Consider the following 57671-nt stretch of genomic DNA (forward strand, 5'->3'; position numbering starts at 1 on the left):
GTGGCCGTTGCACAACTGATCATGAACTTGCCATAATCTCTGATTGTCTGATCTTTCTTAGAATGCGTGGGAAAAGACAGGAAAAATAGGAGAAGTGCGGACGTACCTGCGAATAATGGGCCTTGTATCCTCTAATGCTTCACTTTTTTGAGTTCTTCTTGTAAGTGATTTGAGGTATTTTTTCAGGTTGAAGCATGTTGCGGCCATCAGCATAACTTTATGGGCTCCGGCTTTACCAATCACATTAATCTTTTTCAATCCATAATGATAAACCAGACTACCGAAGACTGGCTCTACTGTACTTTGGCGTAATCGCTTCATCTGGTAACCTCGTTTACTTAACTGCCTGTGATGGGCTCGGCGGTAGTGCTCATCATATGCAGTAGTTTGTATTCTTTTAAACGGGGACTTGGGAGTACACGCATCTTTTAATACACATGGTAAACAGTCTTTTCGTGATGCTCGATAACCCTTTAGCAAGCGTCCATCTGAAGTCTGTTCAAAATTTTTAAAAGGAATCGTTTTACCCATAGCGCAGATAAACTGATTTTTTTCCTTATCGTAAATCAGGCCTTCTCTTTCTGGTTTATACATACCGAAAACTGGTATCCATCCGGTTATGTTTCTTAGCTCCAAAAATTCATAGTTAGGTCCATTAGAATAGCCGGCATCAGCTAAAAGATCAGTCATCCGAAGCTCGTTCGCTTTAAGTCGATTTTGAACTTTGACAGTCATTGCCGGCAAGTATTGACTATCTCGTCCATCTGCAAAATCAGCCTGAATGTGACTGATTACACCTTCGGCAGTATCTACCGACATGCTGCAGTGATAATTAAGCTTTCTTGCTTTACCAGGTTTTACCGAAATACGTGCATCCGGATCATTAGGACTGTAATGCGTCTTATTACTGAAGAGTTGGGCTTTTTCGTGAGAAGCGCCGCTGGCACCGACCGGGTTTTTACGCAGTTTATCATGGACATGTTTCACACGGTTCAATTCGTGCTGTGGAGCTGTGATCAACCCCACTGTCGAAGCTGTGGCAGCGATTACTGGCTCTTGGTTTTCGCTATCTAAGGCTTCGAAGTGTCTTTCAATAGATTGAAAAGGTCTTTTCAGTTCAAGGCTTTCCATTGAAGCGTTGGCTTTAACCGGAGCAGAATCCATGGCCTGGGTATGTCCACTGACCATGCCCTTATCAACACACAAGGTAAAGACCTTATTAAATAAACTTTCAAAAACAGCAGCAGGATACAGTTGGCGAGTGCGACTGATGGTCGAATGCCAGGGCAGCTGTTCATCTATGTCATATCCCAAAAAGTAAAGAATGTCCATCCGCATAGAACAGTGCTCAACGAGTTTGCGATCAGACGTTATGTTTTCGAGGTAACCTGTAAGCGTCAATTTGAACCGGGTCGCCGGGCGAAATACGACAGGGTCGATGGATGGATTTCCAGTGCGACCATACAGATCATGCGTATCGCTGTAAATGGATTGTAGATCCAGAGTCTCTCTGAGCCTCCTATAAAAATTATCCTTTGGAATCCGCTCGGATAACTGGAAGCTTAAAAAGAGCTTTTCGGAGTAATTTTTTCTTCCTTGCATTCCTGAAGTTACGAAAATCCAGGCAGTTATGGAAGAGCCTAAGGCTGTTTTTTTGCCGAGTTGTGCAACAGCCACGGTGGTTATCCGGGCCGCCGAAATACGGATCGTAATGTCTCCATCTGTGGTATCCGCGGCGCCTGCCTGCAAACAGCCGGAAGATGAGGCCGATGAAAAGGAAAAAGAAAAGTGCTTTGAAAAGCAGGAACGGGATCAGGAAAAGGATAATCCCTCCCAGGATGCCGCCGGCAACAGTTTTAAGAATTTGATTAAACATGGCTTTTAGATTTAAAAATGAACTGCACACAGATGGTGTACATCATCGCAGACGGCTGATCAAAAAAATTACTTTAATGATTTTAGAAAAAATAAAAAACCCAGCTTTATGGGCTGGGTTTGTAGTATCTATTCGTTTTCAGGCGGCTTGCCGCAGCGCCTTCGCATCTCTTGCTTAAATTTTTTCCGGTCTTCATCCGTCATGTCCATCCACTTATTCCGCCACGATCCGAATCCCGGTCGGCCCTCATTTCGAAAGTTTCCACCAAAACCAGGCTTTTGCCACCGGCCCGGTCCGCCGCCAAAATTGCCGAACAGAATCCTGCACAATACGATCAACCCAACCGCCTGCCAGTAGGATATGGGATTGGTATTCAAAACCTCGGGCAAAATAGCATTCCACAACCAACGCACAATCGCGCCCAGCAGCAACGCAGCAGCAAACCCGAAAACGGGAAACATCCAAAAGCGCTTCTTGTATGTATGTCGCTGATTCATGATAGACAAATTTAATAATTTACAAATTCCTGATATACGCTTTCCAGTCTTCGTCGCAAATGCTGGACAGCATAACGTTTCCTGGAAATTAATGTTTTGATATTCTCTCCCGTGCGGTCTGAAATTTCCTGGAAAGTCTGATCCTCCAGTTCATTCCAAACAAACACCTGCCGCTGGTTTTCGGGAAGCTCGGCCAGAGCGATGCCTAGTTGCTCCCAGAAAAGCTCTCTCATATAAACCGTTTCGGGTGTGCCGTCATCGGCTAGCAGGATGTCTTTAAAATAGAACTCACCTTCCTCGTCCTCGTAGCCGTAATCTTCCAGCGAATCCGGTTTTTGTTTCCGGTATTTATCAATGATACGGTTGCGCGCCACGCGATACAACCAGCTGCCGATCTGCTCAATAGCCTCAATCTCAGGGACACTGCTTAGCTGAAACCAAACATCCTGCAAAATATCCTCAGCATCCTCGTCGGTATTCACCCGCTGCCGGATAAACCCCATGAGCTGCTTACTATATGACGCAACGGTTTGAATGATATTTGGCCTTTTTTCCGACAAAGTGAAGGTTGAAAATTGGTATTAACAGTGCAGACGGATATCAAACGAAAATACTTTAAATCCGGCGGTATATTATGTGTTTGTTAAGCGCAATTCTTTATGAATGGTTATTATTAGAAAAGTGCAAAATGTAGATCACTTAGCATCAAATAAGCGTCCATCAAATTTTAAACTACTTGTTGCACTTTTGCTATAAACATAGGATTATTCTAATAAGATTAGATAACAACGAAAAGAACTTTAACCAACTGAATATTTGCCTGTTGCATTCTATTCATAATGTTATCTACATTTACATCATCAAACAGCACAGCATATCAGTGCGACGGAAGTTTGAGATTGAATTGGAATATAGAGTTGGTTTAATATCTGAAAAGTACAAAAGTAAACTCAATCAAAACATTAACATTAGAAAAATGAAAAAGACAATTTTGACGATCGCAGTTCTGTTGGGAGTATCAGCTGCTAATCTTACTATCGCCGCAGACAAAAACAAAGAAAATAACGCTTCTATTGAACTGGTTTCAAACAGCGAATTGAAATTCAAACTTACGCTTGACAGCGTGAAAGAAAGATCTTCATTGGTTATCAAAGATTTCAACGGAGACATCGTTTACAGCACAGTTCTTCCAAAATCTGAGAACTACTCAAAAATCTTCGATCTATCGAACCTTGCTGACGGAAATTACAGCTTTATCGTGAACAACGGTGGCGAAACTTCTGCTAAACCATTCGTGATCGCAACGGAAACAAAACGTCTGGTAACAGCAGTTGTTAAATAACTCAACGGACCTTCCTGCAAAAAAGGCTGCCACAGAAATGTGACAGCCTTTCGTTTTTTTAATCCAAATCAAACATTAATAAGTCATCACCTGCTTCTCGCGGCTGCTTTGGAAAGCCAGGTCGATTACGCGCGTTGTGCGTAGGATTTCTTCCGGTTTTACTGCCAGCTCGGCGCCATTTACGATTGCGTCATACACATTCTGATAAAAAGGCGCATAATCACCCGCTTCACTTTCGATGATGCCTGTAAACTCTTCGCTGGATAATTTTCCCCAGCGATTTTCCGGCTCAACTCCCCATGGTTTTTCCGTAGGTAAAATATTCTTCCTTAATGTCTCTTCCTGCGGGTCCAGGCCGCCTTTGATGAATGATCCTTTCGTCCCGTGCAAGTTATAGCGCAGGAAATTTTCATAAACCATCAGGCTCGATTTCACAATCACCAGCTTATCCGCATAGCCCAGCCGGACGTCGAAGTAATCATCAATCTCGCTATCAGGCCTAACCGAACGGATTTCAGCCGTCACCGTCAGCGGTTCACCGAACAGCACCAAGGCCTGATCAATCAAATGCGGTCCCAGGTTATAAAGGTTGCCGCCCACCGGAACGCTTTTTTCTTTCCAGGATTCGGTCGGTACAACCGGGCGGAAACGGTCGTAGCGGCATTCATACTCAACAATGTCGCCTAATTTATCTTCTGCAATCAGTTTTTTAATGGTTAGGAAATCCGAATCCCAGCGGCGGTTTTGGTAAGCCGTCAGGATCAATCCTTTCTCTTTGGCCACCGCAACGAGCTGGCGTGCTTCTTCCTCCGTTGCCGCAAATGGCTTTTCGATCACCACATGTTTGCCATTTTCCAAAGCGTCCATTGCGTAGGGGAAATGCGTATCATTGGGCGTGCATATGAAAACCAGATCAATGGATTCGTCGCTCAAAAGCTCCTCAACAGACCGGGCATTGCCAATGTTCGGATCAAATTCCTGCGCCTCGTTCTTACTTCTTTCGACAACGGTCTTGATCTGGAAATTCGGATTGGTGCTAAGAAAAGGGGAATGAAAGTAACGACCGGACAACCCAAAGCCAATCAACCCAACATTAAGAATTCGTGAAGCCATAATTTTATTTTTAGACAATAATAACAAAGGTAACTTTTGAAGGGAAATGGGCAAGATTTGGTCTTATGGCAGCGCAAACGCCACATATTGATCGCCTGACTTCGTATTCAGCTTCCCGCCTCCGCAGGCTATGACGAGGAATTGTTTGCCTTTCACTGAATAGGTGCTGGCTGAGGCGTAGCCGGCGGCGGGTAATGTGGCGGTCCAGAGGATTTTTCCGGTTGCTTTGTCGAATGCGCGGATCTTTTCGTCGCGGCTGGCGGCGATGAAGATCAGGCCGCTTGATGTGACGAGCGGACCGCCGTAATTATCTGTTCCGGTTGGTGCGACTCCTTTGTCGGTCAGTGCTTTGTATTCTCCTAACGGCACCTGCCAGCGGCGTTGGCCTGTGTTGAGATCCACGGCGGTAAGCGTTCCCCATGGCGGCTGACTTACCGGATAGCCATTTTTGTCATACCAGCGATTGTAACCAGTGTTATGGTAAGGAACCTGCCCGGTGTTGGTGCTGATGATCTTTTGCTCGGTGTTTTTATTATGTAAAAAATCAATGATCAGATTAATTTCTGGCTCGGAAATGTGCGAAAACGAAGGCATTATTCCTTTTCCCTTTTGTAAAATGGCTGTGATCTGTTCTCGGGATAACCGCTTTTCAACATTCACGAGTGAAGGATAAGAACCGTCGTGGTTTCCGGTTTTATCAACTCCGTGACAGGCGGCGCAATTCACTTGATAAAGTTTGCTGCCGTTAACAGCCTTTTCACTCAGCACTTCCTTTTTCTTCAATGTCGTGTAAACCGGGATTTCCTTGGCCGGAATGTACATGATCCCATCCTGATCCGTCGCGCCGCCGCCCCACTGCGCACCGCCGTCCGTTCCAGGATAAAAAATGGTCATATCGCCGGTAATTGGAATGTAAGCCGTTCCGAAGCGTGCTTTTTTCAGTAACCCTTCCAGCGAATCACGGTCTGCAACAAATGAATTGAAGTCTTTTGCACTGAATGTTTGCCGCGTGAACGGCAGCGGTAATGTAGGAATTGGCTGTGTTTTGCTGGGTTTTTCGCCCTCCATAGCATCCGTTGGAAAGGCCGTTTCTTTGATAGGAAACAATGGTTTGCCCGTTGTGCGGTCGAAAACAAAGATGTAACCCTGCTTAGTTATCTGCACGACGGCGTCGACTTGTTTTCCGTTTATGTTCAGCGTTACCAGATTAGGCGGACACGGCGGATCGCGGTCCCAGATGTCGTGGTGGACGAGCTGGTAATGCCAGAGTCGCTTGCCTGTTGCGGCATCGAGCGCGTTGAGGCAATTGGCGAACAAATTATCTCCCGGCCTGTTGCCGCCCCAGAAATCAAAAGCCGCCGAACCGGTTGGAATGTAAACAATGCCGCGTTTCCGGTCAATGGCCATTCCTGCCCAGGCATTGGCGCCACCGAATTTCTGTCTTGCCGGCTGCGCCAGCCACGTGTTATAGCCGAATTCTCCTTTGTCCGGAATGGTATGAAATGTCCAGACGAGCTTACCCGTGACCGTATCATAAGCACGCACATCGCCCAAAAGCGCCGTTTCGTTTTCGGCAACCCTGCCGCCGACAATGATCAGATTTTTATAAATGGTATTAGGAGTGTTGGAAGATATAAAATCGTCAGAGCCAGGGCGTTCAATGCCTGTTTTGAGATTAATTTTTCCATTATCGCCGAACGAATCAATGAGCCTTCCGGTGCTTGCATCAAGTGCGTAAAGCCAGTTTGCAGCGCCAAAAAAGATGCGTTTACTTTGATTATCAGACCAGTAAGTTACACCACGGCTCAATGTTCCCGCAACATCCGGCAAATCGCTTTTCCAAATTTCTTTTCCCGTCGCCGCGTCAACCGCAAAAGCCTGGATAGATGCAGAAACGCCATAAAGAATGCCGTTAATAATGATGGGATTGCATTGTATCTGACTGCGGTTTCGCGCCGTATCCGCTCCGCCAGAGGCATATGTCCAAGCAACTTTCAGCTCAGAGACATTATCCTTAGTAATCTGATTAAGCGCAGAATAATGACTTCGTTCACCATTTCCGTTGTATTCCGGCCAGTCCGTATCATTGAAATAGGGAGCAAGCGCAAAGCCGGTAACGGCCGCGAGGATCAGAGAAAACAAGATCAGGCGTTTCATAATGACGGGCTGTTCATGCTTCCTGCCAAAGTTCTTTTGCTCTTTTCAAATCCCGTCGCATGGCGTCGAAAACGACTTTTTTATCCACCGTAATTTTATCCGCCCCCTGGTCTGCGCCGCCGAGCGGATATTCCAGATGCAGGCAGATCGGGACGTCTACTTTGTTGTCTTTTAGTAATTTAAAGTAAGTTTTGAAATCCACCATCCCTTCTCCGAGCGGGACGCTTTTGGGTCCCCATTTGCCATTGGTTTTTTCCCACATAAAATCTTTTAAAACAATGGTCTTAATGCTCGGCCTGATGAGGTTGAAGCCTGTTTGCCATGAAAGTCCGCCTTCCAATGTGGCGTGACGAATGTCATATTGTGCGCCCATGCTTTTAGGATCGGCTTTTTGGAGTATTTGCCAGATCTCAAACATGCTGGCACCCACCAGTCTGCCTGCGTGGTTTTGGTAACAGCCTACTAGTCCGAGCTGGTTATTTAACTGGCTTAACCCAGCCATTTTATCCTTATACTGATCCAGAAGTTGCGGAATGGTTTGCTGCTCGTTGTACTTATACCAGTTCATGCGGTAATATTTGAAACCCAGTTTGGAAGCCGTTTCCAGCAATTTTTTGTCAACCGGATTGGCCGAATCTTCTACGGCGGTGCAGAACATTAAGGGCGTAAAACCAGCCTTTTTCATAGCTTCCGCAGCTTTTGGCAAATCATTTTCCACATTCTCCGGCAAAACATGTCCTTTCGGGCGCACCGTGAGGTCAATGCCATCGAAGCCGAGTTCCTTGGCCGCATCCGCCATATCCGTATAATTCAGGAAATGCAGGTGTTTCGAGAAAATGTTGATTTTAGGCACTTCTGCCACTGGATTAGCACTGGCCGCTAGAGCACTATCAGCAATGATAGGAGCAATTGCACCAGCCAATGCGCTATTAATGAGAAAATCGCGACGGGTTATTTGTTGGGGCATGGGGTTAGGATTTAATTTTCGAATGAAAACTTAATGATCATAAGTTTTAGAAAGTTGTTTTTTACTAGATAACAAGCAATTTTCTGTGTTGAGTATTTTCCGTCGATTAAAATCAACGGGAATGATTGAAAAACTCGCCGTTGATTTCAATCAACGGATTTCAAAAAAAGTCTTTAAAAATCAATGGGAATAGAATATTGAAAAACTCGCCGTTGATTTCAATCAACGGATTAGAAAAAAGTGGTTTAAAAATCAATGGGAATAAAATATTGAAAAACTCGCCGTTGATTTCAATCAACGGTTTTAAAAGCGATTGGAATTATCAATAAATAGGATTTGCTATTGATTTCAATCAATGAAATCGATTAGTAGAAATATCTTCTTTTTCCTTTGAAATATCAGAACTCAACTTCTAACTGATATGGAAATCAATACTTTGAATCGCAGAGACTTCCTGAAAGCCGGCGCAGTCATTTCATCATTCATGATCGTACCAAGGCATGTTTTGGGAAAGGGTTATCTGGCTCCCAGCGATAAAATCGCCTTAGGATTTATCGGTTGCGGTCGCCAAAGCGGCGGTTTAAGGAATCGTTTTCTGGACACGATGGAAACGCAGATTGTTGCCGCTTCGGATGTGTATGCGGTTAAGCGTGAAGCATTTGTGACCAATGTAAATAAATGGTATGCTGAGAAAGCGGCTCAAAGCAATTATAAGTCAGCCGTAGGCATTGAAGATTTTCGCGAGTTGCTTGCCCGTAAAGACATTGATGCTGTGGTCATTGCAGCGCCGGATCACTGGCATGCGTCTATGGCGGTGCGGGCTGCCGAGGCAGGGAAAGATATTTATTGCGAAAAACCATTATCGCTCACTGTCCGAGAAGGACGTGCTATGGTGGATGCAACCCGCAAGCATAACCGCGTTTTCCAGATCGGAAGCATGCAGCGATCGGCCAAGGAATTTACGCAGGCTGTGCAATTGGTGCAAAGTGGCGCCATTGGCAAAGTGAAGCAGGTTTTCGTCAATGTAGGCGGACCGCCGAAAGCGTGGGATTTGAAAGAAGAAACAAAACCGGATGGCCTGAACTGGGATCTATGGATGGGACCCAATGCCATGAACCGGCCTTATAACAATGAGCTGGCACCCGCCATGACGGCCACATTCTGGCCCAAATGGCGCGATTACATCGAATTTGGCGGCGGCGGCATGACCGACTGGGGCGCACACATGTTCGACATAGCGCAATGGGGATTGGGCATGGACGACAGCGGGCCGGTGGAGCTCGTTTATTCAGAGCCTACGAAAGGATTGGTATGCAAATATGCCAGCGGCGCCGAAGTGATCCACCGGCCGATGGAAGGCAAGCAACATTGTCATTTCGTAGGAACAGACGGAGAGGTTTTTGTGGCAAGAGGAGAGCTGCGCACCACGCCCGAAACATTAAAAGAGGAGACCTTTACCAGTGAAAATTCAAAAGTCTACGTCAGTGACAACCATTATAAAGATTTCCTGAACGCGATCCGCACGCGGAAGCCGCCCATCTGTGATGTGGAAGTAGGGCATAGGACCGCTTCTGTATGCAATATCGGGAACATCGCGTATCGCCTGCAACGTTCATTAGCCTGGAATCCCAAAAAGGAAGAATTTAAAAAAGACAAGGAGGCAAACCAACTTCTGGGCCGCGACATGAAGGCCGAGTGGAAGGTTTAACACAACAGTCCATGATTTAATGTCACGAGTTTTTCCAAAATGTGTATTTTTGTAGCATGTTTGGAGAGTCTGCCGTTATGCATTTTAGTGAGTTGGAAGAACTGGAAACGGTCTCTGCTGATCTGCTGCATCTTGGCAAAGACATTCCCGTATGGCTTTTTGAGGGCCATATGGGTGCCGGCAAGACAACCCTCATCAAAGCGCTCTGCAAAAAGCTGGGCGTTCGCTCACACGTTCAAAGCCCTACATTTTCACTGGTCAACGAATATGACGCCGGTGATAAATTGGTGTATCATTTTGATTTTTACAGGATTAAGGATGAAGTCGAAGCGCTCGATATGGGCGTGGAGGAATATTTCGATTCCGGGCATTTCTGCTTTGTCGAATGGCCTGGAAAAATTGAATCCTTATGGCCATTGCATTATCTGCTGATTCAAATGGAAGCAGATGAAAATGGCGTGAGAATGTTAAAGGCAACCCAGGTATAGAGGTCATAATTAATTCGTTACACATTCATTTTTTTCAATGGCACAACCTCAGATTACCGGTTTCGAAGAGCTTGCCAAGCAGTCGGCTTTGTATCCGCAGGAATCCCTGGTGGCAGTGCGCAAGGATCAGAATTCGTTGCACATTGGCTTGCCACGCGAAGTTTCGTTGCAGGAAAACCGGATCGCATTGACGCCCGACGCTGTAAAAATCCTCGTTCGTAACGGGCATGAAGTGTGGGTTGAAAAAGATGCAGGCAAAGGCGGAAACCTCTCCGACCACGAGTATAGCGAAGCCGGGGCGGTGATCGTGCAAAGTGCCAAGGAAGTGTATCAGGCCAATGTGATCCTGAAAGTGGAGCCGCTGGTGGAAGAAGAATTTCGCTATATCAAAGCAGGGACAACATTGATTTCGGCGATGAACCTGCCAACGCTGGAAAAGAAATATTTTGAGAAACTGAATGAGCTGAAAATAACAGGGATCGGTTACGAGCTCATTGAAGATAAAGTAGGAGGGAAGCCCATCATCAGGGCGATGGGCGAGATCGCCGGAAGCACCGTTTTGCTGATCGCTGCTGAATATTTATCCACACCTAATGGTGGAAGAGGCATCATTCTGGGTGGTATTACAGGTGTTCCTCCAACTAAAATCGTGATCCTGGGAGCCGGAACAGTTGCGGAATATGCAACCCGCGCCGCCATCAGCGTGGGAGCAGATATCAAGGTTTTTGACAAACATATATATAGGTTACAGAGGTTAAAATACGCGATAGGCCAAAACCTTTACACTTCTATCATTGACTCGGACACATTAGCGGAGGCCATTGCCCGGGCAGACGTGGTCATAGGCACGATGCGCGCTGAGAACGGCATCAGCCCATTGGTCGTTACCAAAGAAATGGTTTCCCAGATGAAGCCCGGCTCCGTCATCATTGACGTCAGCATTGACCAAGGCGGATCTTTCGAAACTTCCCGCATGACCACGCACAAGCACCCGACATTCAAATATAATGATGTGATTCATTACTGCGTGCCCAACATTTCTTCACGCGTGGCGCATACGGCCAGCACGGCGCTTAGCAATGTATTTCTGCCTTTTTTATTGCAGACAGGCACAATCGGCGGCATCGAGGAAATGATTTACGCCAATCGTTGGTTTATGAAAGGAGTGTATTGTCACAAAGGAACATTGACAAATTCGCATATCGCAAGGAGTTTTAACATGCGCTATAAAGATTTAACATTGCTGCTGGCAGCCAGAATGTGAGGCGTTAGCCGATTTTTTAATTTAAAATAATCATGATTAATAATAGTAATGAAAATGCCCTGATGGACGACGCCAACTCACCTGAGTTGAACCAGAAACTGATGGGTTATATATCGCAGGATTTTATCAAAGTGGCGGATCAGCTCAAAGAAGCGTCTTACCAAATCCGCAAACGCGGTTTCTCTGACTATCCGATTTTTATCGTGACCAACAGCGAACTGGAATTAGGCGCATTGCTGATCGATAGGACCGAACTGACAAATAACTACGCCTATCGTGCTAGTTTCATGCAGGAATTCGTGGACAGGAAGCTGATTGGCGAAGAATCGGTTTTAATGTTCACCGAGAATTACAAAAATGCCGATGAGTTCTGCTGCCTCTTTGCATTGATCGGCGATTTTTCCGGCTTTGTTTTTGTGCCTTATCCGGAAGACTAGTGTGCCTTTGATATGCCAAAAGCCGATTAATAAACACCGGCAACGGTTGCTAATTAGGTTAGAAGGGTTATAAAGTTTTCTTTCTAGTTTTAGTGATTAATTTATTGATATTCAGCTAAACGTACCTCTTTATGCAATCAAACTTACCTTTGGAAAAAGAATTAGAGCCCATCTTTTTACAAAAATTCCCTCCGTTTTCAGAGTCTGTTAAAGAATTTTTGGTACATTACGGACCCTATTTCATACTCGTTTTATCCATCCTTGGGATTTTAGGCTTGCTTACTGCATTCGGCATCGGTGGAGCAGCACTTGGGCTGGGCGCCGTTTCGGTCGGCATTGGTTTTAACTTTTATGTGAGCGTTGCCCTTGGTGTAATCACACTTATCATGTACGTGCTGGCATTTTCGCCATTGCGTGCCCGCAAACGCGAGGGTTGGAACCTGCTTTATTACGCGTTACTGCTCGGTTTGGTGAGTAATTTGATCCAGCTTAGCATTCTGGGCGCGCTTATCAGCGGCGTTATCGGGTTTTGGGTTTTATTTCAAATCAGAGAAAAATATATCTGAGCACATTTCCTAATATTCGAAAATCGAAAGCGAGCGGTGATCCGCCCGCTTTTTTTTATTTTACCACTGATCACTCGATTTTAGACGCTCATAATGTAACTTTAATCCGGCCGCTGATTACTTTGCATTTTACACCGCACAAGTTCGCAGCTCATGTTACAGCCGATTACACAGATTATGAATATCATAGAAGTCCGGAATGTTACCAAGGAGTATTCCAATCACGTTGCATTGGATGATGTTAGTATCAATATCCCAAAAGGATGCATTTTTGGCTTGCTAGGGCCGAATGGCGCGGGAAAAACCTCGCTAATCCGGATCATTAACCAGATTACCGGGCCGGATAAAGGTGAAATTTTGTTTGATGGGGAGCATTTAAATCAAAGTCACATTTCGCGGATCGGTTATTTGCCCGAGGAGCGCGGGCTTTATAAAAAGATGAAAGTAGGGGAGCAGCTGCTCTATCTGGCGCAGCTCAAAGGTCTGTCGCAGAAACAGGCGATGGACAAGCTGAAAACCTGGTTTATCAAATTCGACATTAAAACCTGGTGGGATAAAAGCGTTTCCGATCTGTCGAAAGGAATGCAGCAAAAGGTCCAATTCGTTTCCACCGTGCTCCACGAACCCGATCTGATCATTCTCGATGAGCCCTTTTCCGGCTTTGACCCCATCAATGCGAACCTCATCCGGGACGAAATTTTAGAATTAAAACAAAAAGGAAGCACGATCATTTTTTCAACGCACAGGATGGAAACGGTGGAGGAGCTTTGCGACAACATTGCGTTGATCCACAAAGCCAAAAAAGTGCTCGACGGACCGAAGAAGCTGATCAAGGAACAATTTAAAACCCACACTTATTTTGTTGAATATAAGGGAGATCTGAGCGGTCTGGAAGAATTTTACACGCTTACTCCTGAAAAAGAACTTGAAAACGGTTACAGGCGTACGAACATTCACCTGGGCGAAGTTGCGAGTCCAAATGATATGCTCAGGGATTTGCTGCCGAGAGCGGAAATACGGTCTTTCGGAGAGAACATTCCAAGTATGAGCGACATTTTCATGCGCTCTGTCAACGAAGTCCCCGAAGCATAGTTTCAAGCCGTCCTACATTTAAAACTTTCCACAATGCGCAATATATTTTTGGTAATCAGAAGGGAATATCTCGTAAGGGTCAAAAAGAAGTCATTTCTGATCATGACGCTGCTTGGGCCGTTGCTATTCGTCGCTTTTTACGGTGTAGTGATTTGGGTTGCCGTTGGCTCTGTTGACACAAAAACCGTCCAAGTGCTCGATGAGAGTGGTTTGTTCCGGAATGAGTTCAAGGATAGCGAAACATTAAAATTCGCTTATCTGGATTCGTCCATAGATTCTGCCAAAGCCAAATTCAAAAACAGCGACGCAAATGCATTGGTCTACATTCCCAAAAATGTCATTAAGGAGCCGAAAAGCGTCCGTATTTATGCTGCAAAAAATGTGAGCATGGACCTGAAATCGGAAATCGAAAAGGTGATCGAGAAAGAAATCGAGGACATTAAGCTTGGAGAAGCGGGCATCACGCACAAAATCCTGGAAGATTCGCGTGTGAATGTGAGTTCGGAAACCATCAGTCTGAGCGAAGAAGGCGAGAAAACGAGCAGTTCAGGAGCCGCAACGGTGATTGGCGGCATTTGTGCATTCCTTATATATATGTCCGTTTTTATTTACGGCACGCAGGTGATGCGCGGCATAACAGAGGAAAAAACAAGCCGGATCGTCGAGGTAATCATTTCTTCGGTTAAGCCATTTCAGTTAATGTTGGGTAAAATCATTGGTGTAGCATTGGTTGGGCTCACGCAATTCGTGCTTTGGATTTTGCTTACAACCGCATTAACAAGCGCCACGTCGGCTGTTTTAAGCAACAAAATGTCCAAAGAATCTCCTGAAATGGCACAGGAAATGGAGAAGGTTCAAAAGGGCATGCCCGGGCCGTCGGGTATGCCGGGCGGCAATGTGGAAAATCCGGTTGCAGAAGTTTTGGGGGCCATCAACAGCCTGAATATTTCCTTGATCCTGGGCTGTTTTCTGTTTTATTATTTAGGAGGTTACCTGCTGTACAGCGCGCTTTTCGGAGCCGTAGGCGCCGCCGTGGACAATGATGCAGACACCCAGCAATTCATGCTGCCGATCACATTACCGATTATTTTCTCCTTTGTTTTCGCCCAATTCGTCCTGCGCGACCCCGACGGGACATTAGCGTTCTGGACTTCCATTATTCCCTTCACATCTCCAATCATTATGATGGTGCGGATCCCGTTTGGCGTTCCGGCCTGGGAAATTGCGCTGTCTATGGTGCTTCTCGTGCTGGGTTTTATGGGCACAACGTGGCTGGCAGCCCGGATTTATCGCGTCGGTATCCTGATGTATGGAAAAAAAGTAAGTTACAAAGAGCTGGCTAAATGGATCTTTTACAAGTGAAAGGGTTTTCGGTTCTTTAACACTTTTTAAGAGAAGGAAAATCTTACTGTTGAGGTAATTTTGCTAATTTTGGCCGACCATTGATAAAACTGCGCATAGCGAGTTACCGTTTTTGCGCATTTTGCCCATAACATTTTTAAATTTACCGTCTGTCAAATGACCCGTTTCAACCGTTCCAACAACCTTACGGGTTGGATTGTTTTCGCAATTGCATTAATTACATATACGCTTACAGTCGAACGAACTGCCAGTTTTTGGGACTGCGGAGAATTTATTGCTTGCGCCTTCAAATTACAGGTGCCACACCCTCCGGGAGCACCTTTTTTTCTGTTAATAGGCCGGATTTTCTCATTATTAGCATTCGGTGACCTCACTAATGTTGCTTACTGGATCAACATGGTTTCCGTGCTAAGCAGCGCATTTACGATCCTCTTTCTATTCTGGACCATTACATTACTGGCACGCAAGCTGATTGCGAAAAGCGATGCGGACCTTACATCAGGTGACATTATCCTGTTGATGGGTTCCGGAATTGTGGGCGCACTTGCTTACACCTGGTCCGATTCGTTCTGGTTTTCAGCCGTTGAAGCTGAGGTGTACGGAATGTCGTCATTCTTCACGGCGATCGTTATCTGGGCGGTTTTCAAATGGGAACGCGTTGAGGATCCGGCTGCTGAAAACCGCTGGCTGATCTTTATTGCTTACCTGGTTGGGCTTTCAATAGGCGTCCATTTGCTGAATCTGGTGACTATTCCAGCATTGGCGTTGGTTTACTATTTCAAAAAATACCCCAAGGTTAGCGTTTTCGGAGGCATTCTGGCATTCGCGGGCGGGCTTGTTGTCCTGGCTATTATCAACTCAGGAATCATTCCTGGCTTGCCTAGCGTGGCGGGTAAATTCGAGATCTTCTTCGTAAACTCACTCGGGCTCCCTTACAAGTCAGGGGTTATATTTTTCATCATTATTTTCATTGGTGCCATCATTTGGGGGATCCGTTATTCCCACCAAAAAGGCAATGTGCTCCTGAATACCAGCTTGCTTTCACTTGCTTTTGTTTTGATCGGTTATGCAAGTTACCTGATGGTGCTTGTGCGTGCTGAATACAATCCGCCCATCAATGAAAACAATCCTAATGACGTCCTGAGCTTCGTTTCTTACCTGAAAAGAGAGCAATATGGCAGCCGTCCATTGCTTTACGGGCCGTCATTTGTATCCCGTCCGGTAAGCCAGAAACGTGGCGCGCCTATGTATCGCAAGCAGGATGGTAAGTATGCTATTTATGACTATCGTCCTGAGTATGAGTATGAACCGGGGAGCAGCATGTTGTTGCCGCGTATGTATAGCACGCAGTCAGGTCACCCGCAGCTTTACCAGCAAATGACCGGCTTGGCAGAAGGACAGAAGCCAACGATGGGTAACAACCTGTCTTTCATGTTCTCGTATCAGATAGGGCATATGTATTGGCGCTATTTCCTCTGGAATTTTGTAGGACGTGAAAGTGACGAAGAAGGCGCTGGTAACATGCTTCCATGGGATGCCGGCAAAAAATATCCTGCGCCGATCGCCAACAATAAAGCGCATGATAACTATTTCATGCTGCCATTTATATTGGGATTACTCGGGGTCGTGATTGTTTATTTCAGACAAAAACGCGATCTGCTTGTCCTGGGTTTACTATTTATTTTAACCGGTGTTGCACTCGTTGTTTACCTGAACTCGCCGCCAACAGAGCCTCGTGAGCGTGATTATATTTACGTGGGGTCATTCTATATTTTCTGTATCTGGATCGGTTTTGGCGTCATTTCCATTGCTGATGCATTGAGCAAATTCGTAAAAAGCGCTACCACAAGAGCAGGAGCAGCCACGGCGATCTGTTTGGTTGTACCCGTTATTATGGGTGTAAAAGGCTGGGATAACCACAACCGCGATAACCGGTTCCACTCTGTTGATTTTGCCAAAAACCTTTTAAACTCCTGCGCACCAAATGCGATCCTTTTCACCGGTGGGGACAACGATACATTCCCATTATGGTATGTCCAGGAAGTTGAAGGTTTCCGGACAGACGTTCGGGTTTGTAACCTTAGCTTACTAGGAACTGACTGGTATATCGACCAGATGAAGCGCAAGACGTATTTGTCAGAAGCGCTTCCGATTTCTTTGGATAAAAACAATTACGCTTTCGGTAAAAATGACATTGTGCCGTTCTATGAAATTCCGAGCGTAAAAGAAGGGATTAACCTGAAAGAATATCTTGGATTGGTAAAACAGGAAAATAAAGCCATTCAAGTGCCGCTAACCAGTGGCGATATGACTTCTATCTTGCCATCATCTGTGCTTTTCCTGCCTGTGAACGCAGAGGCGGTTAAGAAAATGAATATTATCAAAAGCGACCTGATCCCATTCGTAAGCGATTCCATCAGCTGGACGATCGGTAAGGGTGACTTGTATAAATCGGACCTGATCATGCTCGATATCATTGCCACAAACGACTGGAAAAGACCGATTTACTTCTCTTCGACATTGGGCGGATCGAGTTACCTGAATTTGAAAGAATACATGCAGCTGGAAGGATACGCTTACCGCCTGCTTCCCGTAAAAGTGCCGGGAGCCAGCGACGGTTATGTGAACACGGATGTGATGTACAACAACCTGATGACCAAAATGTTCTGGCGCGAGCTGGATAACCCGAACACCTATTATGATAACACATATCTGGGTTCACCGGTTGCCACGGCACGTATCGCATTCCTTCGCCTAACAGGTCAGCTGATTGCAGATGGCCGCAAGGACGAAGCTAAGAAAGCAATTGAAAAATCACTGGCCACAATGCCGGACAAAAGCATTCCATACGACCAGTTCTCAGCAAACTTCATCGGACCATTGTTCGATTTGGGAGAGACGAAAAAGGCATTGGAAATAGCAGAAACCATGGCAACCCGCGCGGATGAAGTGTTAACTTGGGCCAAAGACAACGGCACCACAAAACGCCGCGACACCAACGTTTATCTCTACATCATGCAGATTATCGTCCAGGAATGCCGCGAAGCCAAGCAAGAAGCCATCGCAAAGAAATACGAAGCCATATTCCAGAAGCATCTGGCTGCATTTAATATGTACGGCGGGCAGTAGTAGAGTGGTAGCATTCAAGTTGTATGATAGATAATTGAAGGGGGCGTTATCACCAAGGTGGTAACGCCCCCTTCTGATGCCCGGCGGTTGCGGTCCGCTCAGGACAAGGGTAGTTCAAGGGGTAACAGGGTAGTTCAAGGGGCATTGTCGGACGAGGTAACGCCCCTTCGGCTCCGCTCAGGGTGACAGGGCGTCTGTCTTGTCACCCTGAGCGGAGCCGAAGGGCTAGCACAACGTCACCTTCGAAGGCCCGACCGCTGGGCGGCCAATGGCTAGAGCGCCAAAGCTAACATCCCTGTCACCCTGAGCGGAGTCGAAGGGGCGTTAACATCTAGGTAATAGCGCCCCTTCGACTCCGCTCAGGGTGACAAGGGAGATCAATCCAACCTAACCTTCACCCAAACCAACCGGTGGTCCGAGCTGGACTCGCGTTTTTCAACCAATTCAGCCAGTGGTTCACCTTTGGCGGGCCAGAAGACGCCGCTGTCTACAAACTTCAACCCAACCCGCGAAGGCAGCACGTAATCCGCCCGCATGCGCCAAACTGCCGTGTGGTTTTTAGCGAAAGGATTGCTACTGGAATGTTCCACGCCGCCTTTGCTCTCAGGGGCGGCATCGTTGTTGATTTTTGGGTGGGACAAGAGTGATTTTATTCCTTCGCCGATTGCATTGCCTTCATCAGGCGAAGCATTTTGATCTCCTAATATAACAAAACTGGCATCCGATGCCAAAGCGCCGCGTGTTCCTTTGTCATCATAAATATATGCACCTTGCTCGCCGCTGATGTAGTCTTTCCAAAAACGGATTTCATCATGGTTACGCTTGCCATTCCGGTCCTCAGCACCGTCAAAGCTGGGAGGCGTAGGGTGGCTGGCCAGGAAGTGGATCGTTTTTGCGCCCACTTTTACCGGAACGTCCCAATGCGACTTGGACGAAAGCGGAAATTGCTGCCATGCCTCCGGTGCGTACCAATCGCTCCCGTCCGATTTTTTAGTTTGCAAAGCCTGCGGCATATCCTTCCACTTGAAATGCTGGAATGTGCGCACCTGGTCTGTTTCGATCGGGTATTTGGATAAAAGCACCATAGCATACTGTCCTGGATACACCCCGAATCCCCACGCATCCGCTCCAAACCGTTCCGTTTTGCCGTTATTATCAAGATCGAAAGGGCTTGGCTGTCCGGTGTTGGATGTTCCGTAATAATAATAGGGATAATCAATGGCCTTTGCGCCATCGGAATCAACATTCAGGTAAGCTTTCACAAACTGTAAAACGCCCTGCTGCGGATCGGCGATGTAGTCAAATTCATTTAGTAGGATCACATCCGGCCTTACTGTTTTAATAATCCTGGTAATATTGCGGATCTGCGGATTTGTGCCGTTGGCCAGCTCTTTGACCAACACTTGTTCTGAAATGTCCTTTGTGCCTTTGGGAACATAATTTTCGGCTTCCATACTTACATTATAGGTAGCGAAGGTAAGTTCAGAAGGGTTGTTATTTTGAGCGAAAAGCATTCTGGGAAGTAGTAGGGCAATGGTAATTACTAAATGTTTCATATTTGGATTAATGAATTACAGAACCGGATATTATCGTCGGTTAGTCAGAGCGAAGACAAGAATAACCGCATTCCGGTTCAAAGTAAACAAGCCGCCTCATTGCTGAAACGGCTTGTTCTATATTTAACGATTTGATAAACCTTCTCAGTGAAAGAAATCCTTCATTTTGTCAAAGAAGCCTTTCTCATTCTTCCCAGGCTTAGGCTGGAAGTTGGGTGAATGGCGAAGCGATTCCAATGTTTCGCGCTCGTCAGATGAAAGCTGCTGTGGCGTCCATACATTAATATGAACCAGCTGATCACCTTTGCCGTAACCGTTCAGATCTTTAATCCCTTTACCTTTCAAACGAAGGATTTTACCAGCTTGCGTGCCCGATTCAATGTTGATCCTGGCTTTGCCGTCAATGGTCGGGATTTCAACGGATGTTCCTAATGTGGCGTCGATAAAGCTCAGGTGCATGTCGAAAACAATGTTATTGCCATCTCTTTTCAGATTTGCATCTTCTTCTTCCTCAATCACAATTAGTAAGTCGCCCGCAACGCCACCGCGCGTAGGCACATTACCTTTGCCTGACATGGAAAGCTGCATGCCTTCGGCAACACCGCCCGGAATGTTCAGGGTGATCAGGTCGTCCTGCAACAATCGTCCTTCTCCTGCACAAGAATCGCAACGTTCGCTGATGATCTTTCCATCACCATTACAAGTAGGGCAAGTGCTTGTAGAGACCATCTGGCCCAACATTGTGCTTACCACTTTCCTCACCTGACCTGTTCCGTTACACGAATTACAGTTGGTCAGCGACGTTCCGTTTTTCGCGCCATTGCCACCGCAAGTGTTGCAGGTTACATGTCTTTTGACCTTTATTTTTTTCTCAACACCATTAGCGACTTCTTCCAGGTTAAGTTTCAGCTTAATTCTGAGATCCGAGCCTTTACGCACCCGACGGCCACCTCCGCCACCACCGCGGCCAAAAATGTCACCAAACGGACTGCTGTCGCCAAAAATATCGCCGAATTGAGAGAAAATATCGTCCATGGAAAATCCTCCACCGCTGAAACCGCCTGCACCGGCACCTGCTCCGCCCACACCCGCATGACCATATTGATCATAACGCGCGCGCTTGTTCTCGTCGCTTAGAATGCTGTACGCCTCGGCCGCTTCTTTGAATTTGTCTTCCGCAGTAGGATCATCCGGGTTTTTGTCCGGGTGAAACTTGATTGCTAGCTTACGGTAAGCCTTTTTAATGTCATCTGCGGCAGCACCGCGGTCTACGCCAAGGACTTCGTAGTAATCTCTTTTCTTTGCCATTTTATATTGCTGAAATTAAGCTCCTACGATCACTTTCGCGTAACGTATCACTTTGTCGTTAAGAAAATACCCCTTTTCGATCTCATCGATCACTTTACCTTTAAGATCTTCCGAGGGAGCAGGGAACTGCGCAATCGATTCGTGAAGCTCTGCATCAAATGTTTCACCCTTGGAATCCATCGGCTTTAATCCTTTGGCTTCCAGTGTTTTGAAAAGTTTTGTGTATATCAAATCAACGCCCTCTTTCAATGCATCGATTTCAGTAGAGGATTCAAATGATACTTTCGCGCGTTCGAAGTCGTCCACGATCGGCAGGATTGCCTTCACCATATCCGTGCTGGCGCCAGAGATCATTTCCAGTTTCTCTTTTGCTGTGCGTCTGCGGAAGTTTTCAAAATCAGCATACAGGCGGATATATTTGTCTTTCATCTCCGCAAGCTCGATCCTCCCTTCTTCCATTGGATCTTTTTCAACGGACGATTCATTCAAAGATGCCTCATCAGCAGGCATATCATTCAAAATTTCCTTACCTGCATTGTCCAACGGCACTGAATTTGTTCCAATCGTCTCGTCGTTGTCTAACTTGTCAGCTCCTAGTGGCGCTTGTTCCTCGTTCATTTCGTAATTGTTGTCTTGATCTATATTGGATTCGGTATTTTCAGGCATAATTCTTAGTGATATTGTGACGTTTTAATCAACCTTTATTGACCTAAATTATTTTGCCAGGGCTAAATTACTGACAAGATGGCATTTTACAATCAATTCGTAACTTTGCAGCATGACGGCAGAAGATCTTGTAAGGCAGCAGAGGAGTCAGTTTATCAAAGCCAAAGCATTGGAAAATGGCTTTGATTTCTGCGGCATTTCCAAAGCAGATTTTCTGGAAAAAGAGGCGCCGCGCCTGGAAAACTGGTTAAATAATAACCATCATGGCGCTATGGGCTATATGGCCAACCATTTCGACAAGCGCCTCGATCCCCGTAAACTCGTCGACGGCGCCAAAAGTGTCATCTCCGTTCTCCTCAATTACTATCCCGAAAGCAAACTGCCGGAAGGTCCAGACGATCTCAAAATCTCCAAATACGCTTACGGAACGGACTATCATTTTGTTTTAAAAGAAAAACTGGGCGCACTTTTGCAATCCGTTCAGGAAGAGATCGGGGAGGTGAGCGGAAGGATATTTGTGGATTCTGCGCCGGTGATGGATAAGGTATGGGCTGCAAAAAGCGGTCTGGGCTGGGTAGGGAAGCATTCTAACCTGCTGAACCGGGATATGGGCAGCTTTTTCTTTATCGGGGAAATCATCTGTGACCTCGACCTGGCGTATGATGGCGCCGTTCAGGATTATTGCGGGACGTGTACAAGATGCCTCGATGCTTGTCCGACGGATGCGATCACCGAGCCATTTGTTGTTGACGGCAGCAAATGCATCAGCTATTATACTATTGAATTAAAGGAAGCAATTCCACAGGAGGCCCAGGGAAAGTTTGATAACTGGATGTTCGGCTGCGATATTTGCCAGGATGTATGCCCCTGGAACCGGTTTTCCAAGCCGCATACGACCAAAGAATTTGCCTTGCCTGAAAGTCTGGCAGGCTTCACAAACAACGATTGGCAGGAAATCACAGAAGAAGTTTTCCGCGAGCTCTTCCGCCGGTCCCCCATCAAGCGCACGAAATTTGACGGTTTAAAGCGCAATATCGAATTTGTTCTATCTTCTAAATAAAAAGCACAACTAATTCGGAAACATCCTATATTTGAAATCGGGGGCCGCCAAGGAGTTCCCGCCCCGGGGGAGACCCCAATGACTGAATAAAAGACTCAAAAAAATGAGAAAACAATCTGTCAATCTTTGGGCCGCGCTTGTATGTGTGGTGTTAGGTCAAATTATACCGGCTTTGTGGTATGCCGCTTTTTCGGACCGCTGGATGGCTTTGAACGGCTTTACTGCGGAACAGATCAAAGGGAATACGAGTCCCATTCCTTATCTCGTTAGCATTGTTTCTTCTTCTTTCGTGGCTTATACGATGGCATGGGTTTTCACCAAGATTCCTGTTAAATCCTTGCCCTCAGGTTTGTTTACCGGCTTGCTTTTCGGCGTTGTTTTTGTTCTTTTTGAAATCATTGTTAAAGACATGTTCTCCATGCGGCCGCTCGCGCTGTCACTGATCGATGGCGGCGTGCGTGTGCTCGTGTACGCAATTACGGGATCCATTCTCGGTGCCTGGCGTAAGTACGAATAATTCTTCCTGTCAACAGCCTAATCCTTCTTGCAATAATACTAGTTCAGGTGTGCACCATCGGAGCGAGCAATGCTATACGCTCATTGCAAACGCTGCTTTCCTTCCCGTCTATCTGATCCATAATTTCAAGATTTGACAAATTTCCAAAAACCGCCTCTGCTGCGTTGTGTTTCGAGCACGCAAAAAAAACGCAGCAATATTAATAAATGTTAATCCGACAAATAATATTTCTTATTGAGCCGTTATAGTCACTTTTATCACTTAGGATATGTAAAATAGCCGAATATTAGTTTAGTGCAATTAAATTTTGCCAAATAAATTGTTTGTGTTCTTTATTAATTATACATTTCATAAAAATTCAATAAACCCAAAGCTCAACCTATGAAAAGAGGTCTACAATACCTGCTGCTCACGCTAGTGGTGACGGCACTTTTTAATTCCGTGTCAATGGCCCAGGACCGGCAGCTTACCGGTAAGGTCAATGATGAGAGCGGAGCAGGAATACCCGGCGCAAATATCCTCATCAAGGGCACGACCCGGGGAACCAACACAGATGCTGAAGGAGCTTTTACCATCACCATGGGATCAGCCGGAACACTCATCATTTCATCCGTTGGTTATACATCGAAAGAAGTGGAAGTTACCGCTTCGGTTTCCAGTGTAAATGTGGCCCTGGAACCTGATATCAGAAACCTGGGGGAAGTAGTTGTAACAGCGCTGGGAATCTCGAAAGAGCAAAAAACGCTGAGTTACGCGACCCAGATGATCAATACAGATAACTTTTCCAAAGCGCGCGAACTCAATGTTGCCAACTCACTTTCCGGTCGGGTTGCAGGTTTGGACATTGTAAGATCGTCTTCTGGTGTGGGTGGTTCCAGCCGCGTCGTTTTGCGTGGTGATCGTTCTATTACGGGAAATAATCAGGCACTCATCGTTGTGGATGGTGTTCCTATTGACAACTCCAATTTTAGTCCGGGCAATGCAAACGGTGGCCGCGATGCGAGCGATGGTCTGTCCAGCATTAACCCTGACGACATTGAATCCATCAACGTATTGAGAGGAGCGTCTGCGACTGCATTGTACGGAAGCCGCGCTGCAAACGGTGCACTTTTGATTACCACCAAAAAAGGTTCTGTCAGAAAAGGGGTTGGTGTGAGCATCAGCAGCACTTTTCAGGCAGAGCAGGCTATGGAGTTGCAGAAGTTTCAGAATGTGTACGGCCAAGGTGTGGAAGGCAAGTTCCAGCCGAACAGTGAGTTTAGCTGGGGGCCTAAAATGGATGGCCAGCAAGTAGCAGCCTGGGGTCCTGATCCGGAAAACAAGGGTAAAACCTATGCTTATTCGCCACAGCCAAATTCTTACAAAGACTTTTATTCAACAGGAACATCGCTGGCAAACTCCTTAGCGCTGACAGCGGGCAACGAAAAAGTGCAGACTTATTTTTCCTACACAAATACATCTGCCAAGGGAGTTGTTTCAAACAATAAACTAAGCAGGCATAACTTCAACCTGCGCTTATCCAGCCAGATCACCAGCAACCTCAGCTTTGATGGTAAAGTGACTTATCTGAGCGAAAAAATTGAGAACAGACAGCAAACAGGAGAAGCGTTCGCTAACCTGCAACGCCACATTCTGCGTCTTCCAAGAAGTATTGATTTGGCGCAGGCTAAGGATTTTGAATATGTAGACCCGGCAACCGGAAAAACGCTTCAAAATTACTGGAACCCAGGTTCTAACGGTGGCCAAAATCCTTACTGGATCAAAAACCGCGTCCTTGCGCTTGATAACCGTGACCGGATCTACGGATTTACGTCCCTTAACTACAAACCTACGACCTGGCTGACTGTGATGGGACGTGCGGGATATGACAAGTACATTGATAAGTTTGAAGGAAAATGGTATACCAATACTTACACCATTGCTGATTTCGGGGATTACCAGACCAACTGGAGAGATAATTCAGAATTGAACCTTGATTTATTTGCACTGATCAGCAAGCAATTTGGAGAAAACTTCAAATTGGACGCAACAGTTGGTGGCAACATCTTGAAACGCGATTATGTGAATCACCAAACATTGAACAACGGGTTGAACCGCGATAATTTGTTTGTAACCACAAATGCAAGAAACTCGGTTACCAACAGGACTGTCACACAAACGCGCAAGCAAGGCGTATTTGCATCCGCGGATCTGATCTGGAAAGACGCATTGACACTTTCCGCATCTGCAAGAAATGACTGGTCGTCTACATTGCCGACAGAAAACCAATCCTATTTCTTTCCATCAGTAGGAGCGGCTGCGGTTCTGAGCAGTTTGTTCAATCTGCCTCAGGCCATTTCTTTTGCCAAGATCAGAGGAAGCTACGCATTGACGGGTAACGATGCCAGCCCATATCTTCTGGCGCAAACTTACTCCTATGTAGCAGGAGGAAATACGGGCTATATCGTCCGGGACAACATTAAGCCTTTCCCTGACCTGAAACCAGAGTTGACCACTGCACGTGAAATTGGTCTGGAAGCGAAATTCCTGCAAAACAGGATCGGTTTCGATCTTACACTATATAGCAGTAATTCCAAAAACCAGCTGTTCCAGGTTCCGCTTTCGCGTGCATCGGGATGGAGTTTTGAATACATTAATGCTGGTGATGTGAAAAACAGCGGTATAGAATTGACATTTAACATTGCACCAGTTAAAACGGAGAATTTTTCCTGGAACCTGGATCTGAATTATGCAAGGAATGTAAATGAAGTGGTGAAATTGTCTGACAGGGTTGCTACACTGCCTCTGGCTTCTGACTTTATGAACTTTGTGCGTGCTGAGGAAGGCAAGCCGCTGGGACAAATTTACAGCCGCGGTTTTCAAAGAGACGAGCAGGGACGCATCAAAGTAGGTGTGAATGGTATTCCGCTGGTAACGTCAAGCACAACAGTTCCACTAGGAACATCGCGACCAAGCTGGACTGGCGGTGTTACAAACCGTTTTAGTTACAAAGGCTTTAATCTGAGCCTCCTGATCAGTGGAAGAATCGGTGGCGTAGTTACTTCTTTCACCAATGCAGTCATTTATGCAGATGGTGTTACTGAGGAAACACTGGCCGGACGGGACGGAATGGTTGTAGAAGGTGTGCAGGCAGACGGCACGACTAACACAGTGTCGACAACAGCAGAGGCTTACTGGAAATTTGTTGGCGGACGTAATACGCCTATCGGAGAAGCATTTACATACAGTGCTTCCAACATCAGGCTGAGAGAGGCCACGCTGGGTTACACCATTCCTGCCGGTGTGTTAGCAAAATCACCTTTTCAAAGTGCCTCATTATCGCTTGTAGGCCGTAACCTGTTTTTCCTTATGAACAAGGCGAAAGGTTTTGATCCTGAATTGGTTGCAGGTTCGGCCAACACAACGGTAGGTTTGGAATCGTTCTCTATGCCATCCACACGCTCACTGGGTGTAAGTCTTAATTTGACATTCTAATTGTAAATCGGAAAAATGAAAAGGAGCTATAAAATACTATCGTTCGCTCTCCTTACCACTGTTGCAGTATCAACTTATTCCTGCACGGGGAATTTTGAGGAGATCAATACAAATCCAACCAAGCTGACTGAACTGGATGAATCAGGAACAGAAAACGCTTATGCAGCGGCCCAGTACCGGTCTATTTTTGCAGCCTGGCAAACTTACCAAAGCCTTTTCGCGGATTTGCAGGGGCAGTACTTTGCCAATGTAGCGCAAGGTTTCTCTTCCGACCGCAATGTAATGGTGGGTAACTGGCTCAATGGCGCCTGGAATGACTTCTATGGCACGGCGATTCCTGCTTTATTGGGTGTGTTGGAAAACACAGGCCCTGGCGGCAAATATGAAAACCCGGGCAAGTTCGCAATGGCCAATATCTGGAAAGTATATATGTATCTGCCAAGAACAGATTATTGGGGGCCTATCCCTTACTCGAAAGTAGGCAGTGGCGAGGCATCCGTGCCTTATGACAGCCAGGAGTTTATTTACAAGGATTTTATCGCAACCCTGAAAGCTTCAACGGCCACGCTGGAAACACTTAAAGGCACAAAAGTATTTGGTTCGGTAGATCAGATTTATGCCGGAGATGTGAACAAATGGATCCTTTTTGCAAATACATTGAGACTGCGGATCGCTATGCGGATGTCAGAAGTCGAGCCAGCCTTGGCGAAAACAGAAGCTGAATCGGCTGCAGCGGCAGGAACTTTGGCAACCAATGCAGACGATGCATTCCTGAAAGTAACACCCAACTCGTTCAATCCGATGAACCAGGCCACCGCCTGGAATGAGTTCCGGATGAGCGCGGCTATGGAAAGTGTTCTGAAAGGATATGCAGATCCCCGGATCAGTAAATATTATGCGCCGGTGCCTGGCACTACCAATACATTCAAGGGGTTGCGTAACGGATATACACAAGGCGAGCTGGGACAACCGATCAATGCTGCCTCTGCCACTTCCAATGTTGCCGACGTATTTCTTCCGGCCGTGCAGGGGACCAATCCATTTGCGATCATGTATGCATCCGAAGCTTACTTCCTGAAAGCAGAAGGCGCCTTGAAAGGATGGAACATGGGCACAGGCACTGCAAAAGACTTTTATGAAAAAGGAATTGACATTGCTATGAGACAATGGGGCATAACGGATGCGGCGGCTATTACGGCCTACATCAACGGAACTACGCCCCCGGTCGCATTGGCAGATTTTGTGAAAAGCCCTCCTTTAACAGATGTTCCCGTTAAATTTGCAACAGTTCCAGCGAAGCAGTTGGAACAGATCATTACCCAGAAATGGCTGGCAAATTATCCGAATGGTCACGAAGCATGGGCTGAATACCGCAGGACTGGTTTTCCAAAGCTGTATGCCCGGATCAACTCCGATAATCCTGATTCACCCAAAGATGCAGTAGTACGGCGCACGCCTTACGTCGATAGCGAAAAGCAGACGAATCAAGCTGCTGTTACTGAGGCCATCAAGCTGCTAGGCGGCCCCGACAATTCAGCAACAAGACTTTGGTGGGATAAACCATAATGTTACCTTAAATTCACATGTGGTAAAAAGGCGGGCACTATGCCTGCCTTTTTGCTACCGTTTGATTTTATAAAACTTCTGATGCAGGTTACCATGAAAAATAGCCGTATTATTCTGCTCCTCAGTATTTTCCTTACATCTTGTCAAAACAAAGACACCCTTTTCACGCTGCTCAAATCCAGTGAAACAGGTGTTGAATTCAATAACTATATCAAGGAAGATGCCGAAAACAATGTTCTGGCCTATGGATATTTCTACAACGGCGGCGGCGTTGCAGCAGCGGATTTCAATAACGATGGCCTCGTGGATCTGTACTTTACCGGAAACATGGTAGCCAATAAATTATATCTTAATAAAGGAGATTTTGAGTTTGAAGATATTTCGGAAAAGTCGGGAACAGGCCTGAATGAGGGCTGGAAAACGGGCGTTTCGGTTGTGGACATTAACGACGACGGATGGATCGACATCGTTGTATCACGCGCCGGCGCGCAGGATCCGCGGCTAAGGAGCAAGTTGCTTTACATTAATAATGGTAAAACTGCCGACGGCATTCCAACATTTACCGAAAAGGCAGCCGAGTATGGGCTGGACGATAAATCTTACACTACACAAACAGTATTTTTTGACTACGACCGCGATGGCGACACAGATTGTTTTCTGCTCAACCATTCCGTGCAGAAATACGCGGGTTTCAGCAACCTCATAAGCAGTTACCGCGAACAGCGAAACGACGCCTACGGCAATAAACTTTTGCGCAACGACGGTGGCAAGTTTAGCAATGTAACGGATTCATCCGGCATTATTTCAAATGTTCTGAGCTTTGGGTTGGGGGTAAATGTGACTGATTTTGACAATGACGGCTGGCAGGATATATACATTTCCAATGACTACAATGAGAACGACTATTTGTATCTCAATCAAAGAAACGGAACATTCAAAGAAGTGATCAGGGAAGCAACGGGCCATGTTTCACTTTATTCGATGGGGACTGATGCGGCCGATCTGAACAACGACGGCCTTACTGACCTGCTCACGCTCGACATGCTGCCAGTATCCAACGAACGCATTAAGCTGACGTCAGGCGATGACAATTACGATAAATATCAGCAACTGCTCAATGCCGGTTTTCATGACCAGACCATGCGCAACATGCTCCAAATCAACAACGGAGTAAATCCGAACGGCGTGCCTGTTTTCAGCGAAATAGGTCAGTTAGCAGGCGTTTCGAACACCGATTGGAGCTGGGCGGCACTTATGGGAGATTTCGATAATGATGGCTGGAAGGACATATTCGTGTCTAATGGTTATGCCCACGATTATACCAATATGGAGTTTTTGAAATACTCAACGGATGTGCAGGTAAAGGCGGTGCAAGGCGGAAAGACGCCCACACAAATGGAAATCATTGCAGAAATGCCGCCTATTGACGAACCAGACTATATTTTCCAGAACCAGAAAGGATTGACATTCACCAAAAAAATCAAGGAATGGGGTTTTGAAAAGGCAAATCAATCCAACGGCGCAGTCTACGCGGACCTGGATAATGACGGTGACCTGGATATTGTCACGAATAATGTGAACCAACCGGCATTTGTTTATAAAAACAATGCAGAAACCAAGCTAAAAGCCAACTATCTCAAAGTAAAACTGGAATCGCCCAAGTACGCATTCCTGGCCGGGACAAAACTGACGCTCTATTCCGACTCGCTGACACAAACACAACATTTCATGCCCGTGCGGGGATTCCAGTCTGCGCAGTGGGATCAGGTTCATTTTGGCCTAGGGAATGAAAGTAAGATCGATTCGATGGTTATTGCCTGGGCAGACGGCAGTAGGCAGACATTGAAAAATTCGGCAGCGAACAAGTCGTTAATTGTGAAGTATAGCGATGCTAAAAAGCTTCCCGAGGCACCATTTGTCAGACCATTCACTTACTGGGAGCCGGTTGACGGAGTTGACTTCACACACATGGAGGATGCGAGAAATGATTTCCGGATACAGACTTTGCTGCCGAATATGCTCAGTTACCAGGGCCCGAAAATCGCTCAAAAGGACATTAACGGCGACGGGACAGACGATTTGTACATTGGCGGCGCAAGAGGGCAGGGCGGAACTTTGTTCATCAGTAAAAATGGAAAATTCGTCCAGTCGCCACAGCCTGAATTTGCAGGTAGGGAAGGATATGAGGATGCCGAGGCGGTATTTTTGGACGCGGACCGGGATGGAGATCAGGATTTGTTGGTTGTGAGTGCAGGTTATGAACTTAATCGGGAAGATAGACTGGCTATGCCCCGCTTGTATACCAATGTAAACGGCACATTTGTAAGGACTTACTTTCCAAACCTCGCAGGCAATGCCGGGACGATCGCCGTTTCGGATATTGATCGTGATGGCGATCTGGATGTTTTCCTGGGCGTCCGCGTTACGCCCGGAAGGTTTCCTGAAAGTGCAGGTGGTTTCCTGTATACGAACAATGGAAAAGGCTATTTCACAGATCAAACAGAGCTTCTGGCACCGCAGCTAGGCAAAGCGGGCATGGTAACCGATGCTGTTTTTGAAGATCTGAACAAAGATGGCTATCCCGAGCTGATCCTCACCGCCGACTGGAAACCGATCCAGGTTTTCAGCAACAAAGCCGGCCGGTTAACTGACGCCAGCACAATGTACGGAACCGCTGGTACAAACGGTTGCTGGAACCTCATCAAGCCAGCGGACCTGGATAATGACGGCGACATGGATTTTGTGGTGGGCAATATGGGGACAAACTGGCAATGGAACCTCACATCCCCGGACAGCCTATCTTTATATGCAGCGGATTACGATAATTTGCAACGAATTGTCCCGGTCATCACCGTCACGCAGGACGGGAGGGAAGCGCCTTATGCGAGCCGGGATGAATTATTGGATCAAATCCCGTCGCTGAAAAAGAAATACACCGACTACGTTTCCTATTCCAAAGCCAGCCTCTCGGACATGCTGCCAGCAGAGAAATTGAAAACTGCACAAAAACTGACGGCTAAGATATATAAGAGCGGCATCCTTGAAAACAAAAACGGAAAGCTGGTTTACCATCCGCTGCCCATTGAAGCACAGTTTTCTCCTGTTTATGCCATTTCACTTTTTGATATGAATGCGGATGGCAAGTCGGACATTATTTTGGGTGGTAACCTCAAACAAACGCGTGTCCGGATCGGAAAAAGTGACGCCAGTTACATTCAGGTATTTCTCAACAAAGGCAATCTTTCTTTTCAATATCTTCCCCAATCCCAGAGTGGATTTTTCACAACAGGCGAAGTCCGTGACCTGGCGCTTGTCTCGTCCGGGCAGGAAACCCGGCTACTCGCAGCTTTGAATAATGCAAAGCTGGTTACTTATCAATTCCGCAAGCCAGCCTCGAAAAAATAATTGGTTTTGCTTTCCAACCCCGCATACATACGGGCACCTACACTTATGACAAAAGAGTTATTAAAATGTATCATTTCAACATTAACTTAACATTAAAAAAATAAAAATCTATTAATGCTTTCTTAAAATTATTTAATTAGCTTAGAACTTAGGATATTTGCCTAATGATAAGACCGAGCGTTTAATCTTCGGCCGATACCAGTTTTAACCTAATTTTAGTCTATTAATTTATCCTAACTATGAAAGAAAAGCTATTAAAAAGTTGTTCAGGGGGATTTATTCCACTTGTCGTTCTTTTACTTTTTGCTTCATTATCGGTCTTCGCACAAGGAAGAACGGTAACGGGCAAGGTGACTGACGAGAAAGATGGGGGGCTTCCCGGAGCATCTGTAACAGTGAAAGGTTCTACAAGAGGAACCAACTCGGATGCGGACGGAAACTTCTCGATTTCGGGCGTGCAAGATACGGACGTGTTGGTTTTCAGCTCCATCGGTTTTTTGAAGCAAGAGATCAGCATCGGTAGCAAATCCGTAGTGGATGTGAAAATGACTCCTGACGTGGCTAACCTGGAAGAAGTGGTTGTTACGGCACTGGGTATTTCCAAAGAATCCAGAAAACTGGGTTATTCGGTGACAACGATCGGTGGCGAAGTAATGACAAGGGCTCGTGAAACCAACGTAGCCAATTCTCTGGCAGGACGTGTGGCCGGTTTGAATGTGAAAGGAACAAGCGGCGGTCCTGGTGGAACAGCCAAAATTCTGATGCGCGGTATGCCAAGTATGAACTCGGGTGGTTCACCATTGATCGTCATCAACGGCGTTCCTATGGATAACACCCAGCGTGGAAGTGCAGGAGAATGGGGCGGAGCTGATGGTGGAGACGGAATCGGTAACCTGAACCCGGACGATATCGAGTCAATGACCGTTTTGAAAGGTCAGGCTGCATCGGCTTTGTTTGGTGCGCGTGCGTCAAACGGGGTTATTTTGGTTAAAACAAAAGCAGGGAAAAAAGGCGATTTCTCCGTGGATTATAATTTGAACTACTCCATGGACGAGCCTCGCAACATGACTGATTTTCAATATGAATTTGGTCAGGGAGATGCCGGTATGAAACCAACTACTGCTGTGGCAGCGCAGCAAACTGCGCGTCAGGCATGGGGTGCAAGACTGGATGGCTCTCAAGCAATCCAGTTTGACGGTAAAAACTATGCTTACTCTGCTCAGAAAGACAATATCAAGAATTTCTATCGCATGGGTTCCAACTTCACAAACAGTGTTGCAGTAACCAAAGGTGGCGATAACGGATCATTCCGTTTATCACTTGCGAATCTTGATACGAAATCAATCATTGAAAACAGCGGATTGGGCAGAAAAACGATCAACCTAACGGCTGATCAGAACATTACCAAGAGGCTGAGCATTAATGTAATGGCCAATTACATTGACGAAAAAATCAAAGGTAAGCCTGTTTTGAGCGACGGTCCGATGAATGCCAACAACGGTATTTTCCTTGCGCCAAACATCGATCAGCGTATTCTTGCGCCTGGCTTCAATCCTGAAACCGGAAAAGAGATTGTTTTCAGTGATGACGAATATGTTACAAACCCATATTTTGTTGTTAACCAGTTTGTTAATGACGTAAAACGGAAGCGTTTGATCTCTGCTGTTGCAGTGAAATATCAGTTCGCTGATTGGATCTATGCACAGGGAAGAGTTGGTTATGACAATGCGAACGACCGTATTTTCAAAGTAACTCCTTGGGGAACAGGTTTTTCTCAGAATGGTAAAGGTGCGCTGGATGAACTTTCCAATGCACAGCGTACTGAAATTAACGTAGATGGATTGTTGGGCGTTACCAAAAGCTTCGGTGAGGATTTTACCGTAGACGCGATCCTGGGTGCTAACCTTCGTAAAAACCAGTACGAAAAAGTGCAGATCGGCGGTGGCCCATTTGTTCTTCCTTATTTGTACAGCTGGAACAACGTGGTGAATTTCAACAGGAATTATGAAGTTCAGAACAGCGAAGTTCAGTCGGCTTATTACAGTGTTGACCTTGGATATAAAGGCATCCTGAATTTGAGCACAACCGGCCGGTATGACTCCTACTCAACGCTTCCAAGCAGCGCAAGAAGCATTTTTACACCTTCTGTAACCGGTTCATTCATTTTTACGGATCTTCTGAACTCATCTGCACTTAGCTTCGGTAAGGTTCGCGCTTCTTACGCCCGTACGAGCGGGGAGCCTGCAACGCCTTATGGAACAGCTATTTACTACGGTGTAGGAAACTCCTTCAATGGCGTTCCAACAGGTAATTTCAGCGATGAGCTTCCAAACTTATTCCTGAAACCATTTACCAAAAGCGAAGTTGAAGTAGGGCTTGAACTGAAATTTTTCGGAAGCCGTCTTGGACTGGATGTTTCTTACTATGATCAGAAAACGAAAAACGAAATCATGCCTGCAACATACAGCAGTGCAACAGGTTACGTAAGAGGTGTGGTAGGAACAGGTTCAGTTCAAAACAGAGGTTTGGAAGTAATGCTTACAGGCTCACCGGTAAGAACTTCGAAATTCGAATGGAATGTATCTTTCAACCTGACATCAGTTAAAAACAAAATCCTGAGCACAGACCAGGACAACCTGGACATTAACCTGGGTTCCAACCGTGCAACATTGGGTAATGCAGTAACGGCGTTCGTAATAGGAGAGGCTGGTCCGCAGATCCGTGCATATGATTACAAGTATCACGCAAATGGCCAGATCATTGTAGATGCTTCGGGTTTACCTGTTCGCGATGACAAGTTGACGAGCTTCGGATCGGTGTTGCCAACATTGTATGGCGGACTTAACAACGACATCCGGTTGGGCGACTTCAATTTTGGTGTTTTGGTTGATTACAACTATGGCAACAAAATCCTTTCTGCAACTGAAAACTACACTTACAGAAATGGTTTGAACAAAGCGACACTGGTAGGCCGCGAAGGCGGTGTGACAACAGGTGTTACGGAATCAGGTGCACCTAACACGGTTACAGCCACTGCAAAAGCTTATTACACAGCCCTTGCAAACAATGTGACGGGAATAAGCGTTGTAGATGGTGACTTTATCAAACTTCGCCAGCTTACATTAGGTTACAACCTGCCTGCGAAAATGGTAGAAAAATGGCCATTGATCCGTGCCGTGAACATTTCTCTCGTTGGCCGGAATTTGCTGTATTTCGCAAGAGAAACCAAGAACATTGATCCGGAAGCTACTTTCGGTGCTAACCTGAGATACGCGGGTATCGAAGGAACCAGTTTACCTGCAACGCGCAATTATGGTGTGAACGTAAACTTCAAGTTTAAATGAAAATCGACATGAAAAAGAGTATTATAAGTATGATCATTCTGGCAGGGCTGCTTCCTTTGTCCTGTACAGACAGCTTTGACGAGCTGAACACCGACCCGACAAAAGCAACCGGCGAATCGTTTGATGCCAACTTGCTGCTGCCATCGGTCCAGTACAATTATGTAGATGCGACGGCAGGTTATAATGGCGGGATCCTGTTTCAGAGCATGTGGGTGCAGGTTCTTGCATCAACAACTTCCGGCGCAGCCAACTATTATTCGAACGGTGATAAATACGGGATTTCGAGCAACACCAACTCCTACCTGTCAAGCACATGGAACAGGGGTTTCCGTGCAGCCAGTCTTGCATATGAAATGGAGCAGCTTTCGAAAGACAAACCTGCCCTCGTGAACTTGATGAACATTGCGATCATTATGCAGGTACAGAGCATTGCAACCATCTCCGACACTTACGGAGATGTGCCTTACACAGAAGCTTTGCAAGCAAAAACAGGCATCACATTGCCAGCATATGACACGCAGGAAGCGGTTTACAAATCATTGCTGACCAGACTGGAAACAGCTTTGGGGGCTTTGAATCCAGATGCGGCTATTCCAACCAACGATTCTTTCGAGGGTTATGAAGGAAGCATTGTTAAATGGAAAAAGTATGGTTACTCGCTGATGTTGAAACTGGCCATGCGTTTGACAAAGGCAGATCCTGCAACAGCGAAAACTTATGCAGAGAAAGCAGCAGCCGGGGGCACGTTCGCAAGCGTTGCGGATGATGCCTATATCATTATGGACGAAGCTAATGGCTATAACAATGGTAACGGAGCAGCATTGTCTACACCGGCTGACATTTACCAGGTAAGATGGAGCAAGACAATGATTGATTATCTGAAAGCTACAAATGATCCGCGCTTAGGCAGGATTGCAGAAGTTCCTGCGGCTGGATTGACGGCTAATCAGGCACTGACTTCCTCTGGCAGCAGCGCACCCGAAGTTCAGTTGGGCCTTCCAAATGGTTATGACCTGAATGGCGGCGCAACCGATATCTCAAAAAGCGCAGGTTATCCTGGCGGCACCGGAACAGGCGCAAACGTAACGCCAATCGGCCGTTATTCCCGTCCTACCTCCATTTACCGGACAAGAAGTGCACCGCTTTTCGTGCTTACTTATGCTGAAACAGAATTGTTGCTTGCAGAGGCTGTAACAAGAGGTTATGCAGTTGGCGGAACGGCAGCAGCGCATTATAAAAATGGCGTATCTGCCGGTATCCAGTCACTTGGCAAATATGGCGAAGGTGCTGTGATCACGCCTGCTGTGGCTGATGCTTACGCAACGGCTCACCCGCTTGTGCCTGCTAATGCTTTGAAGCAGATCAATGAGCAGATATGGGCTACCACCGGCATCTTGTTCAACTTCACTGAATCATGGAACAACTGGAAGCGTTCCGGTTTCCCTGAATTAAAGCCAGTAAACTACGTGGGCAACTTCTCAGGAGGAGCAATTCCAAGAAGACAGCCTTACCCAACTACGGAGGCTGCTCAGAACGGAGCCAATTATAGCGAAGCCGTAGGCAGACTTTCCAGCGGAGACAACTGGGTTTCACGCATCTGGTGGGATAAGTAATAAATAAAATTAAAGCGGTAAGAAATGTAAATTTTCTTACCGCTTTCAAAAAATTGATTGCACTAAGTTTTAACTTCAACCTTTCGTTGAAGTTTTTTATTTTACAACATATCTTCCTCTTTTCAAAAGTCATAATAGATTAATGCATACAAAAAGGCTCCATCGTTACCTGATTTTTGCATTGTTTCTGACTCTTCATTTTGCTGCGGTCAGAGCGCAGCAGCCTTTATTCCAACTGCTCCCTGCGAAGCAAACCGGCATTAACTTCATCAACACCATTACCGAGGATGAAGGCCAGAATGTGATGTCGTACGAATATTTTTACAACGGCGGCGGCGTGGCAGTCGGCGACATTAATAACGATGGTTTCGAAGATCTTTTCTTTACCTCAAACATGGGGTCTAACAAGCTTTACCTCAATCTGGGCGCGACGAAAGGGCAGGCTTTAAAGTTCAAGGACATTACCAATTCAGCAGGTAAAGGTTTGGAAGGACGTAAAGACGGCTGGAAAACGGGGGTTACTATGGCCGATGTGAACGGCGACGGCCTGCTGGACATTTACATTTGCTACTCAGGTAAAGTGGCCGATGACAAACGAAAAAATCAGCTTTTCATCAATCAGGGAAATCTTCAATTTCTCGAACAGGCCGCTCAATATGGCCTGGATAATATCAGTTACAGCACACAAGCAGCATTTTTTGACTACGACAACGACGGTGACCTGGATATGATGCTTTTGAACCATAGCGTCAAGAAAATTGACAATATGGAGCTTGCGAAGGCCAAGCAGGAAACGGACATGCTCGCAGGGAATAAGTTATTTGAAAATCAGAAAAATCAATTCAAAGAAGTTACGCAAAAAGCTGGCATTCACCAGTATCCGCTCACATTCGGGCTGGGTATGGCCATTGCAGACGTGAACCAGGACGGCTGGCAGGATATTTACGTTACCAACGATTACAACGAGTCGGATTATTTATATATCAACAATCAGGACGGAACATTCTCGGATGTTACCCAGCAGTATTTCAGGCATTTAGCTCAATTCTCTATGGGAGTTGACATTGCTGATTTCAATAATGACGGCTTGCCTGATGTGATGTCGCTGGATATGCTTCCGGAAGACAACCAGCGACAGAAATTATTGCAGTTACAGGAAAATTACGAGGCATTTGAGCTCATGATGAACCAGAAGCTGCACAAGCAATATATGCGTAACATGTTGCAGCTCAACAACGGCGACGGCACATTCAGCGAAATCGCGCAGTTCTCGGGCGTTTCCAATACGGATTGGAGTTGGAGCCCGCTCCTGGCAGATTTTGATAATGATGGTTATAAAGACCTTTTCGTTTCCAACGGCTATCTAAGGGATTATACCAACAAGGATTTTCTCAAATACTGGGGCGATTACAAGGTAAGAAGGGCGGTAGACAAAGAGCCTTTTCTATTGATGGACCTGATCCGGGCGATGCCTTCGACCAAGCTGGCCAACTATATTTTTAAAAATAACAAGGATCTGACATTCAGTAAAATGCAGGAGCCCTGGGGACTGGCGCAGCCTGCGGTTTCCAGCGGTGCGGTTTATGCGGATCTGGACAATGATGGGGACCTGGACCTTGTTGTAAACAACATTAATGATCCGGCCTTTGTATACCAGAATATGCAGCAGGAGCAAGCAGGTAACGCCTGGTTTCAAGTTAAGCTCAAAGACAACGCTGCCAACAAAAACGCGGTAGGAGCGAAAGTTTACATTTACACAAAAGGCACACAGCAATATCAGGAAGTAAATCCCAACCGCGGTTATCTGTCGTGCACACCCACCCGGCTGCATTTTGGATTAGGGGAAACGACCACCATTGATTCCGTGAAAGTGATCTGGCCTGGCGGAGCTGTTGAGTTATTACCAAACGTAAAAGCGAACCAGTTACTGGTCATCGAGAAGTCGGGCAAAGCCAATGCGAAGCGATTAGCGGCTAAAACCAATGCGCCTGTGTTTCAAAAACAAAACGGCAGCATTGCGTATCAGCATGAAGGTTTCAACGAAAATGATTTCAAACGTCAGCCATTAATGTTGTCCATGTATTCCCAAACGGGCCCGGTTTTGGCGAAAGGGGATGTTAATAAGGATGGTTTGGAAGATGTTTTTGTGAGCGGCGATCAGAATAAGCAGGCGAAAATCTGGTTGCAGCAAAAAGACGGAACATTCAGCGAATTGCCTGGTTTTGCCGTTGGCGACGAAAACATTTCCGCAGCCACTTCCGCCATCTTCTTTGATGCGAACGGCGATGGTTTTGATGATCTGTATGTGGCTAAGGGCGGTTATTCCATGTTTGAGCCGAACACGATTTCCTTACAGGATGAAATGTATCTCAACGACGGGAAAGGCAAGCTTAACCTGTCTGTTTTATCACTGCCCAACCTCAAATCCAGCAGCAAATCCTGCGTTCGTGCATTTGATTTTGATAAAGATGGCGATCAGGACCTTTTCGTCGGCGGCCGCATCATTCCGGGCCGCTATCCTGAAACCCCGGTTTCCTACTTGCTGATCAATGACGGAAAGGGCAATTACAAAGTCAAAGATTCGCCATTTTTCAAAATAGGCATGGTTACCGACGCGCAATGGGCGGATCTGGACGCGGACGGAAATGTTGAGCTCATTATTTGCGGCGAAATGATGGCGATAAAAGTCTTTTCTTTCAGCAATAATGATTTCACAGACAATACATTAAAGTTCTTCAAACGGGAGGAATCCGGGTTCTGGTCATCGCTTTTCATCGGCGATCTCGATCAGGATGGTAAGCTGGACATTGTGGCTGGAAATATGGGCCTTAACACGCAGATCAAAGCATCCGAAAAGGAACCGGCAGAACTCTATTACGCGGATTTTGACAAAAACGGCTCTATTGATCCCTTTTTCAGTTTTTATGTTCAGGGTAAATCCTATCCCTTCGTAAGCCGCGACGAGCTGAATGATCAGATTTATCCTATGCGTAAGAAATTTCCTTACTATAAAGATTATGCAAATGCTTCCATCACCAATGTATTTTCGAATGAGGAACTTAGCAATGCAACCAAGCTGGAAGCAACGGAAATGCGTTCCGTGTGCTTTTTGAATAGAAACGGAACATTTGAAAAACAACCCTTACCCGTACAGGCGCAGTTTGCACCTGTAACCATGATCGCATCCGGTGACTATAACCAGGATGGAAAGGCAGACCTGCTTTTAATGGGGAACAAGACCGATAACCGGCTGAAAATAGGGAGTATGGATGCCAATTACGGCTGCCTGCTGGCAGGAGACGGCAAAGGTGGTTTCGCTTACATTCCGCAGCCGCTGTCAGGGTTATCTGTGACGGGCGACGTTAAATCCTGCATTCAAATTGACATTAATAAAGCGCCTTGTCTGGTTGTGGGTGCTTTCAATGAGTCATTACAATTTTACAAAAGAACAAAGTGATCCGGGTATTTTTCATATTGGCATTACTGGTGAGCCAGGCCGCGGTGGCACAAAAAACAAAAGCTGAGCTGCGGACACACTTGCAGCCTGCCGTTTTTTCGGTCACAATGGTGATGATCCATGATGTGGTAAACCCGCCTGCGGCGAGCCGTTTTTATACTTATTGCCTCATGGGCGCTTATGACATTGTAGCGCAGCACAACAAGCAGATCGTGCCGCCCACCAAATTCATCCCGGGCATTCAGCCTGCGAGCATTACTGCCGCACCCGGCTATAATTACCAGATCGCGGCGCTTTATTGCATTCTCGAAACAGGCAGGCTTATTCTCCCATCGGGTTATATGCTGGAAGAGGACCAGAAAAAGCTCATTATAGCATTGCTCCGCCAAGGACATGCGCAGAAAACCATCGATCAGGCAGTTGCCGTTGCCCAGGAAGTAGCCAGGCAAACCGTCGCCTACGCGAACACAGACGGTTATTTAAAATTAAGCACCAGACTGCGTTACCGTCCGAAAAAAGGCGAGGCATACTGGTATCCGACGCCCCCGGGATACATGGAAGGCATCGAGCCGCACTGGAAAACCATCCGCCCGGTTATGATCGACTCGTGCAATCAGTTTTTGCCAAAGCCGCCGGTTGCGTTCAGCAGGGATAGCACCAGTGAATTTTACCGGCTTTCAAAAGAAGTGTATGACGTAGGCCGGAACATGACAGAAAAAGAGCGTTTTATTGCTTCCTATTGGGATTGTAACCCATTCGCAATCAACACCTCAGGTCATATGTCCATTGGTTTTAAAAAAATAAGCCCGGGCGGCCACTGGATGAACATTACGAGCATTGCCACCACAAAAGCAGGTCTGGATCTGGATAAAGGCATTATGGTGCATGCATTGACGGCAGCAACGCTGCTGGATTCCTTCATCAGCTGCTGGGACGAAAAATACCGGAGCAGCCGCGTCCGTCCCGAAACCGTGATCACCCGCTACATTGACCAGAAGTGGCAACCGCTGCTGCAAACGCCGCCTTTTCCCGAATATACAAGCGGCCACAGCGTGATTTCCACAGCCGTGGCGGAAACATTAACCTATCTTTTGGGTGATAATTTTTCTTTCAGGGACGATACAGAAGTGATTTTTGACCTGCCCACACGTGATTTCAGATCATTCAGGCAAGCTGCCGAGGAAGCGGCCATTTCCAGGTTGTACGGCGGCATACATTACCGCGATGCGATTGAAAACGGCCAGAGCCAGGGCAAAGCAATTGGCGATTTTATTGTGGATAAATTAAAAGCAAACGGCATAAAACCCGCCATTTGACAAATATCAGAATCCCAACCTCCCGACTTTCCTGCTAAATCAGTAGTTTTGGGGACTGTGTTTCAGGTCTACTCACGTAATGAAGAACATAACAATCATTTTGCTGCTGCTCATTTGCCTACCCTGTATGCCTCTCTGTGCGCAGGAAACGGTGAAAAATGAGGTAGAAACAGCGGACAGCAAATGGAAGTTTAGTGTCAATGGCGGTTATGGACAACGCGTTTTCCGATCCCGGCCCATTTTCGACAACGACCGGAAGCGTTATGTGAAAGATTTCAAATCCGGCATCTCCTATGGGGGTGAAGTGGCTTACTTTCCCTGGAAAAAAGTAGGTTTTGGTGTTAAATACAACCGTTACCAAAGCAAAGCCAGCCAAGGCAATGTCATGACAGAAGATGTTGCAATCCAGTTTCTGGGTGGTGAAGTCATTCACAAGGCGATCATGAAAAACCCCAAAAATGCCATCTTAACCTCGTTATTGCTTGGTTATCAGCCCTATCGCAACCATACCCAGGTTGGAGACAATGCATTTGCATTCAATGGCAAAACAATGGGCTGGGGCGTGAGCGTAGGGGTGGAGCATCGTTTCAGCCGGAAATTTGCGCTCAACTTGACCGGTTCTGCCATGATGGGCGCAGTGTTCCGCCTGCAACGCAAGACGGACATTAATACAGAAACACTTCATTTGTCAAAAGACGACAGCGTGGACCTTTCAAGGTGTTCTGTTTCGCTGGGATTCAGCTTTTTTTAAAGTTGTATGAAAAAGTAAGGGAAAAATTGGATGAAACAGTCTTCATTAGAAAGACAGTAGTTTCTTCCGTATTTTACGTTATACCCTGACAGTCCCACTTTGATCCTAAAACTCTTTACCATGAATGTACGTAAGCGTTGCTTCGTTCTCTGCGCTTTGTTGTTTGGCGTTTTGCTGCACATTAACACAACATTTGCCCAATCCACTACCAAAAACAAAAAGCCGGTTGTCGTGTTTGTAACGGGCGACCATGAGTACAGCGGCGAAGAAACACTGCCGATCATTGCCGCCGAACTGGAAAAGAACTATGGAATGAAAACCATTGTCCTGAAAGCCTATCCCGGGCCCAACAGTGAAAATGACATTCCTGGTCTGGAAGCGTTGAAGGATGCCGATCTTGCCGTTTTCTATCTTCGCTGGCGGCAGCTTCCCACAGAACAACTGGCGCACATTGATGCCTATCTCAAATCAAAAAAGCCATTAATGGGCTTCCGAACAACCACCCATGCATTCAATTATCCCAAAGGAGATGAAAATGAAAAGTGGAATGCATTCGGGGAATTCGCGCTGAATTCGCCTCCGGGGTGGGGTGGCGCTGCCAAGCATACCCATTACGGCCATAATAGCAGCACAGATGTGACAACCATTCCGGATCAGGCCAAAAATCCCATTTTAACAGGTGTTACAACGCCATTTCACGCAAGATCCTGGTTGTACAGGGTCCTTCCGGATTATCCTACCAAAGGTTCAACATTGCTTTTAATGGGCAAATCTGTTGATCCGGATAAGGAAGCAATTGAAAATCCGGTTGCCTGGACCGGGACTAATTCATTTGGCGCTAAGATCTTCATGACCACATTAGGCCATCCCGACGATTTTAAGATTGAATCGTTCCAAAAGCTGGTTGTTAACGCCATACATTGGGAATTAGGCATGAAAATCCCGAAATGGAAAGGCAAAATGGACATTAATGTGCAGTATAGAGAAGCGAAATAATTGAAATAATACATCCTAAATCCCCACTTAAAGCTTATCAACCGAAATGTCTAAACCCAAAAGAATCAGCATATACACATCGCTCATTGTGTTCGGACTGATCATTATCGCATTTAGTGCCTTTCAATTCAATAGATCAGCATCATTAACCATTAAAAAGGGCTCCCGCATTGTGTTGCTGGGAAACAACCTGGGTTCGCGGATGATGAACTACGACAATTTCGAAACGGAGCTGCACGTGCGCTATCCCGAGGAAATGCTCTACATCCGCAATATGTGCGATGGTGGCGACACCCCGGGTTTCCGGCCGCACGCAAGCCGTAACCAGCCGTGGGCCTTTCCGGGAGCTGAAAAGTTTCAGACCGAACTGGCCAACCCATCGCAAAGTGAAGGACATCTGGACACGCCGGATCAGTGGCTAACGCGCCTGAAACCAGACGTGATTATTGCATTCTTTGGCTATAACGAGTCGTTTCAGGGAAAAGAGGGACTTGAAAATTATAAGGCTGAGCTGGATGCATTTATCAAACATACATTAAGCCAGAAATACAACGGAGCCGCAGCGCCGCAGCTGGCCATTGTCTCGCCGATCGCTTTCGAGGATCTTTCAGCCAAATTCGACCTTCCCAATGGCAAGAAGGAAAATGAAAACCTGGCGCTTTATGCAAAGGGAATGAAGGAAATCGCGGCAAAAAACAATGTGCTGTTTGTAGACGCATTTAATCCCTCAAAACAATGGTATGCTGATAGCAAAGAGGATCTGACCATTGACGGCTCGCAATTGAATGAGGCTGGTTATAAAAAACTGGGCGTCCTGCTTGCAGACCAGGTTTTTGGCAAAGCATCACCAAAAGCGGAAGCGAACCGGAAGCTGGTTAAGGACGCTGTGGATGAAAAAAACTGGATGTGGCACAATGACTTCAAGATCCCGAATGGTGTCCACGTTTATGGCCGTCGTTACAATCCTTTTGGTCCCGATAATTATCCTGCTGAAATAGAGAAAATCCGTGAAATGACGGATATCCGGGACAAGGCGATCTGGCTGGCAGCATCGAAAGGCCAGAAAACGGACCTGGCGGCGGCAGATAAAAACACGAAACCCCTGCCTCCGGTAAAAACGAATTTCAACCCGGAGAAAAACGGAAGCCTTCAATATTTGTATGGAAAAGATGCGCTTGCCAAGCTGAAAGTGCCGGAAGGTTATAAGATTGAGCTTTTTGCTTCGGAGGAAGAATTTCCGGATCTGGCAAAGCCTATGCAGATGTCATTTGACAACAAAGGCCGTCTGTGGATCGCGACCATGCCAAGTTACCCGCATTACAAGCCGGGCGATTCAAAACCGAATGACAAGATCATTATCCTCGAAGATACCAATGGCGACGGAAAAGCGGATAAGCAAACTGTTTTTGCAGATGGGCTGCATTTGCCGCTTGGATTTGAGATCGCTCCAGAAGGCGTCTACATTTCGCAGGGAACAAACCTGAAATTGTACACAGATACGAATGGTGACGACAAAGCGGATAAAAGTGAGATCCTGCTCAGCGGATTCGACGATCACGATACGCACCATAACAGCCACGCGTTCACGGTTGATCCTTCGGGTGCCATTTATTCAGGTGAAGGGGTGTTTTTGCATACTAATGTTGAAACTTCTTACGGGCCTGTGCGGGCAACGAATGGTGGATTTTACAGATATGCGCCGCAATTGAGGAAACTGGAACGCACTGCGCAGCTTTCGATTCCTAACCCCTGGGGCATTGCATTTGACGACTGGGGACAGCCGTTTTTTGCTGAAACTTCCAGTCCGGATGTGCGCTGGATGATGCCAGGCTCCATTTTGCCCCGCTACGGAGAAGCCAACCATAAATCGGTTCAGCTGATAGAAGAAAAACACAGGGTAAGGCCCACTTCCGGATTGGAATTCGTTTCCAGCCGTCATTTCCCGGATGAATTGCAAGGGGACTTTCTGATCAATAATACCATTGGTTTTTTGGGGACAAAAGAGCATACATTAAAGGACGACGGCACCGGCTACAAAAGCACGCACCGCATGGACCTTATCGTAAGCGAAGATCGCAATTTCCGTCCGGTGGATATGGAATTCGCCCCCGACGGCTCCCTTTACCTGATCGACTGGCACAATATCCTCATCGGTCACATGCAGCATAATGCACGTGATCCTTTGCGCGATCACTCGCACGGCCGTGTTTATCGTGTTACGTATCCTTCGCGCCCGTTGGTAACGCCGGCAAAAGTGGATGGCGCCAGCATTGAAGAACTTTTGGAAAACCTCAAATTACCCGAATATCGCACACGTTACAGGACCAGACGCGAACTGAGAGGCCGCAATGCTTCCGAAGTGCTGCCGAAAATTACAAAATGGGTTGCAGGACTTGACAAGAATGATCCAAGATACGAACACCATCTGCTGGAAGGATTATGGGTAACATGGGGCCTTAATAAATTGGATCAGAAGCTTTTAAAGCAGGTTTTGAAGGCAAAGGATTATCATGCAAGGGCTGCGGCCGTGCAAGTTGTGCGTTACACCGGCCATCAGGTGCCGGATCAGGCGGAGCTGCTGATGCAGGCTGCACGGGACGAAAACAGCCGGGTCAGGCTTGTCGCCATTGTCGCTGCTTCCTGGATCGAAAAGGACAAAGGGCTTGCTGTGCTGGCAGAGGCAAAAAAGTTGCCGCTCGATGACTGGACGATCCATGCTTACGAAGGTGCGCTGGCCCACCTTAATGGTGAGAACATGAAAAAGGAAAAGCAGGAAGTGACGCAAACGGCACTGAAAGGCAAAGCGCTCGAATTGTATACATTAGGCAAAACTATTTATGCAAAAGAAGGATATTGTGCAACTTGCCACCAGCCTGACGGAAAGGGGCTTACAGCTTCCGGATTTCCGCCACTGGCAGGCACCCCCTGGGTGCTGGGCAGCGATGAGCGGTTGATCAAGCTGGCTTTGAAAGGATTGCTGGGGCCGATTGAGGTCAATGGACAGAAATATCCTGGTCAGGTGCCTATGACGCCATTTGCCGGCTTGCTGAATGATGATGAAATGGCTGCCGTGCTTACTTACGTCAGGAATTCATTTGGAAACAAAGGCCCCGCCATCATGCCTGAAAAAGTGAAGCAGGTAAGGGCTGCAACGGAGAGCAAAAAAGACTTTTATTCTCCTGACCAGTTGCTGAAAGAGCATCCGCTTGAAAAAATGTAGGCTACAATGCTTCATACACAAAGGCTATTTTCCGAAAGGGAAATAGCCTTTTTTTTGGTTTACGAATTCATCTGCGTTTCATTTGTAACTTGGTGGTTATAGTATTATTTCATTTTATATTATTTAAAAATGAATAAAAAGCGATGTCGTTTTGTAGAATTTCTTACATTTGAAAATCGAATAATTTGTAAATGTGGTGTTTGAAAATATGAGAAAACGTATATTCGTAAAATGGCAGGCTAGTACTCTTTTCTTCTCTCTTTCCCTTTTTGTTTCCCCGCTCGATCTATCAGCTCAGCAGCCCCGGTACTTCGCAGTTTCCATGGTCAATGAAAATGACAATGCGTCTTTGCCCACCATTCAGGCGGCGAAGGACATTGGGTTCAATGCTGTGGCGCTTACGGTGCAATGGGGAACTATTGAAGGGAAAATTTCCAGGATTCTGAAAGCCGAGAAAGGAGCCGATTACAATGTGTGGAAGCAGTATGATGACCAGATTTCCCTGGCCACTTCGCTGGGGATGAAAATAGCGCTTAACATTGCTGTCAGCACCGGCGATGATGTTACAAACAGCATTTCCGACCGCTATGGCGTGGATACGGGTGATGGCTGGAAAAAAGAAGAGCGCATGCTGGTGGTCAACTATGAAGGGCAGGAAGCTGTTTTTCAAAAGCAAGGCGGTCCGATAAGGCCTAACATTAACCTGCAATTTGTAATGACTTCGCTTGCTGCGCAATCCACGCGTGACCGCATTTCCGGATTTGCAGCAAAGGTTATGCAGCGTTACAAATATTTGCAGGATCAGAACAATCTGCTGTATGTGAACCTGATATACTCACGCCAGGGTGAAGGCGAGTTTGATATGGGTTCTACAAAATATCACTATGAGCAGCAGCTCGATATGGTTAATGCGCTGACGGATTACTCGCAGCCCATGACCATTGCATACAGGAACTGGCTGAAAGGGAAATATGGACATATCGAATATCTGAATGCTGCCTGGGGCACGAATCATTCGTCATTCGACCAGGTTTCGCCAAAGCGGCCCTCCGGTTCCACATTCACCGGCCCGGACGGAACCGACTGGTTTGCATTCCGGACGTTGATTTTGAAAGAGACCAATAATTTGTTCAAGAACGCGGTCAAAGGCGTAAGTCCCAATACAAAAGTGATCACGCACCACGGATCGGTTTACGACAAGATTGCCCGGTCGAGGGGCACGCTTCATTTTAACGAGATCGGTGCAGACCTGGATGGTATCAAGATTAATGATGAAGTTTATTATGATCACCGTTTTGCACTAGATCTGGTGCGGTCCAACCTGCCGGGGAAGCTTTACGTAAATGAAGCGGCCTATGTGACGGGAATGGAGTCGGTGGAAAGCATTACAACGGAAAGTTTCACCCACGGCGCCCATGTGGTCACCATGTTTTACCTGGAAAATGCCTTGAAGTCCCAGGATGCGATAAATTCATTGAAAAAACTCGCCTCCGATTGGGTAAAAGACAAGCCTGTGATAACCCCTGCTCCCAGCAATTCAAACACTTTTACATTATCCAGCATGATCGACAGTGATGGCTGCCGTACGGTACGCGATACTTACTGGAACGACTGCGACGCTTACATCCGGTGGAGAAACACTTTTGACAATGGCGGCGGAAGGCCCATCAACTTCACAATGCAAAATGATGTGGTGAAGCCGGGCTGCTTTTATAAAGATCTTTCACTTGCCGGCAACGGACAGCAGTCAGCCTCCATCATTCCGGACGGGAAATTTGTCCATATGACGGATGCAAACTGCAAGCTGATCTCCACCGTTAAAGGTTCCGGCCTCACGAACGGCACCGATAACTTTACGGCGAAAGTTGAAATTGATGACCATGTGAAATCGCACGACGGACAGCCTTATGTGCAACGCCATTTCAAACTGACGCCGGGCGGTACGAACCCAACAAGTGCCAACATAACGTTATATGTCAGTCAGGAAGAGCTTACGGCTTTCAATGCAATGAGTACAGTAAAGCTGCCTGAGAATGCAACAGATTCCGACCGGTTCCGGGCTAACCTCAGGATCCTGCAATGGCATGGCGACATGAAACCTGGCAACCCCGATTTTACCATTGACCCCAACGACGATGACATTCAGTGGGATGGCATACTCAATCTATGGAGGATAAGATTTAACGTAAACGGATTTTCAACATTCCATATCTCAGCCGTTAATGCAGCACCGCTGCCCGTAACCCTCGTTAATTTCAGTGGGAAGAAAGAAGAGAACGCGGTTTCGCTTCATTGGCAGACTTCCGAAGAAACCAACAGTGATTATTTCGAGATCCAGCATGGCGTGGACGGGAAGCAGTGGACAAAGATCGGCGAAGTGGACGCAGCGGCAGAAAGCAAGATTTTGAAAAGCTATCATTTTGTCCATTCGGTTCCGGTGAACGGCAACAACCTGTATCGCCTGAAAATGGTGGATCAGGACGACACATTTGCTTATTCGAGGATCATTTCAGCCGCATTTGAAAATGCCGAGCAACTAACGCTATATCCAAACCCCGTCACTTCGGGCACCATTTTTCTGCAATATTCCGGTGCGGCACCCACCGTTACGCTCACGGATATTACGGGCAGGGCCGTTCCGGTAACCACCGAAAAAACCAGTCCGGATCAGCTGAATGTAAGGGCGAAAACGCGGTTAATGCCCGGCTTGTACATTCTCAGTGCAGATTATGGCACCAAGCAGGTCCGGCATAAAGTGGTTGTTGATTAAGCTAAGTAAAACATTTGATATCATTGGGAGCGGGCTTTCTGCCCGCTCTTTTTTGTATTGTCCCAATCCGGTTTCCGCATTCGCCCGCGAGTAAAAAAGCCGTTGAAATTTAAGAATCCGGTTATAATGGTTTAGTTTTGAATTGATAAATGCTGGGTTTAAATAAATCAGGGCTACAAAATTCAATTCACTTTCCGGTTAATATGAAGTCACGATTTCTCTCGGGTGTCGTAATATGCTTGGTCATTCTTGTATACTTATTTTACAATTTTTATTACTCCGTCAACTTTCCCTACCAGGACGATTTTCTCTTAATTCAATTCATTGAAGTGGTTTCCCAGGGCGGGCTCGGCGTTTTTGGCCTAATCACAGAGCTCTTCCGAACATTCAATGACCATAAGGCGGTAGTTCCGAGGCTTATCGCCCTCATCGAATACACCATCACCGGGCATCTCAACTTCCGGTTTTATATCGTGCTTGTTTCGATTAATGTAACATTCATTTTCTATTTCATTTACCTGCAATACAAGAAGACCAGGCTGCCGCTTTATTATTTCATTCCTGCCGCTTTCCTGTATTTCCAGCCGCTTTTCTATGATGTCTCCGGCTGGGCATTGAACGGAATGCAGCATTCGTTCCTGACGGCATTCACTGTCAGCGCCATTATACTGGCCTCGCGTCGCACCAATATGTCGCTGTACGGCGCGATGCTTTGCTGCTTTCTGGCCACTTTTACGCATGGAAACGGGATCTTGTCCTTTCCGGCAATCATATTTTATTTCCTGTGTTTCAAAGACTTCAAGCGGGCCATGATTACGGGCGGGTTCATGATCCTTTGCCTGGTGATCTACCTTGCAGGTTATGAATCGGGTCAAGCTGTGAGCCTGCCGAAGGACATGGTTGTGTTTTTCTCCTCGCTTTTCGGTTTTATTGGTTCGGCTATGTCGCTATGGGCCTTTCCGGAGTTTTTCTCGGCAGTTTGGGGCGCGGTTATCATTGCGTTTATGGTATACATCGTTTGGCGCGTGGCTGCGATATATCTCAATAAGCCCGTCAATGTTAAACCCGGGACGGCTGAGCTGCTGGCGTTGTTCGCATTCATTTTTATTACCAGTCTGGTAATTGCACTTTTCCGTTCGTGGGCGGGCAGTACCATAGCAAGCCGGTTCCAGATCTATGCGTCGCTGTCGACAGTGATGTTTTACATTCTGTTGCTGGATTACAGCTCATTCTTTCGCAGGAAAGCGGTTTTTTACACCATTACAGCGCTGAGCGTCTTCTATTGCGTTTATTCCTATTACAAATTTACAGGCACGGTTGCGATCAAAAGAACGACCTATCTCGCCGATGTATACAACTGGAAAACAAACCGCAACATGTTTTCGGTTGAGAAAACCATCATCAGAAATGGCAGCTTTTATCTGATTCCCGGCTACGAAAAAGGATTTTTCCACTTGCCCGAACCCGTCGTTGAGCGCGACGAGCTGGATTCCATGTTTAACGCGAACACCATGGCTGCCAGAAATTACGCGCTTTATGTGGAGGATTGGGACATTGAAAGGGTCGTGCGGCAGGGCGTCGAACACCTTACCGTTTACTTCGTGGCAAGCAATGTGGCTCCCGGAGGAAAAGGCCTCGCCGGCGATCGCTTTTTGGTTTTAAGAGATCAGAAAACGCGTGTGATTCATCTCTTGAATGCCAATCCGAAAATAGATTCGAGAAAGGAAATTATCACCAAAATACACTATTACAAAGCAGGGTTCAATACTTTCCTGAGAGAGGACGACCTCGTTGCCGGAACTTATGACATGGGGATTCTGGATGTAAGTAACGACGGCCAAAAGACGTTTTACAAATTAGATAAATCCCTTTTTGCATCTGGCTCCGCATACAGCCCGAAATAGTATTTCGGATGTGATTCCAATGTTTTTTGTGCTAGGTTAAGCGGTAAAAAAATCGTATCTTTACGGGCTTAAAAAGCCTGAAAATGGTTCTTTTTATCCAAGTGTAAAACAAACTATATGTCAAACGAAGCAGTGATTGAAGTAAATAGTTATTCAGCCGAAAACATCCAGGTTCTTGAAGGTTTAGAGGCCGTTCGTAAGCGTCCGGCCATGTATATTGGTGACACTGGTTTTAAGGGGGTTCACCATTTGATTTGGGAGGTTGTCGACAACTCCATTGATGAAGCGATGGCTGGCTATTGCGACACCATCAATGTTACAATTGAGAAAAATAACTCCATTACTGTTCAGGACAATGGCCGGGGGATTCCAACCGGGATGCATACAAAAGAGAAAAGATCCGCGCTGGAAGTCGTTTTGACGGTTCTTCACGCCGGTGGTAAGTTTGATAAAGATACGTATAAGGTTTCCGGTGGTTTGCACGGTGTAGGGGTTTCCTGCGTAAATGCACTTTCAATTCATTTGAGAGCAGAGATCCACCGCGAAGGAAAAATATTCGAGCAAGAGTACAGCGAAGGCAAGCCGCTTTACCCGGTAAGGGTGATCGGTGAATCCGAAAAAACAGGGACATTTATTCACTTCCTGCCTGATGCAACCATTTTCACAGTTACAGAATACAAATATGAAACCGTAGCAACACGTCTCCGGGAATTATCCTATTTGAACAAAAGAATCCGGATCACCCTGGAGGACAAACGTGAGGAAGATGAGGACGGCAAATTCAGGGGTGAAGAGTTCTATTCCGAGATCGGTCTGAACGAATTCGTAACTTATCTGGATGCGACACGTCAGCCTCTTATTCCTGCGCCTATCCACATGGAAACGCTGAAAGGAACTGTTCCGGTGGAAGTGGCGATGATGTATAATACGTCTTACAGCGAGAATGTATTTTCTTATGTAAACAACATTAACACCATCGAAGGTGGAACGCACGTTTCCGGTTTCCGGGCGGCCTTGACAAGAACATTGAAAAATTACGCGGAAAAATCGGGGATCCTGGCCAAAGAAAAAATTGAGATCAGCGGTGATGACTTCCGGGAAGGCTTAACAGCCGTTATCTCGATCAAAGTAGCCGAGCCGCAGTTTGAAGGCCAGACCAAAACCAAGCTTGGGAACTCCGAAGTGACCGGCGTAGTAAGCCAGGTGGTATCGGAAATGCTTGATACTTATCTGGACGAACATCCGAAAGAAGCACGTGTTATCATTGATAAGGTTATCCTTGCCGCCAAAGCACGTATCGCTGCTAAAAAAGCACGCGAAATGGTGCAGCGGAAAAATATCCTGACAGGAACCGGCTTACCGGGTAAGCTGTCCGACTGCTCCGAAACAGATCCGAATGTTTGTGAACTGTATCTAGTCGAAGGGGACTCGGCAGGTGGAACTGCGAAACAAGGCCGTAACCGCGCATATCAGGCGATTTTGCCACTTCGTGGTAAGATCCTGAACGTAGAGAAAGCACAGGAATACAGGATCTACGAAAACGAAGAGATTAAAAATATGTTCACCGCAATGGGTGTGCAGATCGGAAAAGATGGCGATGAAAGAGCTTTGAACATTGACAAGCTTCGTTACCACAAGATCGTCATCATGACCGATGCGGATATTGACGGTAGCCACATTCGTACATTGATCCTGACCTTCTTCTTCCGCTATATGAAGATCCTGATCGACCACGGCTACATTTACATTGCGCAGCCGCCGCTTTATCTGGTCAAAAAAGGACGTGAGGAGCGTTACTGCTGGACAGAGGCACAAAGAGAGGCTGCTATCCGTGAGATCGGTGCAGGCCGTGAAGAATCCGTTAACGTTCAGCGTTACAAAGGTTTGGGAGAAATGAATGCGGAACAATTATGGGAAACAACCATGAATCCGGACAAAAGAAGCCTTAAACAGGTTTCCATTGAGTCAGCCGCAGAAGCAGATCATTTATTTTCTATGCTGATGGGCGACGAAGTGGCTCCTAGGCGCGATTTTATTGAGAAAAATGCCAAATATGCACGTGTAGACGTGTAGCTTTTGACCCCTATAAGTTTTGGAAACGGATGGCTGTCAATCGCAGCCATCCGTTTCTGTTTTTCGGACTAAGATTTAACAGAAAGTTCATGTTAGGAGAAACATTAGATTCTTAGATTCGTTGAATTTTTAATAGCCATTTATAACACAACCCTTAAAGAATTCAAATATGTCCGGCTCAACCGATCCCATATATAGCAATGGAAAAAAGGGCAGATTAAATAATCTGTTTGCTTTTTTTAAAAGTACCAAAGGCACAGCTTCCCCCGAAGACAATAAGATCATAAGCCCGCCTACTGAGAAGACCAACACGCTGGTTCAGCAGAGTGACCTGATCAGCCGGGATCTGAGCTGGCTGAAATTCAATGACCGTGTGCTCGACCAGGCAACCAATGAGGAACGCAATCTTTTTGACCGCTTGAAATTCCTGGCTATTACATCTTCCAATCTGGACGAGTTTTTCACCATCCGCGTCGGGAGCCTTTATAATTATCTTGATTTTGGAAAAGAGCGGCTTGATTATTCCGGCCTGAGGGAAATCCCGTTCCGGAAAGTGCTCATGCGTGAAGCGCACGAGTTCGTCAGGAAGCAGAATGATTGTTATAAAAATCAGCTTTTACCGCTGTTTGAGCAGCACGGGTTCAAGATCATCAAGCTGGATGCAGTCCATGACGACGAAAAAGCCGCGGTCGAAGAATATTTCGAGCGGACGGTGTATCCGATGTTAACCCCGATGCTTTTTGATTATACCCACGCATTCCCGGTCTTACTCGCGAAAGTGCTTATTCTGGGAGTGATCACGCAGGTGAAAGGAACCAGCTCCGAAGAGGACCGGAAACTTTCATTCGTACAGTTGCCGCTCAATCTGCCTCGTTTCTATGTGATCGATCGCGAGGATGAGCTGTTGTTTTTGCCGATTGAGGACATTGTCCGGGAGTACATTCACAAGCTTTACCGCAATGTGGACATTGTCTCCACCAATCTGTTCAGGATTATCCGGAATGGCGATTTTTCCCTGGAAGAAAGTGATGATGTAGAGTCGGATTTTATTGATGAGATTAAACAAAAGATAAAAAGCAGGCGTTTGGGACGTGTTGTGCAGGTTTCCATCGAGCATGATACTAATCCTGATTTGCTGAATTTGTTTAAAAAGCGTTGGGAAATAGATGATTATAACATTTTCCCGATCGATGGTTTTATCGACTATACGTCGTTCTGGGGCATTATCAAGCATCCTGAGTTCAAAGACCAGATTCCGGCGATCCACCCGCCTGTGCCGCCGCTGGGGCTGGACAGGGAACGTATTCCTGATATTTTTGAAGTAATGCGTGAGCGGGATATCCTCTTGCACCACCCTTACAACAACTTTGAGCCTGTATTACAGCTTTTGGAACAGGCAGCCGAGGATCCCAAAGTTTTGTCTATCAAACTGACCATTTACAGGTTGGCAAAAAATTCCAGGGTTACAGAAGCATTGCTGCATGCTGCCGAAAATGGTAAGCACGTAGCCGTTTTGTTTGAGGTTAAGGCGCGTTTTGATGAAGAAAACAACATCAGGGAAGCGCAAAGGCTGCAAAAAGCGGGTTGCTTCGTAATCTATGGCATTGGCTTACTCAAAACCCATACAAAACTGCTGCTAATCGTTCGTAATGAGGGAAACCGCGTGTTGCGTTATGCGCATTTATCAAGCGGGAATTACAATGAGGACACTTCCAGGCTGTATACGGACACCGGTTTGCTGACTTCCAATGAAAAGTATACAGAAGACATTTCGGAGTTTTTCAATGTTATCACCGGACATTCGATTCCGTCGGAATACCAGAACCTGATCACCGCGCCGCGTTATATGCGCGATAAGCTGGTAGAACTGATCCAGCAGGAAGCCAAGAATGCGCAGGCAGGCTTGAAAAGCGGCATTTGCATCAAGATCAACTCGCTGGAAGACAGGACAACCATTCTTGAACTTTACAAGGCATCCGAAGCAGGCGTTCCGATCAAATTAATTGTGCGCGGAATGTGTTGCCTCCGCCCGCAAAGGGTGGGATTAAGTGAGAATATTACGGTCAGGTCGCTGGTAGGAGACTTTTTGGAGCATTCCAGAATATTTTATTTCCATCAGAATGGCGATCCGGTGGTTTACGGCGGAAGTGCGGATGCTATGGTGCGTAGTTTCGATAAACGCATTGAATCCCTTTTCAAACTCGTGGACCCGCGCGTACGCCAGGAAGCCATCCACATTCTGTATTATAGCTTGCATGATAATGTGAATGCTTACGAAATGCAGGAAGACGGTACTTATATCAAATGCGAAATCGAAGAAGGGACTGAGCCTCTGAATGTGCATGAGGCATTTTATACCGTAACGCTCGATCAAGTTATGGCCACGCATTTGTTTGAGGATGAGCCCGTTCGCCCATCCCGGCCGGAAGTCCCCGAAGCCATCGGCACGGGAGAGTTAACAGAAACGCCTGACGAAACGCAGGTTTAGTTATTCTTTATAAAAAACCCTTTTAACACGGTCCCCGATTCCTGTCAGGATTTCATAAGGGATCGTGTTTATTTGTTTGGAGAGTTCGAAAATCGGCATTTCTTTTCCGAAAATAATCACCTCGTCGCCCTCGTTCACGGTGGCCCCCGTGACATCGATCATGGTCATATCCATGCAAATGTTGCCGATTGTAGGGCATAGGGTGCCATTTACCCACACTTTACCGGCTCCATTTCCTAATCCGCGGTCATATCCATCCGCATAGCCGATGGCCAGCGTGGCAATGGCGGCGTCATGGTCCAGATGCCCGCGGCGGCTGTAACCGACCGTTTCACCTGCCGACAGATATTTGATCTGTGAAACAACTGTTTTCAACGTGCCCACAGACTGCAAGGCCTGCTGCTCCTGCCCGGTTGCTTCCACGCCATAAAGCCCGATGCCCAAACGCACCATATCCAGCTTATAATCCGGAAAACGAACAATTCCAGCTGAATTCAGAATGTGCTTAATTGCAGTATAAAACAGTGCGTTTTCAATTTGCTGTGCGCCTTCATGGAAAAGCTCGAACTGCTGTTTTGAAAAAGCATTGTGGACACCTTCGTCCGCGCCGACGAGGTGGGAGAAAATAGAGGCGACCTTCATGTGGGGATTTGCCTTCAACATTTCAATTAGCCATTCCAGGTCATCTTTTACAAAACCCAGGCGGTGCATGCCTGTATCAAGCTTCAAATGCATGGCTGGAATTTCGGCGGTGAATTTGTTTTTGTTGACAAATGCGATCCATTCCGTAAAGATGCGCTGACTGTAAATCTCAGGTTCGAGTTTGTACTGAAGAAGCAAATCAAATGCCTGTGAAGTAGCATTCATCACCATAATCGGCAATGTAATGCCGCTTTGCCTTAATGCGACACCTTCGTCGGCATAGGCAACGCCCAGGTAATCCACGCGGTGAAATTGCAGTAGGGACGCCACTTCCGAGCTGCCAGTTCCATACGCAAATGCCTTCACCATTGCCATGATCTTGGTCTGCGCCCCGACTTTTGACCGGTAAAAATTCAAATTATGGGATAATGCATCCAGATTGATCTCCAAAACCGTCCCATGCGCTTTTTGCTGCAACCGCTGAACGATCTTTTCAAATGAGAATGGTCTGGCTCCTTTGATCAGTACAAGGCTGTCTGATAAGGAGTTGAAGGGAAATTCGTGCAGGAATGTGGCCGTGTCGGCAAAAAAGTCAGTCGTCTTAACGTCAAATAGTGCTGCCTGGCTTTCAATTTCTGGTCCTATGCCGATGAGTTGATCAATTGCCTTCTCTTTCAAAAGCCTGGCAACCGTTTTGTAAAGTTCTGCGGGCGTTTGTCCCGTTTGTAATACGTCAGATAAAATGACCGTCTTTTTCTGGCGCTGTTCCTGTTGGGCGAGAAAGTTCAGCGCCATAGAAAGTCCCTGCAAATCATTGTTATAGGCATCATCAATAATGTAATTGTGATTGATGCCTTCTTTCAGCTCCAAACGCATGGAAACCGGTTTCAGCAGCCGGATGCCTTCCTGGATTGCCGTATTCGAAAAACCAAAATCCAACAAAAAGACGATGCAATGCGTAAGATTTTCAAGCGAAGCCTCATCGGTGAACGCGGTCTCAAACTTCTGGCTGCCAAATTTTCCTGTCAGTGAAATGGCCGTTTTTACCTTGTCTTTTTGATACGAAACAATGATATCGGCCCCGGATGCCGGTTTTCCCCAGCTGATGGTCTGCAAAAAGGAGTTTACCGGTTTTAATATCAGGTTGATTTCTTCGTCGAGCTCCGTGTAATCTTTGCGGTAAATGAGTTTTTTGACCTTCGTAAAAAGCCGGAGCTTTTCGGTTATTTTTTGCTTACGGCTTTTGAAGCCATCATCATGCGCAGGGCCGATATTGGTGAAAATGCCGATCGTGGGCTGCATAACCGGTTGCAGATATTCCATTTCGTGCGCGCGTGAAATGCCCGCTTCGAAAATGCCCAGCGTATGTTGTTTTTCAATGTTCCAAACGGATAATGGAACACCGATCTGGGAGTTATAACTTTTCGGACTCGCCACGATGGTCGCTTGCGGGGAAGCAAGTTGGACGAGCCATTCCTTTACAATTGTTTTTCCATTACTGCCCGCTATGCCCACCACGGGAAGGTTGAACCGACGCCTTCTTTCCG

General features: G+C 46.5%; 36 protein-coding genes (1 of these 36 running past the window's edge). 26 read left to right on the forward strand and 10 right to left on the reverse strand.

Annotated elements, in window-relative coordinates; translation table 11 throughout:
- Positions 1 to 57: 57 nt before the first annotated feature.
- Entirely contained in the window at positions 58 to 1602 is a 1545-nt protein-coding gene (locus G395_RS29485; RefSeq protein WP_051350181.1) for an IS1182 family transposase, read from the reverse strand.
- 28 nt (positions 1603 to 1630) lie between these two features.
- Between G395_RS29485 and G395_RS32125 the strand changes: the two genes are divergently transcribed.
- Entirely contained in the window at positions 1631 to 1885 is a 255-nt protein-coding gene (locus tag G395_RS32125; RefSeq protein WP_026630810.1) for a hypothetical protein, read from the forward strand.
- A gap of 119 nt (positions 1886 to 2004) precedes the next feature.
- On the opposite strand, the gene G395_RS0115070 is transcribed toward G395_RS32125, so the two are convergent.
- Entirely contained in the window at positions 2005 to 2373 is a 369-nt protein-coding gene (locus tag G395_RS0115070) for a hypothetical protein (RefSeq protein WP_026630811.1), read from the reverse strand.
- An 11-nt stretch (positions 2374 to 2384) separates the two neighbouring features.
- On the reverse strand, positions 2385 to 2933 hold the full coding sequence (locus G395_RS0115075) for an RNA polymerase sigma factor (RefSeq protein ID WP_026630812.1): 549 nt from the start codon (positions 2931 to 2933) through the stop codon (positions 2385 to 2387).
- Between the two features lie 416 nt (positions 2934 to 3349).
- Between G395_RS0115075 and G395_RS0115080 the strand changes: the two genes are divergently transcribed.
- Positions 3350 to 3715, forward strand: coding sequence for a T9SS type A sorting domain-containing protein (locus tag G395_RS0115080; RefSeq protein ID WP_026630813.1), 366 nt, complete (start codon positions 3350 to 3352; stop codon positions 3713 to 3715).
- A 75-nt stretch (positions 3716 to 3790) separates the two neighbouring features.
- On the opposite strand, the gene G395_RS0115085 is transcribed toward G395_RS0115080, so the two are convergent.
- From G395_RS0115085 to G395_RS0115095, 3 genes are all read right to left on the reverse strand, one after another.
- Positions 3791 to 4828: a Gfo/Idh/MocA family oxidoreductase gene (locus G395_RS0115085; RefSeq protein WP_026630814.1), complete on the reverse strand. Its 1038-nt coding sequence runs from the start codon at positions 4826 to 4828 to the stop codon at positions 3791 to 3793.
- A gap of 63 nt (positions 4829 to 4891) precedes the next feature.
- A complete protein-coding gene (locus tag G395_RS0115090; protein WP_026630815.1) occupies positions 4892 to 6985 on the reverse strand; it encodes a pyrroloquinoline quinone-dependent dehydrogenase in 2094 nt (697 codons plus the stop codon).
- Between the two features lie 13 nt (positions 6986 to 6998).
- Positions 6999 to 7952, reverse strand: a complete 954-nt coding sequence (locus G395_RS0115095; protein WP_026630816.1) for a sugar phosphate isomerase/epimerase family protein — start codon at positions 7950 to 7952, stop codon at positions 6999 to 7001.
- Positions 7953 to 8373: 421 nt separating this feature from the next.
- Here G395_RS0115095 and G395_RS0115105 point away from each other — a divergent pair, with 421 nt between their 5' ends.
- From G395_RS0115105 to G395_RS0115140, 8 genes are all read left to right on the forward strand, one after another.
- A complete protein-coding gene (locus G395_RS0115105; protein WP_026630818.1) occupies positions 8374 to 9660 on the forward strand; it encodes a Gfo/Idh/MocA family protein in 1287 nt (428 codons plus the stop codon).
- A gap of 56 nt (positions 9661 to 9716) precedes the next feature.
- Positions 9717 to 10148 carry a tRNA (adenosine(37)-N6)-threonylcarbamoyltransferase complex ATPase subunit type 1 TsaE gene (gene tsaE / locus G395_RS0115110; protein WP_026630819.1) on the forward strand — a complete coding sequence of 144 codons (432 nt, stop codon included), beginning with the start codon at positions 9717 to 9719 and terminating at the stop codon, positions 10146 to 10148.
- A gap of 37 nt (positions 10149 to 10185) precedes the next feature.
- Positions 10186 to 11412 (forward strand): alanine dehydrogenase, encoded by a 1227-nt coding sequence (locus tag G395_RS0115115; protein WP_084439642.1) that lies wholly within the window; start codon positions 10186 to 10188, stop codon positions 11410 to 11412.
- Between the two features lie 32 nt (positions 11413 to 11444).
- On the forward strand, positions 11445 to 11849 hold the full coding sequence (locus tag G395_RS0115120) for a hypothetical protein (RefSeq protein ID WP_026630821.1): 405 nt from the start codon (positions 11445 to 11447) through the stop codon (positions 11847 to 11849).
- 131 nt (positions 11850 to 11980) lie between these two features.
- Complete coding sequence (locus tag G395_RS0115125) at positions 11981 to 12415, forward strand: hypothetical protein (protein ID WP_026630822.1); 435 nt, start codon at positions 11981 to 11983, stop codon at positions 12413 to 12415.
- 177 nt (positions 12416 to 12592) lie between these two features.
- On the forward strand, positions 12593 to 13507 hold the full coding sequence (locus G395_RS0115130; protein WP_035361493.1) for an ABC transporter ATP-binding protein: 915 nt from the start codon (positions 12593 to 12595) through the stop codon (positions 13505 to 13507).
- Positions 13508 to 13540: 33 nt separating this feature from the next.
- Positions 13541 to 14869, forward strand: coding sequence for an ABC transporter permease (locus G395_RS0115135; RefSeq protein ID WP_026630824.1), 1329 nt, complete (start codon positions 13541 to 13543; stop codon positions 14867 to 14869).
- A 156-nt stretch (positions 14870 to 15025) separates the two neighbouring features.
- Complete coding sequence (locus G395_RS0115140; protein ID WP_026630825.1) at positions 15026 to 17998, forward strand: glycosyltransferase family 117 protein; 2973 nt, start codon at positions 15026 to 15028, stop codon at positions 17996 to 17998.
- A 377-nt stretch (positions 17999 to 18375) separates the two neighbouring features.
- Here G395_RS0115140 and G395_RS0115145 read toward each other — a convergent pair whose 3' ends face one another.
- The 3 genes from G395_RS0115145 to G395_RS0115155 all read right to left on the reverse strand — a co-directional run bounded on the left by G395_RS0115145 (position 18376) and on the right by G395_RS0115155 (position 21528).
- Positions 18376 to 19554: an endonuclease/exonuclease/phosphatase family protein gene (locus G395_RS0115145; RefSeq protein WP_026630826.1), complete on the reverse strand. Its 1179-nt coding sequence runs from the start codon at positions 19552 to 19554 to the stop codon at positions 18376 to 18378.
- Positions 19555 to 19698: 144 nt separating this feature from the next.
- A complete protein-coding gene (gene dnaJ, locus G395_RS0115150) occupies positions 19699 to 20862 on the reverse strand; it encodes a molecular chaperone DnaJ (RefSeq protein WP_026630827.1) in 1164 nt (387 codons plus the stop codon).
- A 15-nt stretch (positions 20863 to 20877) separates the two neighbouring features.
- Entirely contained in the window at positions 20878 to 21528 is a 651-nt protein-coding gene (locus tag G395_RS0115155) for a nucleotide exchange factor GrpE (RefSeq protein ID WP_026630828.1), read from the reverse strand.
- Between the two features lie 112 nt (positions 21529 to 21640).
- On the opposite strand from G395_RS0115155, the gene queG reads away from it, so the two are divergent.
- The 16 genes from queG (at position 21641) to ppk1 (ending at position 55482) form a co-directional block, all read left to right on the forward strand.
- On the forward strand, positions 21641 to 22588 hold the full coding sequence (queG, locus tag G395_RS0115160) for a tRNA epoxyqueuosine(34) reductase QueG (protein WP_026630829.1): 948 nt from the start codon (positions 21641 to 21643) through the stop codon (positions 22586 to 22588).
- Positions 22589 to 22691: 103 nt separating this feature from the next.
- Positions 22692 to 23105 (forward strand): DUF1761 domain-containing protein, encoded by a 414-nt coding sequence (locus G395_RS0115165; protein ID WP_084439644.1) that lies wholly within the window; start codon positions 22692 to 22694, stop codon positions 23103 to 23105.
- Between the two features lie 381 nt (positions 23106 to 23486).
- Positions 23487 to 26579 (forward strand): SusC/RagA family TonB-linked outer membrane protein, encoded by a 3093-nt coding sequence (locus G395_RS0115170; RefSeq protein ID WP_026630831.1) that lies wholly within the window; start codon positions 23487 to 23489, stop codon positions 26577 to 26579.
- A gap of 15 nt (positions 26580 to 26594) precedes the next feature.
- A complete protein-coding gene (locus G395_RS0115175) occupies positions 26595 to 28145 on the forward strand; it encodes a SusD/RagB family nutrient-binding outer membrane lipoprotein (RefSeq protein WP_026630832.1) in 1551 nt (516 codons plus the stop codon).
- A 93-nt stretch (positions 28146 to 28238) separates the two neighbouring features.
- On the forward strand, positions 28239 to 31550 hold the full coding sequence (locus G395_RS0115180) for a VCBS repeat-containing protein (RefSeq protein WP_026630833.1): 3312 nt from the start codon (positions 28239 to 28241) through the stop codon (positions 31548 to 31550).
- A 239-nt stretch (positions 31551 to 31789) separates the two neighbouring features.
- The gene (locus G395_RS0115185) at positions 31790 to 34894 is read left to right on the forward strand and encodes a SusC/RagA family TonB-linked outer membrane protein (RefSeq protein WP_026630834.1); all 3105 of its coding nucleotides are present in this window, start codon (positions 31790 to 31792) and stop codon (positions 34892 to 34894) included.
- Between the two features lie 8 nt (positions 34895 to 34902).
- Entirely contained in the window at positions 34903 to 36507 is a 1605-nt protein-coding gene (locus G395_RS0115190; RefSeq protein WP_026630835.1) for a SusD/RagB family nutrient-binding outer membrane lipoprotein, read from the forward strand.
- A gap of 142 nt (positions 36508 to 36649) precedes the next feature.
- Positions 36650 to 39964 (forward strand): VCBS repeat-containing protein, encoded by a 3315-nt coding sequence (locus tag G395_RS0115195; protein ID WP_211237780.1) that lies wholly within the window; start codon positions 36650 to 36652, stop codon positions 39962 to 39964.
- Entirely contained in the window at positions 39961 to 41280 is a 1320-nt protein-coding gene (locus G395_RS0115200; protein ID WP_026630837.1) for a vanadium-dependent haloperoxidase, read from the forward strand. Before G395_RS0115195 ends, G395_RS0115200 begins: the two co-directional genes overlap by 4 nt.
- Before the next feature lie 79 nt (positions 41281 to 41359).
- Positions 41360 to 42031: an outer membrane beta-barrel protein gene (locus tag G395_RS29490; protein ID WP_084439646.1), complete on the forward strand. Its 672-nt coding sequence runs from the start codon at positions 41360 to 41362 to the stop codon at positions 42029 to 42031.
- Positions 42032 to 42151: 120 nt separating this feature from the next.
- Positions 42152 to 43027: a ThuA domain-containing protein gene (locus G395_RS0115210; RefSeq protein WP_026630838.1), complete on the forward strand. Its 876-nt coding sequence runs from the start codon at positions 42152 to 42154 to the stop codon at positions 43025 to 43027.
- 46 nt (positions 43028 to 43073) lie between these two features.
- Positions 43074 to 46247: a PVC-type heme-binding CxxCH protein gene (locus G395_RS0115215; protein WP_026630839.1), complete on the forward strand. Its 3174-nt coding sequence runs from the start codon at positions 43074 to 43076 to the stop codon at positions 46245 to 46247.
- A 208-nt stretch (positions 46248 to 46455) separates the two neighbouring features.
- Entirely contained in the window at positions 46456 to 49017 is a 2562-nt protein-coding gene (locus G395_RS31160) for a beta-galactosidase (RefSeq protein ID WP_084439648.1), read from the forward strand.
- A 203-nt stretch (positions 49018 to 49220) separates the two neighbouring features.
- Entirely contained in the window at positions 49221 to 50921 is a 1701-nt protein-coding gene (locus G395_RS29500; RefSeq protein ID WP_035361504.1) for a hypothetical protein, read from the forward strand.
- 117 nt (positions 50922 to 51038) lie between these two features.
- The gene (gene gyrB / locus G395_RS0115230; RefSeq protein ID WP_026630840.1) at positions 51039 to 52994 is read left to right on the forward strand and encodes a DNA topoisomerase (ATP-hydrolyzing) subunit B; all 1956 of its coding nucleotides are present in this window, start codon (positions 51039 to 51041) and stop codon (positions 52992 to 52994) included.
- A 169-nt stretch (positions 52995 to 53163) separates the two neighbouring features.
- Positions 53164 to 55482: a polyphosphate kinase 1 gene (gene ppk1 / locus G395_RS29505; protein WP_051350184.1), complete on the forward strand. Its 2319-nt coding sequence runs from the start codon at positions 53164 to 53166 to the stop codon at positions 55480 to 55482.
- On the opposite strand, the gene G395_RS0115240 is transcribed toward ppk1, so the two are convergent.
- A protein-coding gene (locus tag G395_RS0115240) for a bifunctional UDP-N-acetylmuramoyl-tripeptide:D-alanyl-D-alanine ligase/alanine racemase (protein ID WP_035361444.1) crosses the window boundary here: on the reverse strand, positions 55483 to 57671 show its 3' portion. It continues 286 nt past the right edge of the window; only the last 2189 of its 2475 coding nucleotides appear in the window; the start codon falls outside the window, past its right edge — the gene reads right to left on this strand; it ends in the stop codon at positions 55483 to 55485.

This window comes from Dyadobacter alkalitolerans DSM 23607 (assembly GCF_000428845.1).
Classification (GTDB): domain Bacteria; phylum Bacteroidota; class Bacteroidia; order Cytophagales; family Spirosomataceae; genus Dyadobacter; species Dyadobacter alkalitolerans.

What these genes read in the sequence shown, in the direction of transcription:
- G395_RS0115215 (WP_026630839.1), top strand. Translation starts at nt 43,074, where the DNA reads ATGTCTAAACCCAAAAGAATCAGCATATACACATCGCTCATTGTGTTC.
- G395_RS29490 (WP_084439646.1), top strand. Translation starts at nt 41,360, where the DNA reads ATGAAGAACATAACAATCATTTTGCTGCTGCTCATTTGCCTACCCTGT.
- G395_RS0115190 (WP_026630835.1), top strand. Translation starts at nt 34,903, where the DNA reads ATGAAAAAGAGTATTATAAGTATGATCATTCTGGCAGGGCTGCTTCCT.
- G395_RS0115185 (WP_026630834.1), top strand. Translation starts at nt 31,790, where the DNA reads ATGAAAGAAAAGCTATTAAAAAGTTGTTCAGGGGGATTTATTCCACTT.
- G395_RS0115125 (WP_026630822.1), top strand. Translation starts at nt 11,981, where the DNA reads ATGCAATCAAACTTACCTTTGGAAAAAGAATTAGAGCCCATCTTTTTA.
- G395_RS0115085 (WP_026630814.1), bottom strand. Translation starts at nt 4,828, where the DNA reads ATGGCTTCACGAATTCTTAATGTTGGGTTGATTGGCTTTGGGTTGTCC.
- gyrB (WP_026630840.1), top strand. Translation starts at nt 51,039, where the DNA reads ATGTCAAACGAAGCAGTGATTGAAGTAAATAGTTATTCAGCCGAAAAC.
- G395_RS32125 (WP_026630810.1), top strand. Translation starts at nt 1,631, where the DNA reads ATGGAAGAGCCTAAGGCTGTTTTTTTGCCGAGTTGTGCAACAGCCACG.
- dnaJ (WP_026630827.1), bottom strand. Translation starts at nt 20,862, where the DNA reads ATGGCAAAGAAAAGAGATTACTACGAAGTCCTTGGCGTAGACCGCGGT.
- queG (WP_026630829.1), top strand. Translation starts at nt 21,641, where the DNA reads ATGACGGCAGAAGATCTTGTAAGGCAGCAGAGGAGTCAGTTTATCAAA.
- G395_RS0115175 (WP_026630832.1), top strand. Translation starts at nt 26,595, where the DNA reads ATGAAAAGGAGCTATAAAATACTATCGTTCGCTCTCCTTACCACTGTT.
- G395_RS0115170 (WP_026630831.1), top strand. Translation starts at nt 23,487, where the DNA reads ATGAAAAGAGGTCTACAATACCTGCTGCTCACGCTAGTGGTGACGGCA.
- G395_RS0115180 (WP_026630833.1), top strand. Translation starts at nt 28,239, where the DNA reads ATGAAAAATAGCCGTATTATTCTGCTCCTCAGTATTTTCCTTACATCT.
- G395_RS0115165 (WP_084439644.1), top strand. Translation starts at nt 22,692, where the DNA reads ATGAGAAAACAATCTGTCAATCTTTGGGCCGCGCTTGTATGTGTGGTG.
- G395_RS0115210 (WP_026630838.1), top strand. Translation starts at nt 42,152, where the DNA reads ATGAATGTACGTAAGCGTTGCTTCGTTCTCTGCGCTTTGTTGTTTGGC.
- ppk1 (WP_051350184.1), top strand. Translation starts at nt 53,164, where the DNA reads ATGTCCGGCTCAACCGATCCCATATATAGCAATGGAAAAAAGGGCAGA.
- G395_RS0115140 (WP_026630825.1), top strand. Translation starts at nt 15,026, where the DNA reads ATGACCCGTTTCAACCGTTCCAACAACCTTACGGGTTGGATTGTTTTC.
- G395_RS0115115 (WP_084439642.1), top strand. Translation starts at nt 10,186, where the DNA reads ATGGCACAACCTCAGATTACCGGTTTCGAAGAGCTTGCCAAGCAGTCG.
- G395_RS0115135 (WP_026630824.1), top strand. Translation starts at nt 13,541, where the DNA reads ATGCGCAATATATTTTTGGTAATCAGAAGGGAATATCTCGTAAGGGTC.
- G395_RS31160 (WP_084439648.1), top strand. Translation starts at nt 46,456, where the DNA reads ATGAGAAAACGTATATTCGTAAAATGGCAGGCTAGTACTCTTTTCTTC.
- G395_RS0115070 (WP_026630811.1), bottom strand. Translation starts at nt 2,373, where the DNA reads ATGAATCAGCGACATACATACAAGAAGCGCTTTTGGATGTTTCCCGTT.
- G395_RS0115080 (WP_026630813.1), top strand. Translation starts at nt 3,350, where the DNA reads ATGAAAAAGACAATTTTGACGATCGCAGTTCTGTTGGGAGTATCAGCT.
- G395_RS0115105 (WP_026630818.1), top strand. Translation starts at nt 8,374, where the DNA reads ATGGAAATCAATACTTTGAATCGCAGAGACTTCCTGAAAGCCGGCGCA.
- G395_RS29500 (WP_035361504.1), top strand. Translation starts at nt 49,221, where the DNA reads ATGAAGTCACGATTTCTCTCGGGTGTCGTAATATGCTTGGTCATTCTT.
- G395_RS0115120 (WP_026630821.1), top strand. Translation starts at nt 11,445, where the DNA reads ATGATTAATAATAGTAATGAAAATGCCCTGATGGACGACGCCAACTCA.
- tsaE (WP_026630819.1), top strand. Translation starts at nt 9,717, where the DNA reads ATGTTTGGAGAGTCTGCCGTTATGCATTTTAGTGAGTTGGAAGAACTG.
- G395_RS0115090 (WP_026630815.1), bottom strand. Translation starts at nt 6,985, where the DNA reads ATGAAACGCCTGATCTTGTTTTCTCTGATCCTCGCGGCCGTTACCGGC.
- G395_RS0115130 (WP_035361493.1), top strand. Translation starts at nt 12,593, where the DNA reads ATGAATATCATAGAAGTCCGGAATGTTACCAAGGAGTATTCCAATCAC.
- G395_RS0115155 (WP_026630828.1), bottom strand. Translation starts at nt 21,528, where the DNA reads ATGCCTGAAAATACCGAATCCAATATAGATCAAGACAACAATTACGAA.
- G395_RS29485 (WP_051350181.1), bottom strand. Translation starts at nt 1,602, where the DNA reads ATGCAAGGAAGAAAAAATTACTCCGAAAAGCTCTTTTTAAGCTTCCAG.
- G395_RS0115095 (WP_026630816.1), bottom strand. Translation starts at nt 7,952, where the DNA reads ATGCCCCAACAAATAACCCGTCGCGATTTTCTCATTAATAGCGCATTG.
- G395_RS0115195 (WP_211237780.1), top strand. Translation starts at nt 36,650, where the DNA reads ATGCATACAAAAAGGCTCCATCGTTACCTGATTTTTGCATTGTTTCTG.
- G395_RS0115145 (WP_026630826.1), bottom strand. Translation starts at nt 19,554, where the DNA reads ATGAAACATTTAGTAATTACCATTGCCCTACTACTTCCCAGAATGCTT.